This is a genomic window from Jeotgalibacillus sp. ET6 (assembly GCF_029667115.1).
Lineage (GTDB): Bacteria > Bacillota > Bacilli > Bacillales > Jeotgalibacillaceae > Jeotgalibacillus.
The window spans coordinates 922,743-980,413 of record NZ_JARUIU010000001.1 but is presented as its reverse complement, the minus strand read 5'-3'; the positions used below and the strand labels follow the sequence as shown (position 1 = coordinate 980,413).

Below are 57,671 nucleotides of genomic sequence, written 5' to 3'. Positions count from 1 at the left end.
AAGAGCAGGAACGTCTACTGCGTCATGCCAATCTTCCTCGTTGTCCCGAGTATATTTCTGCACAGTTTGACAGCGCATATGATCAGCTTGATCTACTGGAAAAAAGCTTGAATGATAAACCGCTGAACATTATTTCAATTCAGCAGCATTCTTCCACATCGGAAGCAATGGTCGAATCGGTTTGCAAAGAAACGGAAGAAATGATTCAGTCAGCTCAATCTGTTGAAAGAGTCATCCAATACGGCAACCGTTACCGCAGCCGTCACGAAACGGTTTATATTGGCTTGAATGAAGCTGAACTGCTGTTCCGAAAAGGCCAATATCAGGATGCATTAGAACAGGCAGCAAGTGCCATTGAAAAAGTGGAGCCCGGGGCATTAAAGCGGATCGAAGAGCTTTCCGGCAGCCAAATAGAAGAAAAGCAATTTGCTAAGCAATAAAAAGCTGGCTTCCAACATACCGTGGAAGCCAGCTTTTTTAGATTTGATTAGCAGAAGGTTTGACAGGGTGCTTTAAAACAATCGCTATAAATAATCCTATAACTGCACCTGTTACCGCAGGTACGGTCCATCCCACTCCCTGCTCCATTAGAGGAAGAAAAGAGAGAGATGAGGTCAAAATGTTCCCACCGAATCCTGCAGCGGCAAGACCATCACTTATTCCTACGATGAATGTTGGAATAACAGCGCCGATGTAAACTGCCTGATAGCCCTTAAAAGAAGAGTGAAGAAAAGACAATAAAATCAACACGATCGCTATGGGGTAAATCATGACCAGCAGCGGAACCGAGAAGGCGATCAGCTGAGTTAAACCGATATTTGAAACAACCATGCTGAAACCAGCGAATATAAACACGAAAGCTTTATATGATATACCCGGCACCACTCTTGAGAAATAAGTGGCAGTCGATGACACCAGTCCAATTGAGGTTGTAATGCAGGCTGCTGTAATAGCAAGACCTAAAATAACTGCACCGCTCGGGCCGTATAAATAAGATGCTGCTGCTGACAGGATGGCTCCGCCGTTTGTCTGCTCACCAACGGCAGATATGCTTGTAGCACCCAATTGACTCAAAGCGATGTAAACAATTGCTAGACCTGCTGCAGCGATTAGGCCGGCGAAGATGGTCACCCGTACAATTGATTTTCTGTCATAAATTTGTTTTTCCTTTATTGCTGTAATGACGACAATAGCAAAGACTAAAGCTGCTATTGCATCAAGCGTCAGGTATCCTTCAATAAATCCCGTGAAGAACGGAGATGTTTCATACCCTGCAGCGGGTTGCCCGGGATCTCCCATCGGTGTAATGAAAGCTCCTGCCACGAGGATACTTAAGACAATGATCAGAATGGGAGTAAGAATTTTCCCTATCCGATTAACCAGACGTGACGGATTAAGTGATAAAAGAGCTGTGAGTGTAAAAAACATCAGGGAAAATAAAAATAATGGCCAACCTGATGTTATGATGTTTTCGGATAGAAAAGGAAGCAGTCCGATTTCATAGGACACGGTCGCTGTTCTTGGAATCCCAAAAAATGGACCAATGGCCAGATATAATGTAATTGTAAAGATTATTCCGAAAATTGGGTGTACACGACTCGCCAGCTGCTGAGGATCTCCGCCGGACTGTGCAATGGCGATCACTCCTAACAAAGGGAGCCCAACTCCGGTAATTAAAAATCCAATTATCGCTAAAGCAAGATGTTCGCCTGCCTGCTGCCCTAATAATGGGGGGAAAATCATATTTCCTGCACCGAGAAATAAAGCAAAAAGCATTAAACCGATTGTAAGAATGCCGCTGAATGACAATGTATGCTGTTTCATAACTACCTCCAATAGACAAACCTTTTTAACACTGAAATATCTTACCATAGATTGTGAGAACTTTGTCGAAAATTGAAATAGTCAGAATTTTTTTGTTGTATGGCATAAGGCAATCTCATATCACTATACAAAGGTTATTTCATGGATGCAAAATCAGCAGCGAGTCCAAAAATCAGATTCTGCGATTTGTGTGAAATATGATATGATAAGTCAGTATTTGAACCAGTACATGATTTTAATGAAAGAGTGTGTTTCTATGATTTATCTCGATAACAGTGCTACAACAAAGCCTTCTAAAGAGGTGCTGACTTCATTTATAACAGTGTCAGAGAAGTATTACGGCAATCCCTCCTCTTTGCATGGTCTTGGTTCAACAGCCGCAAACCTGCTGGATAAAGCAAGAGAGCAGGCGGCGGCTATCATCGGTGCGAACAAGGATGAAATCATTTTTACATCCGGGGGCACAGAAGCCAATAACCTTGCCATTAAAGGAATCACAGAATCTGTAATGCACAAAGGAAACCATATAATTACCACCCAAATTGAACACCCATCTGTTTGGAACGTGTATAAGGAGCTTCAGCAAAAAGGATTTAAGCTGTCTATCCTCGAAGTTGGTAAAGATGGAAGAATCTCATTAGATGAGTTAAAAAACCTGCTAACAGAAGAAACGATTCTTGTTTCCATTATGCACGTCAATAACGAAGTAGGGACCATTCAGCCCATTGAGGAAGCAGGCAAATTGATTAAAAAGTATTCCAGTGCTTATTTTCATGTAGATGCTGTTCAAAGTTTTGGCAAGATCCCAGTCATGGTAAATCAAAGCCAGGTGGACCTGCTTTCCATTTCTGCACATAAATTTCATGGCATAAAAGGAACAGGGCTTCTATATAAGAGAGCCAATGCATCTATGCTTCCACAAGTAGCAGGAGGTAATCAGGAAAGCGGACTTAGAAGCGGAACGCAAAATGTGGCCGGGGCAGTTTCCATGGCTAAGGCGATGAGAGAAATAACCGAAAACTATAACGCTTATCTCGTGAGTACGCTTAAGACCGAATTGATTCACTATTTTTCAGCGCTGCCCTATACCTGTATTCTTACTCCCGAAGCCTTTTCTGCTCCCCATATTATCAATGTCTCTGTTCCGGGGTTAAAGGGAGAAGTTATCGTGCATGCGCTTGAAAGAGAAGGTATTTATATTTCTACAACAAGTGCCTGCTCTTCAAAGAAAGCGGAAATAAGCCGAACGGTTCAGGCGATGGGGTTCTCTCCTAAAATTGCCAAAGGATCAGTGCGGATCAGCATGGCGTATACCACCACAAAGAGTGAGATTGAGCAATTACAAAAAGTATGGAGCACAGTCATTCCATCCTTATTGAAAGGAATTAAACGAAAATGAACTATGATCGAATTTTAATACGCTACGGAGAAATTTCAACAAAAGGAAAGAACCGCAACCGTTTTATTAATCAATTAAAGCTGAATATCAAGGAATCACTATCCGGATTTTCAGCGGTAAAAATTGAAGCAGGCAGAGATCGAATGCATATTTATTTGCAGAACCCTGAAGAGGTGGAAGGGATTATTAAAAGACTCAAGCCTATTTTTGGCATTCAGTCATTCAGCCCTGTCGTCAAGACAGCGTCTGATCTGACTGAAATAAAAGAGCATGCAGCAAAACTTGTCGCCTCTCTTGTTCAGGATCAAGCTACCTTTAAAGTATCTGCCAGAAGAGCCGATAAGTCGTTTCCGCTTGACACGAATGAATTAAACAGAGAAATCAGTTCATACGTCCTGAATCAAGTGGATGGTCTGATTGTTGAAATGAAAAACCCTGAAATTGAACTTGTAACAGAGGTGCGTGAAGAAGGAGTCTATTTATCTGCCCAAAAAATACCAGGTGCAGGCGGAATGCCTATTGGCGCATCAAATAAAGCAAGTTTGATGCTCTCAGGCGGCCTTGACAGTCCAGCAGCCGGCTATTTTATGATGAAACGTGGAGTGGAAATTGAAGCGATCCATTTTCACAGCCCTCCATTCACTAGCGAACAATCGAAGCAGAAAGTAAGAAAACTTACAGCTCAGCTGGCGGGATATTCAGGCAGGATCAAGCTCCATATCGTTCCTTTTACAGCCATTCAGCAGGCGATTCAAAAACAGGTACCTGAAAACTACACCATGACTTCCACAAGAAGAATGATGCTGCGAATTGCTGATCTTATTAGAGAAAAATCAGGATCCAAGGCGATTGTTACTGGTGAAAGTCTCGGGCAGGTAGCGAGTCAGACTCTTGAGAGCATGCAGGCAATTAATGCAGTAACAGCTACACCTGTTTTAAGACCGCTTGTCACGATGGATAAAACGGATATTATCGAAATAGCCAAGGAAATAGGGACCTATGAACTGTCTATTCTTCCTTACGAGGATTGCTGTACGATTTTTACCCCGGCAGCACCTAAAACAAAACCGAAACTGGATAAAGTAGCTTTTTATGAAAGCTTTATTGACTTTGACTTACTCATCGATGAAGCGGTCAATACCACTGAAACGGAAATCCTTACACCAAATACACTGTTAAATGAAAGCAGTGATGAATTTTCAGGATTGTTTTGAGGCAGAACAAAATAGGATAGGAATCCAGTTGTATCAGTATATTGTTTACACCTAGAAGCCTTCTGGCCATGAGTTTTTAACTGTGATGTAAGGAGTGCAGTAGAACAGATTAATATTAGAATAAATTACCAGTGTTAACTTCTGCGTTTCTGCACATTCTATTCTCACAAGGAGGTGAAAACACATGGCAAACAGAAGTTCAAATCAACTGCTTGTTCCAGGTGTAGCACAAGCACTAGACCAAATGAAATACGAAATCGCAACTGAATTCGGAGTACAACTAGGACCAGATTCTACAGCTCGCTCTAACGGTTCTGTAGGAGGAGAAATCACTAAACGTCTTGTTCAAATGGCTGAACAGCAATTAGGCGGTTCTTCAAAATAATTAACCTAAAAAAAGCCGACAGCTAAATTGAGCTGTCGGCTTTTTTATGTCCAAAATGACTGCCTCCCATTCATTTTTTCTTAAAACCCCCTTTTGTTGAGCATACGGCTTCATCTTTAAAGAAATATTTTGTAAACTTACACTGTACAAATTATTTTACGTATTTTTTTACATAGATTTAGGGGGATGTATTATGATGCAGCTTTGGACAAATGGAACCATTTATACAATGAAGGAAGAAGGAGAAAAAGCTGAAGCGATTCTTACTCATAATGGCAGAATCGTGGAGGTTGGAAACAAAGAGGATCTGGTTGCAGCTGCAAGCGGGGAGCCGGAATGGATTGATTTAAAAGGCAGCACATTGTTTCCAGGATTTGTAGATAGTCATCTTCATTTAATTGGCGTGGGAGAAACGCTTCTGAGGCTGGACCTTTCTTCCATGAGATCAAAACGTGAGGTAATGGAAGCAGTTCAGCTAAAGGCTCAGGAACTGCCGGAAGGAGAATGGATTCTTGGGGATGGCTGGAATGAGAATCAGTGGACCACCCCTGAAGTTATTACGGCTGAAGAGCTCGATGCGGCTGCGCCAAACCATCCCGTGCATTTAAAACGAATATGCAGACATGCCGCTGTGGTCAACTCCGTCGCGCTGCAAGCAGCTAAAATAGACCGGAATACTCCGGATCCGGAGGGTGGACTGATAGATCGGGATTTGAATGGCGACCTAACCGGTTTATTAAAAGATCAGGCGCAGGATTTTATGATTCCTGCTTTGCCTCCAATCGAGGATGAATATATTCAAAATTCATTGAGAGAAGGGCTCAAGCATGCCTGGTCTTTGGGACTGACTGGCGGACATACAGAAGACCTGAGTTATTATGGAGATTTTACCCGGACCTATCGCGCGTTTCAAAAGGTAATTGAAGAGGAGGGAAATCCCTTCAGAGCTCATCTTCTGGTTCATCACCAGGTAATTGAAGACTGGCATCGGCAGGGCCACTCCTTTTTGTCGGGATCAAGATATGTTGAATTCGGAGCAATGAAAATATTTGCTGACGGTGCATTAGGCGGCAGAACCGCTTTATTGAAAAATGGCTATGCAGACGATACATCCACAAATGGAGTCGCCATTCATCACCCGGATAAGCTGAAGCAATTAGTATACAAAGCGAGACAATATGATATGCCTATAGCCGTTCATACGATTGGGGATCTGGCTTTTGAATATATGCTTGATGCGATTGAGCAGTATCCGGCTGTGAATGGGCAAAGAGACCGCCTGATTCATGCCCAGATTTTAAACGAAGATCTTGTAAAGCGCGTAGAAAAACTGCCGGTTGTCCTGGATATTCAACCCCGCTTTGTTGCCTCAGATTTTCCTTGGGTGACAGAGCGGATTGGAGAAGATAGAATGCAGTGGAACTATGCATGGAAAACCCTTTTAGAGCGGGGGATCGCCTGTGCGGGGGGCTCAGATGCTCCTATTGAACCGCTTGGCCCGCTGTTAGGGATTCATGCAGCTGTTACAAGAACAAATCCACTTGATCCGGAAGGCACCGTCTATGGCGAAGATCAATGCCTCAGCATGTTTGAAGCAATTGAACTGTTTACAAAAGGAAGTGCATTTGCCTGTCACCACGAGCACAATAGAGGAATACTTGAAAAAGGCCATGCAGCAGATTTTACGGTTCTTGAAAAAGATCCGTTTAATACTCCTGTAGCAGATTTGCTATCCATGCAAGTCGATAGAACTGTAGTCGACGGGAAAACCGTTTATAAAGCTGAATGAAGATAGTGGAGCTGAGGATTCTTCGGGAAAGGTCAAAAAAGGTCCGGCACTGTTATTTCAGCAAGCATCTGCCTTAAGCGAATGGAAAAGGGTAGGGAGCCTGAGACACATTTGTTTCGGGCTCCTCTTTGTATTTAAAAAGTAAGTACATATAGCGAACTGGTTAGTAGTGAGAAACAATGTAACGTTTAACTTCCCTTGACACATTTTAAAACGGGCGTATAATTGATTTATTTCGATTACCTAAAGAATGGAGAACATTATGGAGAATGAGGAAAAAAAGGGGATATTTTTTGCAGCATTTGCGTATGCATTATGGGGCTTGCTGCCGATTTACTGGAAATTTCTATCTGACGTAAGTCCGGATGAAATCCTGGCTAATCGGGTGTTTTGGTCGTTTTGGTTCATGATGGTTTTATTAGCCGCTACTGGAAATTTGCGTGCCTTTAAAGTGGAAGGACTGTCCTTGCTTAAAAAGAAAAAAAGACTTCTTGCTTTGTTTGCAGCTTCAGCATTAATCAGTTTAAACTGGTTTTTCTACATATGGGCAGTAAACACAAATCAAATGGTAGAAGCAAGTCTGGGATATTATATTAATCCGTTGGTATCGGTTTTACTCGGTGTCATTGTATTAAAGGAAGTGCTTTCGAAAGCGCAGGTTATCTCATTTATTTTAGCGCTGATCGGTGTTTTGATCATTACCATTTCCTATGGAGTTTTTCCGTGGATCGCTTTTACCTTGGCTTTTTCATTTGGACTCTACGGACTGGTAAAGAAAATGATAAAAGTAGACCCTGCGATTGGGCTGACACTTGAAACCCTAACCATTATGCCAGCTGCCCTTATATACATGGGATTTCTTTTTCAAAACAGTTCTCCTGCTTTATTTGCCGGGAATTGGAACATCGACTTGCTGCTTATCGGGGCAGGGGCTGCGACGGCTGTACCTCTGCTGTTTTTTGCCAAAGGAGCGCAGAAAATTCCTTTGTATATGATCGGCTTTCTGCAGTACATTGCACCAACACTGACCTTAATTTTGGGTATTTTTATTTATAATGAGCCATTCACCTTAATCGATTTAATTTCTTTTGTCTTTATTTGGTCAAGTTTAACGCTGTTTACGTTTTCCCGGTCTAAATGGTACATGGCAAGACCTCGAAGTTTGAAAAAAGCAGCCGGTCAGTAAGTTTAAAACGCATGGGAATAAAAAAAGACAAAGAGCTTGGGACATAACTGTCTCAAGCTCTTTTACCGGTTCGCTGCGCTTCAGGTGGACGCTTTTCGTCATCTCCTGCTGGAGTCGCCACCTTCCGCTCCGCTGTCATCTTACTATTACTAAAAAACTTTTTGGAGTATTGTCCCAGCCTCTTTGCTGGTTTAAGACAGCCGCTTTCAGCAAAGTCTGAGCCTCATCAAATCGTTAGACGAAGAGTCACTGCCATTTATAGAAAAGTTCTTTTTACTTTTTCCCAGAAAGAGTTATCTTTTAATTTGACTGTTTTGACGATGTGGTCACTTAACATCAGATCGACTTCTTTAACATGACTAATGCCAAGCGCCTCATTATCCAGACCCATAACAGGATAATCATTGCCGTCTTGTGTTACGGATAACTTCAATTTTCGCTGTCCGCTTAAAATAAACGAAGATCCCAGCGAGCGGAATCGATTATTATTAAGGGAAGCAAGCTCACTTATCTGCATGCACGGCAGCATCGGATCCACTACAGCGCCTCCTACAGATTTACTGTAGCCTGAGCTTCCTGTCGGAGTAGATACGATCATGCCGTCCCCTCTGAACGTTTCGAAATGAAGGTCATCGATAAAGATATCCATTACAAAGGTTTTAACAATACCGGTGCGGATGCTGAATTCATTTAAACAAAGAAAGGTTGTTTCATTATCCACGTTTACCTGAATGGTAGGGTATTTGCGCACTTCAATTTGTTCTGTCGTCATTGCTTCAATCATCGTCGATAAGTCATCAATGTGAAAATCACAATACAAACTTCTGCTGCCTGAAGTGGAAATACCGGCATAAAGACAATCCTGACGGAAACCCGTTTTTCGAACAGCCTGCAGGAAAGCACCATCGCCTCCTATACTGACAATAATATTTGCTTCTTTAGAATCCTTTACAACACTAAATCCATATCGTTCTGCTAAATCGGTGAGAGTAAGAATTTGATCCTTAGTTTTATCGTCTTTTCTTGCATAAAAAAACATATTTCGACGTTGTTCCATCATTCCGACCTCCAATAGCATTGTTAGTTAACCTGTATGTTTGGTACAATATGTAATGCTATCCTTATCTAAGCATAGATGGCAGAAGAATCATTTTCTTCATCTGTTCTTATAAGGAATACTTATAAAGTGTACCACGAAATGAAACATATCGAAAACTCAACCGTATGAAAGAGATACGCTTTTAAGGAGGAAATTAGGAATGACCGCAAAAAGGTGGATTGCTTTAGTAACTGCGGCTGCTTTATTTATCGTGTCAATCGGAGTTAATGCAGCTACAGCTTTTGTAACAATGGATTTTGAAGAAGCTTTTTCAGGACCTCAGACAGAAGGACTTCCGGAAGAAGTGATTGAAGGCGGCACGGGAACAGAACGGATCGCTGTTCTTGATTTAAATGGAACGATTCAGGATACAGGAGAGCAAACAGGTTTGTTTGCCGGGGCAGAATACAATCACAGTCATTTTATGGAGCAATTAAATCAAATTAAAGATGATTCAACGATAAAAGGCGTGGTGATGAGTGTGAATACACCAGGAGGCGGCGTCGTTGAGAGTGCAGAAATTCACGATAAGCTTCTTGAGATTCAGGAAGCGGGGAAAACGATTTATGTTTCTATGGGGGCCCAAGCAACCTCAGGAGGCTACTATGTGGCTGCTCCGGCTGACAAAATATTCGCAAGCAAGGAAACCATGACCGGATCGCTCGGTGTTATTATGCAGAGCATTAATTTTGCAGGACTTGCAGAACGCTATGGGATCGACTTTGTAACTGTCACTTCCGGCGAATTCAAAGACATGCTGAGCCCTTCAGAAGAAGTGGACGAAAGAGACCTTGAAATTGTTCAGAGCATGCTTGATGATTCTTATGATGGATTTGTTGAAGTAATTGCCAATGGCCGGGAAATGCCGGAAGAACAGGTGCGCGAAATCGCAGATGGCCGGATTTATAACGGCATACAGGCTTTGGAACTTGATTTAATTGATGAGTACGGGTATGAGGAAGATGTCATTTCTGGGATAAAAGAAGATCTGGAGATTCCAGATGCAGAGGTTATCCATTATACAATGGCAAACGACTGGGGATCATTGTTTACCTACCAGACACAAAAAATATTCGGCGGAATGGAAGGGCAAGTCCTCTCCGATTTAATGAATAAAGTAGGCGGACCGCGTCCAATGTACTTATACACTGACTAACAGGGGGCAGCAAATATGGATTATAAAGATGAACAAATGCAGCAGCCACTGCCCCCTGAAGAGGAGCAAGTGGTAAAGGAAGAAAAACCATCCCGGAATTCCCAGCATCCCGAATACGTAACACCCCACTACAGCGGCTTTTGGATGAGAGTATGGGCCTACTTATTTGATTTGCTGGTTATTGCAGCCATAAATGGACTTCTTATTTATCCGGTTCTTCGTCTTACGGGTTCAATGGATTCCTCAGGCGTAGTTAGTATTGGGGGAATTGCAACAAGCATCACGTTTCTCGCTTATTTTGTTTTGATGACTAAGTTCTTTGGACAGACATTGGGCAAAATGGTATTCGGACTGAGAGTCAGGTCAGTAAAAGAATCGTCATTAACTTGGACAGCGGTTCTTTTCAGAGAATTGATTGGAAGATATGTTCTAAGTATCTTTACCATCTTTGGCCTGCCAGTTTTTCTTTTCTTATACGCGGTAGTCGCATTTACCCCGAAAAAACAAGGACTTCATGACTTCATTGGGGATACGGCTGTCGTACATGAGAGAACAGTTGTCGCAGCAGTGAAATCTGCTTACGAACCAACATCGCACACCGCAGAAAGATATTGATATTGTTTGACTAAAGGTTCAATAAAGTCGCTGGAAAATACTAAAACACAATAAAATAAGCAGAAACCTGTCTTTCAATAGACAGGTTTTTTTTATGGATAATGGACATAATAGGGGAAAAAGAGAAGAAAAAAGGAGGGTCTATATGTGGATTATAGCTGGTATAGGATTTTTCATACTTATCCTTCTTTTCTATATATACTTTTCGAAAATTACCATTTCTATTAAATTAAATCTTCAAAAGAACCTTCATCACGCAGATATTCAGCTGAAAATGTTTAACGGTCTTTATAGGAAAAAGTTCTCGATTCCGTTATTTGAACGGGAAGGAACCGCAATTGTGTATGCTGAACAGACGAACACCGAGACAGAGGCGGAAAAAGTGTTTTCCATTCAGGATATGAATCAAGCAAAAGAGGTATATGACCGATTCCTTCAACAATTCAAACACGTGAAAAAGCATACGAAGGATTTATTGAAAAGAGTAAAAATTGAGAAGCTGGAAACAAATGTAAAAATCGGGCTGGAAGAAGCGGACTGGACTGCCTACCTAACGAGTGGACTATGGATGCTGAATAGCTGGATCATCCTTATTCTGTCCCCTGTCTTTCAATTTAAATGCAAGCCGCAGCAATCTGTTCAGCCAATATACGGAGTAAATGCATTTGCATTATCTCTTTCTTGCATAGCATCAATCCGTCTGGGGCACCTTATGATAATCGGCGTCCGTTTTTGGTTGGATCGAGGATTGCCAAATCATAAAAAGGTTGGTGAAGTTCATGGAGCACCCTATTGAAGGACTAATGGCCACAGCAATGGAACATTTAAAAGAAATGGTAGACGTTAATACCATTATAGGTGATCCTGTTGAAACACACGACGGAAGCACCATTATGACGGTCTCCAAAGTTCGTTTTGGATTTGCAGCAGGAGGAAGCGAGTTTCAATCAGACTTAGACGGAGCAGGAAATGGTTCAAGCAGCTCAGGTCATCCCTTTGGAGGCGGAAGCGGCGGTGGCGTTTCGATCACGCCGATTGCCTTTTTGATTGTTGGAAAAGAAGGCATTAAAATGCACCATCTGAACGAAGGAACACATCTGCTTGAAAAACTTATGGATTTAGCTCCAGGCTTGGTTTCCAAGATTCAGCATCAGTTAAATCAGGGGTCGCAGTACTCGCAGGACCATGAAAAATATCAATAAACGAATTCGAATTAGTTGCTTGTATCAGTATCCTTTCAGTATGATGAACGTGAAAGCGCTAAGTACATAAAAGGAGGAATGATAAAGATGGCATCAATTACATTTAAAGAAAAACCAGTTACATTGCAAGGCTCAGAAGTAAAGGTTGGAGACAAAGCACCGGATTTTTCTGTGTTAGCCAACGATCTTTCTCCCGTTACACTGCAGGACACGAAAAACACGGTTCGATTATTCAGCGTAGTACCTTCACTGGACACAGGTGTTTGTGATAAGCAGACAAGAAAATTCAATGAGGAAGCTGCTGATCTCGGCAATGTAAAAGTACTTACGGTCTCAGTAGATCTTCCGTTTGCACAGCGCCGCTGGTGTGGAGACAATGGGATCGAAAATGTACAGACCGTCTCAGATCATCGTGATCTATCTTTTGGCAAGGCATATGGAGTTGCCATTGAAGAAATGCGCCTGCTGGCAAGAGCTGTTTTTGTCATCGATAGCAGCGACGAGGTTGTTTACGTAGAATACGTGAAAGAAGCAACAGACCACCCGAACTATGAAGCAGCTATAGACGCGGTGAAAAGAGCAAAATAACACACGCCCCTGCAAAGTTTTTGCGGGGGTTTAACTATGTAAAGCGTTAAAGGGGTCTGGCCCCTTTAACGCTTTACTGTACGAACTCTCAGCCGCTTTTCTTTCTTTTTTGGTGTATGCGCGTTAAAATGGGTTGTTGAGATTTTGGGACAGGAGGGATTACCCGGGATGAATGGTTCTCCGGTTGAAAATGTATTTAGCATGTTAAATGACACGGCCGTATCTTTGCAGGATGCAAGAGCTTCCTCTTATTTAGAAGCTTTAGCGGAAAGCGGGGAGTACTGGTTTAGTGGGGAAGTAAATGAAGAGTTGGATGAGGTAATTAAAAAAAGGCTTGCTCATGCTTATGAAAACCATCCTTTAGAGAAGTACGATAAGGAAGAAATTCGCAAGGCCTATCAGCTGGCAATTTTGAAGGGGATGAAAGAGCATATTCAGCCCAATCATCAAATGACCCCGGATTCGATTGCGATGGTTATCGGCTTTTTGCTCGATAAATTCACATCAAACGAGCAGGAACTGAAGCTGCTTGATCCAGCCCTTGGTACAGGTAACCTGGCTCTTGCGATCATGAACCAGCTTGAAGGAAAAGTAGCACTTACTCATGGAGTAGAAATTGATGAAGTGCTGGTACGATTGGCGTATGTAGGAGCTAATCTAACAGAGCAGCCTCTCCATCTTTATACACAGGATGCATTAGAGCCGTTGTTTATTGATCCGGTTGATGCGGTTATCAGTGACTTGCCGGTCGGTTATTATCCTAATGATGAGAGAGCGGCGGATTATGAGCTTCAGGCTAAAGAAGGTCATTCCTATGCACATCATCTCTTCATTGAGCAAAGCATTAAGCATGTGAAAGAGGGAGGCTACTTATTTTTTCTTGTGCCGAACGGGTTATTTGAATCGCCTTTTGCCTCACAGCTGCATGAATATTTACAAAAACAGGTTCATATACAAGGCTTGTTGAAATTACCAGTCTCCCTGTTTAAAAGTGAGCAGGCGGGAAAAAGTGTTTTAATTCTTCAGCGCCAAAAAGAAGGGGTAAACCCTCCACGCCAGGTGCTGCTTGCTGAAATGCCAAAATTAAGCAATGCACAGGCGGTTCAATCGATGATGAACAAGATCGGATTATGGATGGAAGAAAATAAAAAATAGAATACTCAGGAACTGTTTGAAAAAGAGTATAAAAAATGGAAGTGCCGCGAAGACTTAGAATGTCTGTACTATACGATTATTTGAAGAAGAAGCTATAGCATATAGAGCGTTTAAAAATATATGAGGATAATTCAATAGTAAAAGGTGAGCAGCGCAAGTCGGCGAATCCTGCCAAAATTGATGGTTGCTTGAGCCTTCCTGGGTTCTATCCTGCGTAGTCTCAAGTAACCGTCCATGTACAATATGCCTGCATGAAGCACAGTGAACCGGTCCAAAAGTCTGAGACAATTTTGTCCAGGCTTTTTTTCTGAAAATAAACACTTCTAAGTGTAAACGTTGTCACGGCAAGCTTTCTCTTGAAGTGCAGTACATTCAGTGATTAAATGAAAAAGACAACATGCAGCGAATAACCAACTATGGTTTTAATAGGATTACGATTTAAGCAGCGCTTTGTTTTCTACAGGCTGCCCAGAAATTTTTTCAGGTTGTGAATAGAGTCACATTTTCTCTCATCACTAGAACTGTACAAAAGGGTTAACAGAATTAAACAAGAAGGAGCGAATTCCACTATGACAAAAGTCATTGCAATAAACGCCGGAAGCTCGTCATTGAAATTTCAGCTTTTTGAAATGCCGGAAGAAACGGTAATTACAAAAGGAATTATCGAGCGGATTGGATTAGAAAATGCTGTTTTTACCATCACAGTGGATGGCGAAAAGCAAAAAGACATTACGGATATTCCTAACCACGATGTCGCCGTACAAATGCTGCTTTCAAAGCTGACTTCAACGGGCATTATTCAGTCTTTAAATGAAATTGATGGAGTAGGTCATCGTGTCGTACATGGTGGAGAAGTATTTAATGATTCGGTCGTAATTACGGAAGAAACAATTGCCAAATTTGAAGAACTTTCAGATCTTGCACCGTTGCATAATCCTGCCAACATAACGGGTATCCGCGCATTTCAAAACGTTCTTCCAACTACACCGGCTGTTGCGGTATTTGACACAGCCTTTCATCAAACTATGCCTGAAAGTTCTTTTTTATACAGCCTTCCGTATGAATACTACAAAGAGTATGGTATTCGTAAATATGGATTCCACGGTACGTCGCATAAATACGTTTCTCAGCGTGCAGCTGAAATGCTTGGACGTCCGTTAGAGCAATTAAGACTGATTTCCTGTCATTTAGGAAATGGGGCGAGTATCGCTGCAATTGAAGGTGGACGCTCTATCGATACTTCAATGGGCTTTACGCCTCTTGCAGGTGTGACAATGGGAACCCGAAGCGGAAATATTGATCCAGCGCTTATCCCCTTTATTATGGAAAAAACAGATAAGTCAGCAGAAGGTGTACTGGATGTTTTAAATAAGCAATCAGGTATGCTTGGTGTTTCCGGCTTCTCAAGTGATTTACGTGACATTGAAATTCAGTCAGCAGAAGGAAATGAACGTGCCCGTCTTGCATTGGACGTATTTTCTAACCGCATCCATAAATACATCGGATCCTACGCTGCACGAATGAACGGTGTAGATGCCATCATCTTCACAGCAGGTATTGGTGAGAATAGTGAAACCATTCGTGCTGAAGTCCTCAATGGACTTGAATTCATGGGCATTTACTGGGACCCGACCTTGAACAAAACGCGTGGAGAGGAAGCATTTATTAACTACCCTCACTCTCCGGTGAAAGTTGTCGTGATTCCAACAGATGAAGAAGTCATGATCGCAAGAGATGTTACTCGCTTATCTTAAAAACGCATTCCCTGAGCCTGCATTCCTGATAAAGGAGTGCAGGTTTTTTTAATGAATATCTTCTTTTTCAGCCCATAAAATTAATTAATGCAGGTTAACTGTTTTCCTTATAGATGATCCTCAGTCCGGGCATACTATTGGAAAAATGAGGTGGGTTCTCCATGAGCTGGTCAGAGCGTGAAATAGAAGTATACGATGAAATTACAACATGGCGCAGAGAACTTGGTTCTTTCAGAGGACATGATTTATCCATGACATTCTCGAGGTGGTTGGATGGATCATTTAAAAGTCTTCCTCCTGCGATCAAAGAAGAAGTATTTACTAAAATGGATGCAGCCCTTTTTCATTTGCACAGTATCATACAGGGTTCCCATCTTCACAAAGATACATTGGAAAGATTACTGTCAACAGCTAAGGCATTTGACGAAAAAGTCAGCTTTCTTCATGATTTTGCACATCTTAGAATCGATCAGCTGCACTATATGGCGATTCAGCAGAGCGGGCGTCACAAACTGTATTCTTTTATTCAGGGAGGGGTCGCAGGAACGGGGGGAGCCGTAGCTTTTAGTACAGACTTGCTGGCTATGACGATTTTAAATATAAGGGCCATTCAATTTGTTGCTACAGCCTATGGCCGTGACGTACAGACTCCTTATGAAATGACGCTTTCCTTAAAACTATTTCACGCTGCTACACTGCCGATCCGTTATCAGGCAGAGGCCTGGGATGATTTAATCAGGTCGTTGGAAACGCACGAAATAAGCTATTTTTTTAATGGAAATGATGAATTAACCAATGAACGCTGGCTTGAAGGACCTGTAAAACAATTATTTAAATCCACGGCGATCAGTATGTTCCGCAAAAAGAAATTTTCCAATCTTCCCATCATTTCAATGTCCATTGGAGCTTTTTCAAATTATCAGCTGACCAGAAGAGTAACTGATTTTGCTGAAAAATTTTATCAATACCGTTTTTTATGTGATAAAAAATAAGCATCAACCAAACTGCCATGTGAAACGAACACGGTAGTTTTTTTATACATACTTATCTGAATATTAAGACTTTTAAATTTTTATTATTTTCTATTGTAAGTTCTAAAAGGACCTGTTAGTATGTACACATCCTATAAAGAATAAATATACATTACGATAAATAAAAATACGAAAGAGGTTGATTGTTATGAATCAAAATAAAAAAGTTGTTTTAGCCTATTCCGGAGGTTTGGATACCTCGGTTGCCATCCAATGGCTAAAAGATCAGGGATATGCCGTAGTAGCGTGCTGCCTGGATGTGGGAGAAGGAAAAGATCTTGATTTTGTGAAGGAGAAAGCGTTGACTGTTGGAGCAACGGAAAGCTATGTGATTGATGCAAAAGAAGAATTTGCACAGGATTATGCGCTGACAGCCCTTCAGGCACATACGATGTATGAAGGAAAATATCCATTGGTTTCTGCACTTTCACGTCCGCTGATCGCGAAGAAGCTGGTAGAAGTGGCCGAACAAAGCGGAGCTCATGCAGTAGCACATGGATGTACGGGCAAAGGAAATGACCAGGTAAGGTTTGAAGTTGCTATTCAGGCTTTAAATCCCGATCTTGAAGTAATCGCACCAGTCAGAGAGTGGGGCTGGTCAAGAGAAGAAGAGATTGATTATGCAAAAAAACATAATATACCCATTCCAATTAATCTGGACAGCCCCTACTCAATTGACCAAAACTTATGGGGAAGAAGCAATGAATGTGGAGTTTTAGAAGATCCTTGGGCGGCTCCTCCAGAGGGAGCATACGATCTTACAGCGTCTCTTGAAACAACCCCTAATGCTCCCGATCTTATTGAAATAGAATTTGAGCAAGGTGTTCCCATTGCGTTAAATGGTGAAAAAATGCCGTTATCCACTATGATTCTTACTCTCAATGATCTTGCAGGAAAGCATGGAGTGGGGAGAATTGACCACGTTGAAAACAGACTTGTCGGTATAAAATCAAGAGAAGTATATGAATGTCCTGGTGCTGTAACCCTAATGAAGGCTCATAAAGAGCTTGAAGATTTAACGCTAGTAAAAGAAATGGCTCATTTTAAGCCAGTGATTGAAAAGAAAATTACAGAGATGATATACGAAGGGCTTTGGTTTTCTCCATTAACCCCGGCACTTCAGGCTTTTTTGAAGGAAACGCAGCAGTATGTAAATGGAGTGGCTAGAGTAAAGCTTTTTAAAGGTCATGCAATTGTAGAGGGAAGAACGTCGCCTAATTCCCTTTATAATGAAAAGCTTGCTACTTATACAGCAGACGATGAGTTTAACCATAGCGCAGCGATCGGCTTCATCCAACTATGGGGACTTCCAACTAAAGTTCACTCCATGGTGCAAAGTAAAAAAGGGGAAACCGTCTCATGAGTAAATTATGGGGAGGACGTTTCGCGCAATCGCCTGAAGAATGGGTCGATGAGTTCAATGCCTCTATAGGTTTTGATCAGCATTTAGTGTTTGAAGATCTAAAGGGATCTGTGGCACATGTAACGATGCTTGGAGAATGCGGGATCCTTTCTGCTGAAGAGGTTCATGAAATACTCGGGGGACTGGCGCGCCTGAAAGAAAAAGCAGAAAAGAATGAATTAACGTACTCCGTAGGAAACGAAGATATTCATTTAAATCTGGAGCATTTGCTCATTAAAGAAATTGGCCAGGTGGGAGGGAAACTTCACACAGGACGAAGCAGGAATGATCAGGTGGCGACTGATATGCATCTTTATCTTAAAAATAGAGTAGAAGAAATTGGGGTCCTGATCAGAACCGTTCAAAAAGCGATTCTTAAGCAGGCAGAGGTTCATGTTGAAACAGTTGCTCCGGGATATACTCATTTACAACGGGCTCAGCCGATTTCATTTGCTCACCATTTGCTTGCCTATTTCTGGATGCTTGAGAGGGATCATCAGCGTTTTGAAGACTCGTTAAAAAGGATAGATAAATCACCGCTGGGAGCTGGCGCTTTAGCCGGGACAACTTTTCCAATTGACCGCCATCGTTCTGCAGAGCTGCTCGGTTTTTCTTCAATCTATGAAAATAGCATGGATGCGGTAAGTGATCGTGATTTTATCGTTGAATTTTTATCCAATGCGTCTATGACGATTATGCATCTTTCGAGGTTTTCTGAGGAACTGATTATCTGGTCAAGCCAGGAATTTCAATTTATTGAACTTGCGGATGCATTTTCTACGGGAAGCAGCATTATGCCGCAAAAGAAGAATCCTGATATGGCAGAGCTTGTCAGAGGAAAAACAGGCAGGGTGTTCGGTCATTTAATGTCCCTTTTAACCGTACTTAAAGGGTTGCCTCTAGCCTATAACAAAGACATGCAGGAGGATAAAGAAGGCATGTTTGATACGGTTCATACATTGATGGGGTCGCTGAAAATATTTGCCGGTATGATTGATACCATGCATGTTCATAAGGATCGTCTGAAGAAAGCAGTAAATGAAGATTTTTCTAATGCTACTGAGCTGGCGGATTATTTAGCAGCAAAGGGGGTTCCGTTTCGGGAAGCCCACGAAATTGTTGGAAAGCTGGTGCTCGTGTGCATTGGGCAGGGAATTTATTTAAAAGATCTGCCTTTTCCTACACTTAAAGAGGCCTCTCCGGTAATTGAAGAAGATATTTATCAGGTGCTTGAACCTATACGGGCTGTGGAGCGAAGAGATTCTGCAGGAGGAACGGGCTTTGATCAGGTAAGAAAACAAATAGAGCAGGCATCCCTTCTTGTGCAGTCTGTTCCTTTAACTTAAACGATAAAAGCGGTCCTGCTGAACAGGGCCGCTTTTATTTAAAATACTATATTGTGAAATCGTCTTTAGCAGGTTCTTTCTCCGGGGGCTGATCGGTCCGGACGACCAGTACATCACATTTAGCCGCTCGGACAATATGCTCGGAAATGCTGCCAATTAAAAAACGTTCCATCGCATTTAAGCCAGTAGCCCCGCAGATAATAAGATCTGCTTCAACTTTATTGGCAAACTCTTTTGGTACAAGTACTTTTGGGGAGCCGTATTCAACAAACACATTAATTTTGGTCACACCTTTACGTTCTGCTTCTGCTTTATATTCACCAAGCATTTCTTCAGCAAAGCTTTGAGCTCTCTTTGCTACGCTTCGATCATAAGCTTCAACTACAGCAAAGGATCGAGTGTCAATTACGTGAAGCAGATTTAAAGTGGCATTGTTCCGTCTTGCAATATCAATTGATTTTTTGAAAGCCCACTCTGCTTCTTTTGATCCATCGACAGCTACTAAAATATGATCATAACTAAGTGCCATGTTTATCTCCTCCTTAGTTCTATTGTACACCCTAAACGCCTGAATATCTTTACCAATTATTGAATATTTCAAAACAATTTGATTTTTTCATTAGCTGCTCTTTTCCCTTATAGACTTCATGGCTGTATAGGTGATTCCGGCAAGTATAAAGACGATAAAGCCGGGGGAAAAAGAAGATGGGATCAGCAGGTAGACAGGTATAAAAATAATGGCGGTTAGTAATGCTTCAGCGTTCACGAGATTTTTCCCTGCCGATAATAAAACCAGGTCCCCATCCAGAATTCTTCTTTTCTTGATAAATATAAAATCAAATACAATGATGGATGACAGCGGAATTACTGCAGCACCCAACAGGGAAATGTACTCTTCTGCCTGTTGGACAATAATGGGAAAAAGACTTAATACTGTTGCGGCTGCTCCGAAAATCAATGCGCTTTTAACTCTGCCAAGTGCTGGAAAAGCATTCAAAAGACTGTATCCTCCTGTGTATGCGTTGCTCAAATTAATCGAGATCATGGAGACGAGTGCACCAGTCGCGATAAGAATGATCAGCAGATAGGAGTCTGTAAGTTCTCCCGCTGCTGCAAATGGATTTAGTGAACCGAGTGCAGCGGCGTAAAACGCGCCAAGAAAAGCGGTAATCATAAAACCGGATACATTTCCAGCGAGTACACCCCAAAAAGCCTGTCCTGGCGACGCAGCATATCGGGTCATGTCTGAAGATGCACTGACTCCTGATACATATTGAACAAATGCCAGGCTTGAGAAAAAGAAAAAAGAGCTCAGTTGAAATGAGCCTGTTTCCATAATGGAGGTGGAAGCAGAAAAGCTGTAAGTTAAAATCAGATAGATCATCGCTGCCTGTCCTAAAAACAAAATAGGCAAAAACCATTTTGCCGCCTTCTTCACCGCATCAAATCCGATTAAAGCTAAAAAAGCCATTCCTGCTGCCAGCATGGGAGCAAGAAGCCAGAGATGGATCCTGAATCCTGTAAGGGGAGTCAGCAGTGATATAAACACCACCGATCCCCCAATCGTCTGAACAGAGAACCAGTATAGAGAAGTTAACGACCGTATAGGAGAAGCGAAATATCTTGAAAGTTTTGTACCAATCATTGTTCTAATAACAAATTGTGCAGGCAGACCATACCGTGCTCCCGGCAATGACAGAAGAGAAACAAGTAAAAATGCGGCTAAGGCACCCAGGATTGTTGAAGCGATTGCCCATCCAACCGTCAGTCCTCCCGTTAGGACAGCGAGAGCTGGAACCAGCACATTTCCGGTATTTACTGAAAAAGCTAACTGAATACCGGCATATTCAAACCATTTTGTTTGTTTTTGTTCAATTGGAATGGCCTCAAGACCAAATCGTTCGATTTCAATCCGGGGCTGTTTAACCATTTTCTGCATGCTGATCTCCATTTCTTAGTAAACGTACATGTTTTAGTCCAAGTTTAACATACTACATAAATAACAAAGCAATGTTCAATAATTAGAAAAAATAGTTTATTTCAATAAGCAAAATAAATTGAGACATCATTCATTTCATTTGTTAAAATGGTAGTGCCTAACACCGTCCTGAATCCTTAAAAGCCGGTGTTTTGCGGACAGATGAGGATTTAGATAAATGGAGGGGCTTTAAATGCGTATTGGGATTCCTAAAGAAATTAAGAATAATGAAAATCGTGTAGCAATTACGCCATCTGGTGTTCATCATTTAGTGATCCAGGGTCATGAAGTGTTTGTTGAACACGATGCCGGCACCGGTTCGGGATTTACAAATGAAGATTATATAGCAGCCGGGGGTAAAATTGCTGCAACCGCACAGGAAGCATGGTCTTTTGATATGGTGATGAAAGTAAAAGAGCCTATTTCAAGTGAGTATTCCTACTTTAAAGAAGGCCTTATTCTGTTTACATACCTTCACCTCGCTCCTGAACCTGAGCTTACAAAGGCTTTAATTGATAATAAAGTTGTCGCTATAGCCTATGAAACGGTTCAGCTTTCAAATGGCTCTCTGCCTCTATTAACGCCTATGAGCGAAGTAGCAGGAAGAATGGCAACCCAGATTGGCGCTCAATTCCTTGAAAAAATCCATGGAGGAATGGGGATTCTTCTTGGAGGCGTTCCTGGAGTAGCTAGAGGAAAAGTTACCATCATTGGAGGAGGCGTAGCAGGAACAAATGCTGCTAAAATGGCAGTCGGGCTTGGGGCAGATGTCACGATTCTTGATTTAAGCCCGGATCGCCTGCGCCAGCTTGACGATTTGTTCGGCAAAGACGTCACAACGCTTATGTCAAATCCGTTAAATATAGCTGAAACACTTGCACAATCAGACCTGGTGATTGGAGCTGTATTAATACCCGGCGCCAAAGCACCAAAGCTCGTGACAGAAGAAATGATCAAAACGATGAAGCCGGGCTCAGTGGTCGTGGATATTGCCATCGATCAGGGCGGAATATTCGAAACGACTGACCGGATCACGACTCATGACGCACCAACGTACACGAAGCATGATGTTGTTCATTACGCAGTAGCGAATATGCCGGGAGCTGTTCCGCGTACTTCGACCATTGCACTGACAAATGTGACCGTTCCATACGCGGTTCAAATTGCTAATAAAGGCTATAAACAAGCCTGCCTTGATAATGAAGCTTTGTTAAAAGGAATTAATTGTGCCAACGGCTTTGTCACTTATAATGCTGTAGCGGAAGCTCATGGACTGGACTATGCCAGTGCCCGTGAATTATTGATTCCAGTAAAAGCCAATTAAAAAGAAAAGTGTGCACACTGTGAAAATTAACGTCTGCACACTTTTTTTTGCAGGTGATTTGGTAATTGGGTCAAACTGCATTGAAAAAGAGTTTGGAACAAAATTCAATAAAATTTAAAGAACGAGATAGTATTTATAAATAGTAAAAGGTGAACAGAGCGGAAGTTGGCTCCCAGCAGGACATGACGGCAAGCTGAGACTTCGCAGGGCAAGACCCAAGAAGGCTCAGCGCCGTCCCTGCGGAAAGCGTCCGCCTGAAGCGAAGTGAACCGGTCGTAGAGCTTGAGACACATATGTCCCAAGTTCCTTTTTTTTTTTTCTGTTATACAGAACCGTTTTAGCCAAAGAGCCCTTAGTAATATTGAAGTGTTTTAGGAAATTTAGTCAGTGTTTCATACCCGGTTTTTGTTACCAGCACATCGTCTTCAATCCGGACTCCCGCAACGCTCGGGACATAAATGCCAGGTTCAATGGTAAACGTCATGCCTTCTTTAAGAATAAAGTCGCTGTCAGATGTAATGGAAGGATATTCATGCACGTTTAAACCAAGACCGTGTCCCAGTCGGTGAGGAAAGAAGTCACCATAGCCTGCCTCTTCTATTACCTTCCTTGCAGCCATATCCAGCTCGCTTGCTTTTACCCCAGGCTTAACCATTTCCAGCGCTTTAAGCTCCGCTGCAAGAACGGCTTCATAGATTTTGATCTGCTCCTTTGAAGGCTCCCCAAAAGCAACCGTTCTTGTAATATCAGAGCAGTAGCCCTGATAAACGACACCGAGGTCAAATAGGACAAGGTCGCCTTTTTTTATTTTGTTCAGCCCGGGGGTGCCATGAGGTGAAGCAGCATTTTTACCTGTGAGGACCATCGTGGAAAATGACATTTCTGTAATGCCTTTTCGTTTTAATGCAAATTCAATCGCAGCAAGGATTTCAAGCTCTGTTTTGCCTTCTGCCAGCTCACTGCATGCGGTCTCTATGGCAAAATCAGCCAGTTTAGCCGCTTTGCGCAGAAGGTCTGTTTCTCTTGAAGACTTAATAACGCGGAGATTATTAAGCTCCTGATCGATTGAATGCACCTTCAAAGTGTCAAACACCTCTTCTAGCAGATGCAGCCGTTCGAGGGTCAAATGACCGGTTTCAACAGCAAGTGAAGCCGCTTGAATATTTTGTCCTTGAAGATAAGTATGTAGCAATTGGATCGGATTTTCTGTATCACTGTACCCGATTATGTGGTGTTCCCAGCCTGCATGACGCGCTTCTGCTTCCTCCATGCCAGGGCAGATTAACGTGCTTTCTCCGGTTGCTGGAATGAATACAGCAAGCCATCTTTCATGAGGGTTGCTTCTGAAGCCTGTAGTGTAACAAACATTTTCAGTTGAAGTTAAAAACGCTGCATCCAGCGAATGGTCAGATAAATACTGTTGAATTTGTTCTATTTTTTCTTTCAAAGCTCATTCCTCCTGTTCATGTCATGCGTATTGCTGCATTAAAGCTCCACGCTGTAAATTAAATCGTAGCATACTTTTATAAATTATAAAGCTTCCCGCAACTGCGTTAATCCGATTTATTCCGGCAGCACAGGGAGGAATGACAATCAAACAGGTTTTCAGTTAAAACGCAGAGGGAATGGGTCAAAGAGAATGCTACTACTGCTAAGGAGGAATTACGCTATGAAAATCTCTTATCACGGTCACTCCATTGTAAAAGTGGAAACAAACGGAACCACTATTTTATTTGATCCTTTTATTAACGGAAATGAACTGACAGATTTGAAAGTTGAAAACGAAAAGCCGGATGTCATTATTCTAACTCACGGCCATAATGATCATGTAGGGGACACAGTTGAAATTGCCAAGCAAAGTGATGCGCTGGTGATTGCACCTTTTGAACTTGCCACCTATCTTGAATGGCAGGGATTGAATACACATCCCATGCATATTGGCGGTGGATATGACTTTGAGTTTGGCAGAGTGAAGCTTACTCAGGCATTTCATGGTTCCTCCTACAGTACAGATGATAAGCAGATCATTTATACAGGAATGCCTGCTGGTGTTCTGCTGACGGTGGAAGGCAAAACCATTTATCATGCCGGTGATACCGGATTATTTGGGGACATGAAATTAATTGGAGACCGCAATCAAATTGATCTGGCGTTTCTTCCAATAGGCGATAATTTCACAATGGGGCCAGAAGATGCAGCTTATGCCGCAAGTCTTCTGAATGCAAAAACAGTTGTGCCTATTCATTACAATACATTCCCTCCAATTAAACAGGATCCAGAGAAATTCGTTCAGCTTTTACCGGAGGGTCAGGGCAAAGTATTGCATGCAGGTGATACATTCGAATAAATGGGTCCTAGACATGACTGAAACATTTATAGAAAACTGAAACAGTTTAATTTTGCAGAACTGACGCGGCGGCTCAAGACCCCGTTGCTATGAAAACGTCCGTTCCAACAGACTGGGACAAAACTCATAATAATTGAAAGAACGAAGAAGTATTTATCAATAGTAATAGGAGAGCGGAGCGGAAGGCGGCGACTCCCTGCAGGATTTGACGGTTGCTTGAGACTTTACAGTGCACGGGCCTGGAGAGGCTCAAGCCCCCGTCCCTGCAGAAAGCGTCCACCTGAAGCACAGCGAACCGGTCAATGAGCTTGAGACACTTTTGTCCCAAGCTCTTTTTGTTTTAATTTTGCTTTCATTGAACCAAAGGCCTCATAATGAGTATAATAAAAAGGCGAATACATGATCGGATTGAAAGAGAGGGACAGCCTGTGGCTACAAAGCATGAACAAATATTAGCACATATTCATTCTCTGCCTGTAGGGAACAAAATTTCTGTGCGTCAGGTCGCCAAGCAGCTTGATGTGAGTGAGGGAACTGCATACCGGGCGATTAAGGAAGCGGAAAATCAGGGTCTGGTAAGTACGATCGAGCGTGTGGGCACGATTCGAATTGAGAAAAAAATAAAAGAAAACTTCGAACGCCTGACGTTTGCTGAAGTCGTGAACATCATAGATGGACAAGTTGTCGGAGGGAGAGCCGGCTTACATAAAACGTTAAATAAATTTGTGATCGGTGCAATGAAGCTTGAAGCGATGATGCGGTACACGGAAGCGGGCAATCTGCTTATTGTAGGGAATCGGACACGGGCGCATGAACTGGCCCTTGAGGCAGGAGCTGCTGTGTTGATTACCGGAGGATTTGATGCAGATGAATCGACGAAAAAGCTGGCCAATGAGCTCGAGCTCCCGGTAATTTCAACTTCTTATGATACATTTACAGTTGCTGCGATGATTAATCGGGCGATTTATGATCAGCTGATCAAAAAAGAAATTGCTCTTGTTGAAGATATTCTAATTCCATTTGAGAGTGCACATTTTTTAACTTCGAAGGATAAAGTCTTCCATTGGTCAGCATTAAATGAACAAACCCGTCACAGCAGATTTCCAGTGGTGGATCCGCAAACGATGAAAGTCGTGGGCATGGTTACTTCAAAGGATATACTTGGAAAAGACAGTGAAGAATCAATTGACCGGGTGATGACGAAATCTCCATTAACAGTGAGAGTAAAGACGAGTGTGGCTTCTGCTGCTCACATTATGATTTGGGAAGGAATTGAACTCCTTCCGGTTGTCGATGATCATGACCATTTGGAAGGAGTCATCAGCCGCCAGGATGTATTAAAAGCCTTGCAGATGATTCAAAGACAGCCCCAAATCGGGGAAACCATCGACGATATTGTCTTTAAAGAGCTGAGAGTTGATAAGGATGCTGAAAGGCCCTATCAATTCCGGGTAACTCCGCAAATGACCAATCAGCTTGGGGCTATTTCCTACGGTGTGTTCACCTCTCTTGTAACGGAAGCTGCAAATCGCACATTGAAGGAATTTAAGCGAAGTGATCTTGTCATTGAAAATATTACAATCTATTTTATAAAACCTGTTCAGCTGGATAACACAATTGAAATTCAGCCGAGGCTGCTTGATGTAGGACGAAAATTTGGAAAAGTAGACGTGGAGGTTTTCAGTGAAGGAAATTTAGTAGGAAAAGCGATGATGATGTGTCAGCTTTTGGATCGCTAAAGCACTCAAACCGGCTGATTGAGCCGGTTTGAGATTAAGCATGAGGCGACTGGTTAAGAAGCTTTTAATGAAACTTCAGACCTTCTCATTTTCGTACTTTTTCCATTGTGCATCTTCTTTTTCTAAAAATGGAGTAAGATGCTTGTATGCTTTGTAACGCATCCAGGCACTGCCAAAGCCTATCAAGATAAATGCTGCGGCAATGACATAGGTGAGGATCAGGTCGGTTGAAAATTCAAAATTAAATAGAAAAAGCTGGTTTATTCCAAAAGCGCCCATTCCCAGCCCAAGCGCAATGCCTGCACGGCTGGCCTGCCACTGTTTTTCTACAGGACGGGGTGAGCGTATTTGTTTCGTTTTAAAATACAAATATGCGACAGCAGATAAAATGATAATAAATACTATAATCGGCATGCAACAACCTCCAAAAACTTGATCTTCCCATATTGTAGCGGCAATAAACCTGAAAATCCACTTTTGATCCTGAAAGGAATGATTCATAATGAAAAAACAAATTCTCGATACGATTAAAAACTATCAATCAATCATCATTCATAGACATGTGCGTCCTGACCCGGATGCATACGGATCACAGGGGGGGCTGGCTGAATTAATCTCTGCCACTTTCCCTGAGAAAAACATTTACACAGTAGGACAGGAAGAAAAATCCTTATCGTTTTTACGCAGGCTCGACACAGTGCCCGACGATTTATACAAGGATTCCCTCGTTATTGTATGTGATACAGCAAACGAAGAACGCATTGATGATGTCCGTTATAAACAAGGTGCGGAATTGATAAAAATTGATCATCATCCGAACGAAGACCCATATGGCGATTATCTCTGGGTAGACACTTCTGCAAGCTCTGCCAGTGAGATGATCTATGAGCTGTATCGAGAAGGGAAAACCTCAGGCTGGCAAATGAATGATGAAGCTGCCCGCCTTTTATTTGCAGGGATTGTTGGAGATACAGGCAGGTTTCTTTTTCCGAACGCTACACAGAAAACATTTCAATATGCGGGCGAATTAATTCAATTTGACTTTGACCGCAGCTCTATTTTTAATGCTCTTTATGAAATGGAGGCTCATCAGCTGAAGCTGCAGGGCTATGTACTGCAGAATTTTTCAATGGATGGTAATGGTGCAGCTTATATAAAAATGACGCAGCCCCTTCTCGAGGAGTATAGTGCCACCCCTTCTGAGGCATCGCTTCTCGTCAGCACGCTTGGAAGCGTAAAAGGAATTAAAGCCTGGGTGTTTTTTATTGAGGAAGAATCAGAAATCCGCGTCAGGTTTCGATCAAAGGGACCGGTTATTAATGGACTCGCCAAAGAGTATGGAGGAGGAGGACATCCTCTTGCGGCAGGAGCTTCGATAAGAAACTGGAACGAATCAGATGAGATTATTCAAAAGCTTCAGGGAATCTGCAAGAACGAAGAAAGATAGGAGGTAAGCAGGATGCCGTTTGTTCACTTACAAGTCACGAGTTCCTTTGATCTCCTGTCAAGTCCCATTACGCTTTCTGCTTTGATTCAAAAAGCAAAATCTGACAGGGCTTCAGCCATAGCGTTGACAGATCGCAATGTTATGTATGGCACTGTGCCTTTTTACAGGGAGTGCATAAAGGAAAACATAAAACCGATCATCGGTCTAACGGCGGATATCTGGATTGATGAGGATGAACGGGCGTATCCACTTGTACTTCTGGCTGAAAATCAAACCGGGTATCAGCATTTAATTAAAATATCAAGTGTGCTTCAGACAGGCCATGAAAGAGGTATTCCTCTTAAATGGCTGTCTTCCTACTCAGCAGGATTAATTGCCCTGACACCGGGTTCTGAAGGAGAAATAGAAACCTTTCTTCTAGAAGAGGATATTGAAAAAGCAGCACAAAGAGCCCGGATATACCGCGATATATTTGGTGAAGACTCATTCTATTTTTCCGTTCAGGACCACGGACTTGCTAAGGACCGGCAGTTAATAGAGGAGCTTTCTGCTCTGGGAAAGAAGCTTGAAATCCCTTTAGCAGCTGCTGCAGACGTCCGTTACCTTGAAAAGGAGGATGCATTCAGCTATGAAGTGATTACGGCGATACGGGATGGTCTGAAAATAGAAGAGTCAAAGCTTGAAGGAAATTATGCTTTCACTATGAAGAATCAAATGAAAGAGCTTTTCTCTGATTTGCCTGAGGCACTTGAACACACACTTGAAATTGCAGAGCGGTGCAATATAAAAATTGATTTTTCCAAGTCTTATTTGCCCCGTTACCCCGTTCCAAATGATGTCACAGCAAAAGAAGTATTGTCACATCTTTGCATGGAGGGCTTAAAAAATAGAAAGACCATTTCTCCGGTTTATGAAGAACGGCTTGAGTATGAACTTTCTGTGATCGACCGGATGTCATTTAATGATTACTTTCTTATCGTATGGGACTTTATGAAATTTGCAAGAGAAAAAAAGATTTTAACTGGACCAGGGCGTGGTTCTGCTGCCGGTTCATTAGTAGCTTATGCCCTTTTTATCACGCATGTAGATCCAATTGAGCATGATTTGCTGTTTGAACGATTTTTGAATCCTGAACGTATTTCCATGCCGGATATTGATATTGATTTTCCCGACCACCGCCGGGACGAAGTCATTCAATATGTGGCAGAAAAATATGGTTCTAAACATGTCGCTCAAATCAGCACATTTGGCACATTGTCTGCAAAAGCCGTCGCAAGAGATACTGCGCGTGTTTTTGGATTTACATCGGGAGAAATGGAGGTCATTTCAAAAGCTATCCCGTCCCGCTTAGGTATTGTTCTTCATGAAGCCTACGAGGAGTCTGCTCCGCTTCGTCAATTTGCTGATCAGTCCAGCAGACATCAGCAGTGGTTTGAATCTGCAACAAAACTAGAAGGTCTTCCACGACATACCTCCACTCATGCAGCGGGCGTCGTAATCAGCGACAGACCTCTTGCAGATATTGTTCCGCTCCAGCACGGCCAGGAGTATGTCCACTTAACACAATGGCCAATGGACCTTCTTGAAGATATCGGTTTATTAAAGATGGATTTTTTAGGCCTAAGGAATCTTACTTTACTCGAAAAAATTACTCAATCCATTGTACAAAATGAAAATAAGCAGTTCCGTCTGGATGACATTCCAACCAAGGATCAGGCTACCTTTGATCTGCTGAGTAGAGGGTGGACAGTGGGCATCTTCCAGCTCGAATCTGATGGGATGAAAAATGTCCTCCGTTCTTTAAGACCGTCCTCTTTCAATGACATTGTGGCGGTAAATGCTTTATACCGGCCCGGTCCTATGGATCATATTCCTTCCTTTATTAAAAGAAAGCATAAGGAGGAACCCGTGCGCTATGCACATCCCGATTTAACCAAAATCCTTGCTCCAACCTATGGAATTATTGTTTATCAGGAGCAGATCATGCAAATAGCTGCTGAAATGGCCGGCTTTAGTTTAGGTCAGGCAGACATGCTGAGGCGGGCAGTGAGTAAAAAAAAGAAAGAAGACCTCGACCGGGAGAGAGAGCGGTTTGTTAAAGGTTCTACCGGCAGAGGATATGATGAACAGACAGCGCAGCAAATATATGATCTGATTGTCCAATTTGCCAATTACGGCTTTAATAAAAGCCATGCTGTCGCATACAGCCTAATAGGGTATCAGCTTGCTTACTTAAAAGCGCACTATCCTACTCATTTTATGGCTTCGCTTATGACCTCTGTGACAGGAAATGAAGATAAGATGCGTCTCTATATAAGAGAATGCGAGAGGCTGAAGATTCCTGTGCTGCCCCCATCGGTTCAAAAAAGCCAGAGGTATTTTGCAGTTGAAAAGGAAGGAATCCGCTTTAGTATATCCGCTATAAAAGGAATTGGAAAAGGAGCAGCAATCGATTTAGTTCAAACAAGAGAGCAGAAGCCGTATAAAGATTTATTTGATCTTTGCGTAAGAATGCCGTCTAAATCAGTCAATCGCAAAATACTGGAGTCTCTCGTTTTTTCAGGGGCTTTTGATGAATTTGGTAAGGACCGGTCTACAATACTTGCTTCGATCGATGTGGCGATTGAACATGCATCATTGATGAAAAGTGAAGACGGCGGGTTATTTGAAGACGAATTTTCAATTTCTCCAAAATACATTGAAAAATCTCCCATGCCTGCTGAGGAAAAACTGTCATTTGAAAAAGAAGTACTGGGTTTATATTTATCTGCTCATCCTGTGTCTTCCATTCAGCCTAAGCTTGATCAGCTTGGGGCTCTGTCAATTGACGAAATCAATAGAAGCTCTAAAGCTTTTTTAGTCGGAGGGCTGATTACAGACATCCGTATGATCCGGACAAAAAAAGGAGATGCGATGGCATTTCTTGTTTTAAGTGATGCATCCGGCGATGTAGATGCTGTAGCATTTCCGGATACTTACCGGCATGCCGCCTCCCTTCTTAAACAGGGAATCTTGGTGATTGCAAAAGGAAAGGCTGATGAGCGAAACGGAAAGCTGCAGGTCATTTTGCAGGAAGTGAAACGGGCGGAAGACTGGGAGAGTGAAACAGAAAGACAAAAACTGTTTTTGCGAATTCCATCCCAGCTTGATGGATCTTCACTGCTCGATCAGGTTCGAAGTCTCTGCGGCAGCCACCGTGGAGATTCAGCTGTTATTATTCATATAGAAGAAACAAAGCGGACGATCCAGCTGCAGCAAAATGAATGGGTGGATTTGAAGGGCGATGTCATAAAAAAGCTTAAGGAGCTCCTGGGTGACAAGAATGTAGTGATCAAATAAATCACTCCTTCAGTTTTTTATCAGTTTACTGACTAAACGATGTTAAAAATTCATCGTTAAATAATTCTGCAAAGGATGTCCTAATAAAGCAGTATTAATCGAAAATAAGAGGTTAGTTGAGAGAATGGCGACTCCAGCACGATACGACGGCAAGTTGAGACTCCCCAGGGCATGGTGCAGGAACGTTTCATCCTAATTCCTGCGGAGGGCATCCTCTAAAAGTGCAGTGAACCGGTCGCAGAGCTTGAGACAATCTGTCCCAGGCTCTCGGCTTTTTTATATATTTTTTTATTTTAGCGTGCGCTGTAAATGAAACGAACCCTCCTTTTAACAGATAAATCAAAGCAAGCCTGAGTGCTGCCGTCCCCTCTTCTTCTATTTAAAGAATCAATTGCAATTTTAAAGTGATTTTTGATATAGTGGTTTAGAGAATTACGTGGTCTGACCAATTGTAAAATATAGGGGGAATCCCCCGATCAGGGAGTGAGTTACCTTGTCATTACGCGACGAAGCCTTACATATGCACAGAGTAAATCAAGGGAAATTGGAGTCGAAGTCAAAAGTATCTGTTAGAAATGCGGAAGATCTCAGCCTCGCTTATTCTCCAGGAGTAGCTGAGCCATGCAAAGAAATTTATGATAAACCTGAAACCGTATACGATTACACGATGAAAGGAAATATGGTAGCGGTGGTGTCGGACGGGACTGCAGTGCTTGGGCTCGGCAATATCGGTCCAGAAGCGGCGCTGCCTGTAATGGAAGGAAAGGCCGTTCTATTTAAAAGCTTCGCTGGCGTTGATGCGTTTCCGATCTGTCTCAATACAACAGATATTGATAAAATCGTAGAAACAGTAAAGCTGCTTGAACCCACTTTTGGCGGCGTGAATCTTGAGGACATTGCAGCGCCAAGATGTTTTGAAATTGAAGAACGCTTGAAAAAAGAAACCAATATTCCCATATTTCACGATGATCAGCATGGCACAGCCATTGTGACGGTAGCAGGCCTGCTTAACGCACTTAAAATAACAAACCGGGAATTGTCGAATATTAAAGTCGTGATGAATGGTGCCGGGGCTGCCGGAATAGCCATTATAAACCTTTTATACAGCTATGGAGTCCGCGATATTATCATGTGCGACTCGAAAGGTGCTGTGTATGAAGGACGTCCTTATGGAATGAATGCAGTCAAGCAGGGCGTGGCGAAAATCACAAACCGAAGCAGAGTTGATGGGTCTCTTCAAGATGCCATTCAAGGCGCGGATGTCTTCATAGGGGTTTCAGTTGCGGGTGCATTAACTGAAGAAATGGTTCGTACAATGAACGACGAAGCCATTATTTTCGCTATGGCAAACCCTGTTCCGGAAATTATGCCTGAACTGGCGAAAACAGCCGGAGCAAAAGTGATCGGCACCGGCCGTTCCGATTATCCTAATCAGGTTAATAATGTATTGGCTTTTCCGGGGATTTTCCGGGGAGCATTAGATGTGCGGGCAACTCATATAAATGAGAAAATGAAACGTGCTGCAGTAGAGGCAATTGCTTCGTTAATTTCTCCAGAAGAGCTGAATGCTAATTATGTGATTCCTGCACCATTTGATCCGAGAGTGGCGCCTGCTGTTGCAGCAGCTGTAGCAACGGCAGCTATGGAAACAGGAGTAGCCAGAAAGAAAATGGATCCCGAAGAAATCAGGCTGAAGACTGAACGGCTATCTTTAATCGGAAAATCAGAATGATGATCAGCAGTGACTAAATCTACTGCACAATTAAAAGTCTATTTATCCGTTGTTCATAAGTTAAAGGAAATGATTCAGCGCGACCGTTTATCTGCTGGAGACCGTCTTCCCTCAGAGCGTGAATTATCTGAACGTCTAAGCGTGGGCCGGTCCTCAGTAAGAGAAGCGTTTCGTGCGCTGGAACTTCTTGGTTTAATTGAAACAAGGCACGGAGAAGGTACATTTTTACGGGATTTCAGAGATCACCACCTTGTCGAGCTTCTTGGAATGTTTATTCTTCAGAATGGACAAGCAGAAAAAGATGTACTGGAAATGAAGATATGGATTGAAATGGGCAGTATGAATCGCATGCTGCAAAATGACGTCTCCACCTTAAATTGGTTGTTTGATTCAATCGTGACTGGTTATCAAAACGGAGAGATTACAACCATTAACCACTTCAAATCCTCCCTATTTGAATCTTCAGGAAACCGTCTTGCTTACAAAGTCTGGCTGGTCTTATACGACTTCGACCGAATGTCGAGCAAGGAGTCTGCTGCTCTTGATATAGAGCTTATTTACACTGTGAAAAAGGCAATGCTTTCAAAGGATATGACGATCATAAGGACATTTTGTACTGAGCCTGTAACCTTGCAACAAGCAAAGTAAACATGCATTTCATGTGGTGGAGTTAAAGATCATTCAGCAATATAGATAAATATTCACATGGGGGAGGATTTACCTTGCTTAAAGATATTTTCACTAAATCAAACAAACCAAAAAAGAAAAAGTATGCTACGATTCCGCCGGAGAACGCTAAGCACGACGTTCCGGAAGGAATCATGACGAAATGTCCGAAGTGCAAAAAAATTATGTATACAAAAGAAGTGAAAAAAAATGCTAAAGTCTGCCTTCACTGTGGTTACCATCATACAATGACAGCTGCCGAGAGAATCAGCAGCTTAATTGATGCAGACACATTTAACGAAATCAATCAGGAAATGACTTCGCAAAATCCACTCGATTTCCCAGATTACATGGAGAAAATGGAGAAGGATCGTAAAAAAACCGGTTTAAATGAAGCCATTGTGACCGGCAGCGCAGAAATCAACCGGCATAAAGTTGTTCTTGCGATTATGGATTCCAATTTTCGAATGGGCAGTATGGGGTCAGTAGTGGGAGAGAAAATATCCAGAGCAATTGCACTTGCTGAAGAAATGTCTGTGCCTTTTATTATTTTTACAGCAAGCGGGGGAGCCCGCATGCAGGAAGGCGTTCTGTCGCTGATGCAAATGGCGAAAACAAGCACGGCGTTAAAAAAATACAGCACAGCAGGCGGATTAATTATCTCCGTGATGACTCACCCTACAACAGGAGGGGTTTCTGCAAGTTTTGCTTCTCTCGGTGATTATAATTTCGCAGAGCCGGGTGCTCTGATTGGTTTTGCCGGCAGAAGAATTATTGAACAAACGATCCGCGAAAAGCTGCCGGAGGACTTTCAAACTGCAGAGTTTTTACTTGAACACGGACAGCTCGATGCTGTCGTTCCGAGAACAGAATTAAGAGATACACTGACCACGGTTCTTGCAATTCATGAGCAGGGGGTATCAGCATGGTAAACGAACTTGAATTTGAGAAACCGCTTGTTCAGTTAAGAGAAAAAATTAATGAGCTTAAAACATTTACAGTTAATTCTGAAGTTGACTTATCTTCAGAAATTGAAAAGCTTGAATCGCGTCTTGAGAAATTAGAAGAAGACATTTATATGAATATAAAGCCATGGGATCGTGTGCAAATTGCACGCCATCCTGAACGGCCGACAACACTTGATTATATTGATGAATTGTTTGAACAGTTTATTGAACTGCATGGCGACCGCCTGTACGGCGATGATCATGCGATCGTTGGCGGGATCGCTTTTTACAAAGAAAAGCCGGTGACCGTTATCGGACACCAAAGAGGAAAAGGAACAAAGGACAATATTAAACGGAACTTTGGCATGCCGCACCCTGAAGGGTATCGTAAAGCATTGCGCTTAATGAAACAGGCAGAAAAATTTAACCGCCCTGTTATATGTTTTATTGATACAAAGGGAGCTTACCCGGGAAAGGCTGCGGAGGAACGCGGCCAAAGTGAAGCGATCGCACGCAATCTGTTTGAAATGGCCGGGTTAACCGTGCCGGTCGTATGTATAGTCATTGGAGAAGGCGGAAGCGGCGGTGCTTTGGCGTTAGGGATTGGAAATCATCTGCATATGCTTGAAAACTCCACTTATTCGGTGATCTCTCCTGAAGGGGCAGCCTCTATTCTCTGGAAGGATGCGTCTCTGGCAAAAAAAGCAGCCGAATCTATGAGAATAACCGCTCCGGATTTAAAGGACATGGGCATAATTGATGAAATCGTTTCTGAAGTCAGGGGCGGCGCTCATCATGATGCGAAAAAACAGGCGGAAAAAATAGACGAAGTGCTGCAGGCGTCTCTGAAGGCACTATCTTCTCTTTCTGGCGAAGAACTTATTGCGCACCGGCATGAAAAATTTCAAAAGATTGGATCGCATTCTGTTTTGAGCGAAATCCTTTAGGGAATAGTAGACGTGTACTGAATTCAGTACACGTCTGCTTTTTGTACATAGTGCAAATGACGGCCTTGGAGCTTATGCAGTCATTCTTGACCTTTAAGGAAAGTAATTCCTTCATAGGGATTCTAATTTTCAAAATTTGAGCATTAAAATACTTCTTAGAAATAAGAACTTGCTCAGATTATGTAGAAATATGTCTAAAAAATGAACTTTGGTTTAAATAAAGCGTTTACATTAGCACGATTATTTCGTCTATTTTTGAACATGCAGTCTAGATATTGAGAACCCATCATCTTCATGGTATTTTTAATGGGGAGAAAGATCACTTGTATACTCAACTTCATTCACAATTTCGTTTTGGTATGAAGTTCTAAACATATAGTTAATAATTTTTCCAAAAGGTGGGAATAATGTAATGAAAAGAATCGGTGTATTAACCAGCGGAGGAGATTCCCCCGGAATGAACCCTGCTGTTCGGGCAGTAGTGCGTAAAGCGATCTTTCATGGCCTCGAGGTATATGGCGTCTATCAGGGCTATCAGGGGTTAATTTCCGGAAATATTGAAAAGCTTGAACTTGGTTCAGTTGGAGATATTATCCATCGTGGAGGAACAAAGCTGTATTCTGCTCGATGTGAAGAGTTCAAAACAGTTGAAGGCCAGAAAAAAGGAATTGAACAGCTGGAGAAATTCGGAATTGAGGGGTTAGTGGTTATTGGCGGAGACGGCTCTTATATGGGAGCAAAAGCGCTGACTGAACACGGATATCCTTGTGTTGGAGTTCCTGGCACTATTGATAATGATATTCCCGGAACGGATTTCACAATTGGCTTTGATACCGCAGTAAACACGGTTATTGATGCGATTGACAAGATCAGAGATACTGCAACTTCTCATGAACGTACATTTATCATTGAGGTAATGGGTCGAAATGCAGGCGATATAGCGCTTTGGGCTGGTTTATCCGGTGGTGCAGAAACAATTTTGATTCCTGAAGATCCTCATGATCTGGATAATATTGCAGAACGAATACTAAAAGGGCACGCCCGCGGCAAAAAGCATAGTATTATCATTGTAGCTGAGGGAGTTATGTCAGGAAATGAACTGGCACAGAAACTAAAGGAGAAAATTTCTCTTGAAACACGTGTATCGGTTCTCGGGCATATGCAGCGCGGAGGTTCTCCTACAGTTTCAGACCGTGTTCTGGCGAGCCGTCTTGGCGCACGTGCGGTTGAACTGCTGATGGAAAACAAAGGCGGACGCGCAGTGGGCATTGAGAAAAATGCATTAGTGGACTACGATATCATTGAAGCATTGAAAATGGAACGCAAAGCAGATATGGATTTATATCGCTTATCACAGGAACTGTCGATTTAATCATTTGAAAGTAATAAGAAAAGAACTACTGGGAGGTACTTAACGAATATGAGAAAAACTAAGATTGTATGTACTATTGGTCCTGCAAGTGAAAGCATTGAAAAACTGACGCAATTAATGGAAGCAGGCATGAATGTAGCACGCCTCAATTTCTCACACGGTGATTTTGAAGAGCATGGAGCTAGAATTAAAAATATCCGTGAAGCTGCTTCAAGGCTTGGAAAAAGTGTAGGAATTCTTCTTGATACAAAAGGCCCTGAGATCCGCACGAATACGATGGAAAACGGCGCAATTCATTTAGAAGCGGGCAAACAGATCATTGTCTCTATGAATGAAGTGGTAGGAACGGAAGAAAAGTTCTCCATTACGTATGACCGCCTTGTGGAAGACGTGGAAGTAGGTTCTAAAATTCTTTTGGATGATGGTTTAATCGGATTGGAAGTTTTGTCAATCGATCGTGATTCACGAGAGCTTACAACAAAGATTCTAAACAGCGGAACCCTGAAAAATAAAAAAGGTGTAAATGTGCCAGGCGTATCTGTTCAGCTGCCGGGCATTACAGATAAAGATGCACAGGACATCTTGTTTGGAGTGGAACAAAAAGTAGACTTTATTGCTGCTTCTTTCGTCCGCCGTGCGTCAGATGTGCTGGAAATTCGTGAGCTTCTTGAAAAAAATGGAGCTGCAGCGATCAACATTATTCCGAAGATTGAAAATCAGGAAGGCGTTGACAACATCGGAGAAATCCTTGAAGTGTCAGACGGTCTTATGGTGGCACGTGGAGATTTGGGAGTTGAAATTCCTGCTGAAGAAGTGCCTCTAGTTCAAAAAGATCTGATTAAAAAATGCAACGCAGTGGGCAAGCCGGTTATTACTGCTACTCAAATGCTTGATTCCATGCAGCGTAATCCGCGTCCAACCCGGGCAGAAGCAAGTGATGTAGCAAATGCTATCTTCGATGGAACAGATGCAATCATGCTGTCAGGCGAAACTGCAGCCGGTGATTATCCTGTAGAATCGGTTAAGACCATGAATGATATTGCTTCAAGAGCTGAAACAGCACTCGATTATAAAACAATTCTGTCCAACCGCAGCAAGCGCTTTGAACCAAATATGACAGATGCGATCGGACAGGCTGTAGCGCATACTGCATTGAATTTGGAAGTGAACGCAATTATTGCTCCAACTGAGAGCGGGCATACGGCACGAATGATTTCAAAATACCGTCCGGAAGCAACCATTGTAGCGGTTACAGCAGATTCGGCTGTGTCACGCCGTCTTGCGCTTGTATGGGGTGTTTATCCGCAGGTAGGAAGACAAACATCCACAACGGATGAAATGCTGGATATGGCTGTTTCAGAGAGCCTGAACAGCGGATGTGTAAAACATGGTGATCTTGTTGTCATTACTGCTGGTGTTCCTGTTGGCGAGTCCGGTACTACCAATCTTATGAAAATTCATATCGTCGGAGATGTATTGGCAAAAGGTCAGGGTATCGGACGCAGATCCGGCTATGGCCGTGCAGTAATCGCATCAAATGCTTCAGAAGCGCTTGAAAAAGTGAAAGAAGGCTCTGTACTTGTAACAATCGGTACAGATAAAGACATGGTGCCTGCACTTGAAAAATGTTCTGCACTTATCGTGGAAGAAGGCGGTTTGACAAGCCACGCGGCAGTAGTAGGATTAAACCTCGGTTTGCCTGTCATTGTTGGCGTCGACAATGCAACCTCTCTTTTCCAGGAAGGTCAGGTAGTCACTGTAGATGCTGAGCGCGGTGTGGTTTACAATGGCCACGCAAGCGTACTGTAAAAGAAAGTAACAGGAATTTTCAAGAGAGGCTGGGCATACTAAGTGTCCAGCCTCTTGTTTTTTTATGAAGGCAATTGGGCTGCATGGGGGAACGCAGTTTAAGCGTATCTATTTTTTGTACAACGATTCGTCCTAAGCCTCTCTTCTGATTCATATACTCTCTAGTCTAGTGCTTCTTTCTATCGCCCCGGATGCGTATATGCTATAATCAGGGTAAGTTTTTTAAATAAGGAGGATCCGCTATTGAGATGGATCATGCTTTTAATTATTGTGGTTCCCGCAACAGAGATTGCCATTCTTCTTTCGATAGGCAACCTGATTGGGGTCATCCCGACCTTTTTGCTAATCTTAGCAACAGGAGTCTTTGGTGCTTATTTGGCAAAATCACAAGGTCTGCAGGCTATAAAAAATGTTCAAAATCAAATGGGCATTCAGCAGCCGCCCAGTGAGATCATTTTGGATGGAGTCTGCATATTAATTGGCGGTGTACTTTTGCTGACACCGGGCTTTTTGACAGATATTACAGGCTTTTTGCTTCTCATTCCTCAAACGCGAAACCGATTTAAACCGCTTATTTATAACTGGTTCCGCAAAAGAATGAGTAAAGGTAATATGATTATTTACAGATAAAGTGCTGGATAAATCGATAAGGAATGATCCTCTTTAAAGGATCGTTCCTTTTTTTATGTAAATCCAAATCAGCTTCACTGTACCTGCTTTTATCAAGGTGCTGATTGTCAGAAGTATAAGAGGTGAAAAAAGCACACCCATAACACCTACACTTTGAAAAGAGATATAAATGATTAAAAAAGTTATAAAAGGATGAATACCTAATTTTTGTCCGATGATTTTAGGCTCAAGCACCTGTCTTGAAAGGGTAATGACGGTCTGAGTAATCAATAAACCTATCATAAGTGCCATGTCTCCGCTTACCCAGCAGTAAAAAATCCATGGAATGAAAAGCAGGCTTGTCCCAACGATAGGGATTAGATCCAGTAAAGCCGCAGTAAGGGCGATGGCTGGAGCGCCTTTTACATTTAAAATTAACAATCCGCATAGGACGATCACGGCTGTAATCGCAGTTAGGAGCATCTGAGCCTGAACATATGACCATGTATAAAACTTTACAGCCTTTATCAAAGAAGAGAAATGCACAGACAAAGCCGAACCGAAAAATGGTTTCAGCACGTTCTTTAAGGCGGAGGCTTCTTTCATAAAAAAATAGGCGGAAATAAATGCAATGACTCCTCCAACAGCGATCCCGGGGAGAGAAGATAAGAATTGGGACAGCTCAATAAATAGAACTTCCCCAAAGTCTTGAATTAGTACAACTGCCTTATCTTTAAGTGAATGAATTATGTCATCTCCTGAAGTTTCCGCAATGATACCCTTAGATAAAAGATAGGCTTCAGCTTTTTCGATAATCGGAATTATATAAGAAATGCTTTTTTCTATTGCTGTACTGAGCTCGGAAAATAGTCCGGGAATTTGTTCAATAAAGCGGACGAGGTCATGCCAGAACAAAAACACAAACACTGTGATGGTTCCTGCTATTAAACTGCAAAAACCGAGAATGGTTATAATAATACTTAATGAAAATGGAATTCTGCAGCTGCCGGTCAGCCATTTTGCCGGATAATATAAAATAAATGCAATTGCTGCGCCTGCAAGTACCGGCAGCATGTATGTATAGGCTAAAATGAAGACCGCAGCCAGGCCCATCATTGCGGCTGCTGTCCATAGGATTCTGGTTGATACAGCAGACGGGTTCATTAGCACACCAACATTTCTGAGAGGTTGTTTGTTTATGTGTATGAACAATGGGGAAAATTAATGTTTAGAAGAGGAGCTGTCTTGAAAATGGATCAGGCATTACTTTTTTTAATGTTGCTTCTTGGGATTGCTGTGCTGGCTAAAAATAATTCACTTATATTTGCTGTGGCTTTATTGCTGGTTATTAAAGTAATTGGAGCAGACCAGAAAATTTTTGAGGTTATTCAATCTAAAGGAATCAACTGGGGTGTTACAATTATAACGATTGCTGTGCTTGCTCCAATCGCCAGCGGAGCAATTGGATTCAAAGAACTGACAGATGCAGTAAAATCTCCCTATGCCTGGATTGCTCTTGCTTCCGGTATTTTAGTGGCATTGATTGCCAAAGGGGGCATCTCCCTGCTTGAAAATGATCCTCATATCACAGTCGCTCTGGTACTGGGAACAATCCTTGCAGTAGCGCTGTTTAAAGGGATTGCGGTCGGTCCGCTGATTGGTGCCGGCATCGCGTATTTTGCTATGAGAATCTATGAGTGGATTAGTCAAATTTCAGAGTATATTGGAAAATAAAATCGTAAATTTATGCGTTTTCATTCACAAAGTTCTGATTATTGATTATAATGAAGGATGAAAGCGCATCCTTTGTTACTTTTTGTTGAAAAAAGGTTATTTATTGGCCGAAAAATGAGCATGCGCTCAGGTTCGTTTATTCAGGCCGGTGAACCAGGATGAATCTTCCTTGTTTATGCCTGTACAAAAGCTGAATAGGGGCTAAAATACATTTCAAAAGGAGAGATTGGTATGACTGCAACAAGAGGTTTAGAAGGTATAGTGGCTACGACGTCATCCATCAGTTCGATTATTGATGACACACTTACATATGTTGGGTACAATATCGATGACCTTACAGAAAATGCAAGCTTTGAAGAAGTGATTTATTTACTTTGGCATCTTCGCCTTCCAACTGAAAGCGAACTGACTGAACTAAAAAAACAGCTAGCTGAAAATATGTCCCTTCCGGAAGAAGTCATTGCTCAGCTTAAGGCTATGCCGGTAAAATCTGTACATCCTATGGCGGCCCTTCGGACGGCTGTTTCTTCGCTTGGTCTTTTTGATGAAGAAGCGGACGTAATGGAAGATGATGCAAACTACCGGAAAGCGATTCGCCTGCAGGCTAAAATGTCCTCAATCGTAACCGCTTTTTCCCGTATTCGCCAGGGCGAGGAGCCAATTGCACCAAAAGCTGATTTGAGCTTTGCTGCTAATTTTATGTACATGCTTACCGGTGAAGAACCGGCTGCCATTCAGGAAGAAGCCATGAATAAAGCGCTTGTTCTGCATGCAGACCATGAACTGAACGCTTCCACCTTCACAGCCCGTGTCTGTGTGGCCACGCTGTCGGATGTATATTCAGGCGTTACTGCAGCCATTGGTGCTTTAAAAGGCCCTCTTCACGGAGGTGCGAATGAGCAGGTCATGAAAATGCTTACAGAGATTGATTCTGTTGAAAATGCAGAAGCAATTGTTCGTAAAAAGCTCGAAAACAAAGAAAAAATTATGGGCTTCGGTCACCGTGTATACAGGCAGGGAGATCCCCGTGCCAAACACTTAAGAGAAATGTCTAAAAAACTGACGGAACTAAGCGGCGAATCAAAGTGGTACGAGATGTCGATAAAAGTGGAGGAAGTCGTAACATCTGAAAAAGAGCTTCCGCCAAATGTTGATTTTTATTCGGCTTCTGTATACCACAGTCTTGGTATTGATCATGATCTGTTTACGCCGATCTTTGCTGTAAGCCGTGTCTCCGGCTGGCTGGCGCATATTTTGGAGCAATATTCAAACAACCGTCTGATCCGCCCTCGTGCTGATTATGTCGGACCTGGAATGCAGGAGTATGTACCGGTTGATAAACGGGGCTGATAAGGCTTTTAGTTTACAAATGATGAATTAACTGATGTAATAAATTAGATGATGATATGAGGCCGGCTATATGGTGAGCCGGTTTCTGACAATGAACCTGGAGGGAATTTCTTATGACACAAGGTGAAAAAATTACAGTTGATAATGGCACATTGAACGTTCCAAACAACCCGATTGTTCCATTTATTGAAGGAGACGGCACTGGTCCGGATATCTGGGCTTCCTCTTCCCGCGTTCTGGATGCAGCGGTTGAAAAAGCGTACAACGGTGAGAGAAAAATCGTCTGGAAAGAAGTACTTGCAGGTCAAAAAGCTTTTGATCAGACAGGTGAATGGCTTCCACAGGCGACACTTGATGCAATTAATGAGTATTTTATTGCCATTAAGGGACCGTTAACTACTCCGATCGGTGGAGGAATCCGCTCGTTAAATGTAGCACTGCGCCAGCAGCTTGATTTATTTACCTGCCTGCGTCCAGTGCGTTACTTTGAAGGAGTGCCTTCTCCTGTTAAACGCCCGGAAGATACAGATATGGTTATTTTCCGTGAAAATACAGAGGATATCTACGCTGGAATTGAATTTGCTGAGGGTTCTGATGAAGTGAAGAAGTTGATTTCTTTCCTTCAGGACGAGCTTGGCGCAAAAAACATCCGATTTCCTGAAACATCAGGAATAGGCGTTAAGCCGGTATCCAAAGAGGGAACAGAGCGTCTAGTCCGTGCAGCCATTAATTATGCACTGACTGAGAACCGCAAGTCTGTTACTCTAGTTCACAAAGGAAATATCATGAAATTCACAGAAGGTGCCTTTAAATCATGGGGCTATGATTTAGCAGAAAGAGAATTTGGCGATAAGGTCTTTACTTGGGCTCAATATGATGAGATCAAGGACGCACAGGGACTGGATGCTGCTAATAAAGCACAAAGCGATGCTGAAGCAGCAGGTAAAATTATCGTCAAAGATTCGATTGCTGATATCTTCCTGCAGCAGATCCTGACCCGCCCAGCAGAATTTGATGTAGTAGCTACTATGAACTTAAACGGAGACTACATTTCTGATGCGCTAGCAGCACAGGTTGGCGGAATTGGAATTGCTCCTGGAGCAAATATCAATTACGATACCGGTCATGCCATTTTTGAAGCGACGCATGGTACAGCACCTAAATATGCTGGACTTGATAAAGTAAACCCTTCATCGGTTATCCTTTCTGGTGTATTACTGCTTGAGCATCTTGGCTGGAGTGAGGCAGCAGCCCTGGTTCTTTCCTCTATGGAAAAAACAATTGCTTCTAAAGTAGTAACCTATGACTTTGCACGGTTAATGGATGGAGCAACAGAGGTTAAATGCTCTGAGTTTGGAACAGCTCTTATCGAAAATATGCAGTAAACGGAAAAACCAGTTTTCTGGCTTCTTCACAACCAAATCCGGACTCTTTAATCCTTCGGTCTTTCTGAAGGATTAGAGGATCAACCGGCTGATGTTGAAGAGACCAGTTTTCTGGTTCTTTCTTTATCATCGTCACTATACGAGATTGGGAGGAATTGCAATGGGATTTAAGCGAAACAAGATTTCAATCATTGGAGCGGGATTTACAGGAGCAACTACGGCCCTATTTCTTGCACAGAAAGAACTTGGTGACATCGTTTTAGTCGATATTCCTCAAAATGAAGACCCGACAAAAGGGAAGGCGCTGGATATGCTGGAGGCGGGCCCGGTGTTTGGCTATGACGTCTCCATTAAAGGCACCTCTGATTATAAAGATACCGCGGGATCGGATGTTGTCATTATTACAGCAGGTATTCCGCGAAAGCCTGGTATGAGCCGGGATGACCTTGTTCAAACAAATGAGAAAATCATGAAGTCAGTCACGAAAGAAGTAACAGCGCATTCTCCGGATAGTACGATTCTTGTTTTATCCAACCCTGTCGATGCGATGACGTACACAGTATATAAAGAATCAGGTTTTCCTAAGGAGCGGGTCATAGGACAGTCAGGTGTGCTGGATACAGCCCGTTTCAACACGTTTGTTGCGGAGGAACTAAATTTATCTGTTAAAGATATTCAAGGTTTTGTCCTTGGGGGCCATGGAGATGATATGGTGCCGCTGACAAGGTACTCGAACGCTGGGGGCATTCCACTTGAAACGTTAATCCCAAAAGACCGGCTCGACGCCATAATTGAACGCACACGTAAAGGCGGAGGAGAAATTGTTGCTCTTTTAGGAAATGGTTCCGCGTACTATGCTCCAGCTGCTTCTCTTATGGAAATGACAGAGGCGATTCTAAAGGATCAGAAAAGGGTTTTGCCTTCCGTTGCGTATCTTGAAGGTGAGTATGGATTCGAAGGAATTTATTTAGGCGTGCCAACTGTCCTTGGCGGCAATGGAATTGAAAAAATTGTAGAGCTTGAATTATCCCAGGACGAGAAAACTCAGCTTCAGAAATCAGTTGATTCTGTAAAAAGTGTGATGGGAGCACTAACAACTTCGTCATAAATAGAATCTCGATCTATGGACGATAATGGTCCATCCAACTTGAAGGAATCGTCAATCAGGCGATTCCTTTTTAGATCACGAGTGATGGAATCAATGGTATAATAACGATCATGCACCAGTTAATTGAACGAAGGGGGAGATCTACGTGCTGATGGGGAAAAAAAGAAAAATGGGGCGAAATATTGAAGATATGACGATTGGGGAAAAACTAACCCTGACTGAAAAAATAGAAGACAAGGATCTGCTTCTATTTCTTGGTTTAACCAACGATGCAAATCCGCTGTATATTCAACATGATTACGCATCTCAAACACCTCATAAAAAACCAATTGTGCCAACTATCATGCTTACAGGCTTTATTACGTCTGCAGTCTCAAAGTATCTGCCGGGACCAGGATCGCATATTATTGGTCAAAACCTGACTTTTCCGAAAGCGCTTCCACATTACGCGACTGTAGAATTTCTATTTGAAGTCACGTCAATTGACCGCCCGAATGCCCAAATTGAAGTTAACGTTGAAGCAGTCGATGAAAAAGGAGACGTTGTTGTGACTGGAAGTGTGACAGTATGCCCTCCTCATAAACTTGAACGATTTGAAAACTCTGCACTTGATAATTTCTAGAGATTAGGAAAAAATTACTTTCTTCAACATACCGGCTTTACTGTTGGAATGATCGGTAATAAGGATATACTACACTTTAAGGAAGCAGGGACATAATAAAAATAAATGATAAAAGAGTCTTTATATATCATTAGTATGAGGTGAGCGTAGCGGAAGGTGGCGACTCCTGCAGGATATGACGGCAAGCTGAGACTTTACAGGGCAGCGCCCTGTAAAGTCTCAGCGCCGTCCCTGCGGAAAGCGTCCGCCTGAAGCGCAGTGAACCGATCAAAGAACCTGAGACACTTTTGTCCCAGGTTCTTTTTAAGTATGATAAAAGGTCAAATTTTTTTGTTCCGATTTTGGACGGCTTTTCAAATAAAAAGTGGAGCCCCTTTTGAAGGTGTGATGACCCAATATAAGAGGACTGTATATTCAATAAGGAATAAAAGCGGACTTAAGTTTAGTAAACACCTTGAAATTTATCGAAATGCTCTTAAATGTGTACTATAATGAAAGTGGTGTTATTGGATGAATGACCGGTTTTACTACACGATGCGGAGGTAGAACATGAGCAAAAAAGTTCTGGTAGTTGATGATGAACAATCAATTGTAACATTGTTAAAATATAATTTAGAGCAGGCCGGATATGAAGTAATAACTGCCCTGGACGGACAAGAAGGGAAACAGAAAGCGATTGATGACGATCCGGATCTGATTGTACTTGATTTGATGCTGCCTAAAATGGATGGAATTGAGGTATGTAAACAGCTAAGACAGGAGCACATACAGACGCCAATCATTATGCTGACAGCAAGAGACGATGAGTTTGATAAAGTGCTGGGTCTTGAGCTTGGTGCAGACGACTATATAACGAAGCCTTTCAGCCCAAGGGAAGTCGTAGCAAGAGCAAAAGCCATTTTACGACGCACTAAGCAGGCAGAACCTCAGGCTCCGGAAGAAGAGGATGAAGATACCTCATTTAAAGTAGGCGATGTTAAGGTGTTTCCAGACCAGTATGAAGCCTATTATAAAGATAGACAATTGGAATTGACTCCAAAAGAATTTGAACTTCTTCTTTATCTGGTAGAAAACAAAGGAAGAGTTCTAACAAGAGATCAGCTTCTGCAGGCTGTATGGAATTATGACTTCGCGGGGGACACCCGCATTGTAGACGTACACATTAGCCATATCCGGGAAAAGATAGAGGAAAATACGAAAAAACCACTTTATATTAAAACCATAAGGGGCCTTGGCTATAAAATGGAAAAGCCGAAAAAGGATTAATATGTCCAGCTTTCGAACAAGGCTCTTATTTGCACTAATTTCTCTAATTATATTGGTTCTTGTGGGGCTGGGTGTGCTGCTTGGGGAACTTTTTAAATCGTATTACTTAAACGCTCTGCATTCCAGAATGGAAAAAGAGGTGGAGATTGTTGTGAATGAGGTTGAACTCCAGCCTTTCTTTACAACTGTGGCCACATCACGTTTTGATGAGTTGAGCGATGTACTCGACATACGAATTATGATGATCAGTGATTCAAGCAATGTGATTTATGACAGTCAAAACAATATAGATGTTAATAATCATGACCTTACGATTCAATCGATAGGGGAAGATGAGCTGACCCCTGAAGATCCAATCACTCAATATCAAGCAAATGAAAACACGACGTACTATGCGAAAAGTGTGGCGGCAGGCGAGACAGCAGGATTGGTAATTGTCGCTGCCAGTTTTGATGAGCTGGAGTCAGTCTACCGTCAAATCTGGACCATCTTAGGCATAACCCTGGGTGCAGCTCTGTTAATCATTATTTTGCTGGGATCAAGAATTACGAACCAGTATACGAAACCAATTGAATCAGCCACTAAAGTAGCCATTGAACTTGCAAAAGGCAATTACCGCGCCAGAACGTATGAGGATCGGGTAGATGAGACAGGAATGCTCAGTAACTCAATTAATGTACTTGCAAGAAATCTGCAGGAAATGGTGACACTGCAAGCCATTCAACAGGACAGGCTGCAAACGCTCATTGAGAATATGGGCAGCGGATTGATCATGATCGATCGTCAGGGACATATCGTGCTGGTAAACCGCACATTTTTGGAATTTTTCCGTTTGCAGACCGATGAAGTGATTAATAAACGATATGTGGATATTATCTCTGACAAGCAGGTTCGTGAAGTGGCAGAAGAAGTTTTTATGACAGAGCAAAGAATTCGTAAGCAGATTCATATCTCCTCTGTGTTATCTAAGCTTCATTTGGAAGTGTATGGAGCACCGATTATAGGAGATGGAAGTGTGTGGCAGGGAATTGTCCTTGTTTTTCACGATATAACGGAGCTGAAAAAGCTTGAGCAAATGAGAAAAGATTTTGTTGCGAATGTCTCTCATGAAGTAAAAACGCCTATCACCTCCATTAAAGGCTTTACTGAAACACTTTTAGATGGTGCGATGAATGATCAGGAAGCGCTGGAGTCATTTCTAACAATTATTTTAAAAGAAAGTGACCGGCTTCAGGACTTAATTCAGGATTTGCTGGATTTATCGAAGGTCGAGCAGCAGGGCTTTAATCTCGCTGTGGCAGATGTCAACATCACCAAACTGCTCCAGGAAGTCACTGCCATTATGAAACAAAAAGCAGATCAGAAAAGCATGAAAATCGTACTTGATGGAGATCAAGACCTATTTATAGAGGGTGATCAGGACCGTCTGAAGCAGATCTTCATTAATTTAATCAGCAATGCACTTACTTATTCTCAGCCGAGAGGTGAAATAAGGCTGACGGTGACGGATGAGAAGGAGCGTATTCTGATTAACGTTGAAGACGATGGGATTGGAATGGAACAAAATGAGATTCCAAGGATTTTCGAGCGGTTTTACCGTGTAGATAAAGCTAGAAGCAGAAATTCAGGCGGAACGGGACTCGGACTTGCCATCGTCAAGCATATTGTAGAGGTCCACCATGGTGATATATCTGTAAAGAGTGAGCCAAATAAAGGAACAGCATTTTTAATTACGCTGCCAAAAAAACACCGGTTCAGTGATTAAGCTTTACATTTACTTTACATTAAAAGGGTTTTTTCTTAACATTTGGTTGATAAGATACTAAGTGAAAACCCCTTCATCCAAGGAACCCAGAGAAAAGACGTGAACAGACCCCGTTCACGTCTTTTTTCATGTGCTGTAACGAAAATGAAACATTTATGAAACTTTCTCCAAACATTAACCGTAAAATAGGTATAACGATTTGGAAAGGAAGATTTAAATGAGTGTAAAACGAATTACAGCGGGGCTGGGACTTATTACAGCCGCTATCCTGCTCATTATTGTTTTATTCACTTCCTGGTATACAGTTGATGAGTCTGAGCAGGCACTTGTGATGACGTTTGGTGAAGCGAACGAAACGATAACGGAATCAGGGTTAAAATTTAAGATGCCATGGCCGATCCAGCAGGTTGAAGTTCTGTCTAAGGAAACCTTCAGTCTGCAGTTTGGGTATGAGCAGGAAGACGGAGAAATTCAATCGTTCCCAGAAGAAACCAAGATGATCACAGGCGATGAGAATATTGTGCTGGCTGATCTTGTGGTTCAGTGGAAAATTGTTGATGCTAAAAAATATTTATTTAATGCAGAGGATCCCGAAGAGGTCCTTTATGATACGACAGCTGCATCCATCCGCAGTATTATAGGAAGTTCAGAAATAGATGATGCGCTGACCTCAGGTAAAGCGGAAATCGAGCTTGAGGTAAGAGAGCTGCTTTCGACGCTGATGGAAAAATACGATATGGGAATTTCTGTACAGGCTGTTCAGCTGCAGGATGTTGAACTGCCAAATGAAGAGGTGCGTCAGGCGTTTACTGCAGTTACGGATGCCAGAGAAACGATGAATACAAAAGAAAACCAGGCAAATAAATACAGAAATCAGCTGATTAATGAAGCAGAAGGGGAAAAAGACGCAATTGAATCAAGAGCCGAAGGGGAAAAAACAGCCCGGATTGAACAGGCGCGTGGAGATGTGGCCATTTTTGATAAATTATATGCTGAATACCAGACCAATCCTGATATAACAAGACAGCGTTTGATTTTGGAAACCCTTGAAGAAGTTCTTCCGGATGCTGAGGTTTACATAATGAACGATGATGGCGGCACGTTAAAATATTTGCCTCTTAATCCATTAGAGCGTTCACAGCAGCCAGCACCGCAGGAAGAGGCAGAAAGTGAGGAGGGCAATAATGAGTGATGACAAAAATCCAAACAGCAAAGTCTTTGATTTTTCCAGTACCAAAAAAACAAATGGATCTTCCCTTGAGTGGAAAAAATACTCGAAAATAGGTACTTTCATTATATTGTTTGTCGTTCTGCTCATTACAGCATTACTAAATGTATTCATTGTCAAAGAGGGTGAATACCGGGTTGTCAGACAGTTCGGGGAAGTTGTAAAAATTATCGAAAGTCCTGGTTTGCATGCGAAAATTCCTTTTATTCAAAGTGTGACAACTCTTCCTAAATATCAGATGACCTACGATGTTTCTGAAGCAGAAATCAACACGAGAGATAAGAAAAGAATTATTATCGATAACTATTCTGTGTGGCGCATTACGAACCCGAAAGACATGATCTCAAATGCTGGAACGATGATCAATGCAGAGTCACGAATGGAAGAATACATTTATTCGGTCGTCCGAACAGAGCTTGGACAGCTGGATTATGACGAAATAATCAACGATGAAAAATCTTCACGTGGAAGTTTAAATGATCGCGTGACTGAACGTGTGAATGAACTGCTGACTCAGGAATCATTTGGGATAGAGGTAGTGGACGTCCGCATGAAACAAACGGATCTCCCAACTGAAAACGAAGAATCTGTTTTCACGAGAATGATATCCGAACGTGAATCTACTGCGCAGGAATATTTATCCACTGGAGATGCTAACAAAAACAGAATTGAAGCCCAGACAGATCGTGAAGTACGGGAGCTGCTAGCTGTGGCGAATGCAGAAGCCGATGTGATACGAGCGGAGGGTGAGGCAGAAGCCGCAAAGCTGTATAATGAATCTTTCTCCAAAGATCCGGAGTTTTATGAAATATATCGTACGCTTGAATCTTACAAAACCACAATCGATGACAAAACGATGATAATTCTTCCGGCAGATTCTCCATATGCGAGTTTGCTGTCAGGAGTTTTGGAATAAGCGTTTAGTAAATCAATCCAGAATGTGAGCCGTTGTTTTCTCTTTCATTTTAGACATGCTAAAATGAGAGAAGCAGCGGCTTTTGTGTTTAAAAAAGTCAGGCTTACGAGATCGTCCATTTGAGGAGGAGTTTACTTGAGTAAAAAATTAATGCTGATTGATGGCAACAGTATCGCTTATCGAGCTTTCTTTGCGCTGCCATTACTCAATAATGACAAAGGCGTACATACGAATGCAATATACGGCTTTACCACCATGCTGACAAAAATGATTGATGATGAAAAACCAACCCATCTTCTGGTGGCTTTTGATGCGGGGAAAACCACCTTTCGTCATAAAACTTACACGGAATACAAAGGGGGAAGACAAAAAACACCTTCAGAGCTTTCTGAGCAGTTCCCTTTCATAAGAGATCTTCTTGCTGCTTATTCTATAAAGCATTATGAATTGGATCAATATGAAGCGGATGACATCATCGGAACGCTGTCTTTGCAGGCGGAGAAAAAGGGATTTGATGTTGTGGTCGTATCGGGGGACAAGGATTTAACTCAGCTTTCATCCGACCATACACGTGTGGAAATTACCCGCAAAGGCATTACAGATATGGAGTCCTATACGCCTGATCATATTAAGGAAAAATATGGTCTTACACCCGATCAGATAATTGATATGAAAGGACTGATGGGGGACTCCTCTGATAATATTCCGGGAGTTCCCGGAGTAGGCGAAAAGACGGCCATTAAACTTCTTAAGCAATTTGGCACTCTTGAAACACTGCTTGATTCAATAAGTGAAGTAAAAGGAGCAAAATTGCAGGAAAAACTGACTGAGTTTAAAAATCAGGCAAAAATGAGCAAAGATTTAGCAACAATCACACGCGTTGCCCCTGTAGAGCTTAAACTCGACGATCTGGAAAGGCAGGAGCCTGATCAGGAAAAGCTGCGTTCGTTATTTAAAGAGCTCTCGTTCCAGACGCTTCTTGACAAATTGGGAGATAATCTAGAAGAGGAAGATATTGAGTTAAAAGATTTGGATTGGACGTATGCAGAGGAAGTTACAGAGGAGATGCTTTACTCAGAAGCTGAGCTTTACATCGAACTGTTTGGCTCAAATTATCACACAGCTGATATTTTAGGAATTGGACTTCACCACAGGGGTGGAACCTATTTTATTCCTGTAGAAAAAGCAAGGGAATCTGCCCTTTTTAAAAAATGGATCGAAGATGAAGAAAATCAAAAATCAGTATATGATTCCAAGCAGTCCATAGTGGCATTCAGCCGGCTTGGAATGAATTTAAAAGGAATAGATTTCGATCTTTTGATTGCTTCTTATGTGATCGATGCTTCACAGGCAGCTGATGATTTCGCCTCAATTGCAAAAAGACACGGCGCGGATGCTGTTCAACCGGATGACGTTTTGTATGGCAAGGGCGCTAAAAAGAAAGTTCCGGACGACAAAGTTCTCGGGGAGCATATAGCAAGAAAAGCTGCAGCGATTGGCAAGATAAAGGACCGCTGCATTCGGGACCTGGAGAAGAATGAACAGGTTGATTTATTTGACGATCTCGAACTTCCTCTAGCTGAAGTATTGGCTGAAATGGAGAAAACCGGGGTGCTGGTCGATGTGGACCGGTTGAAGGAAATGGGAGAAGAATTAAAAACAAAACTGGCTCAAATTGAAAAAGACATCCACAGACTGGCGGGTGAATCCTTTAATATAAATTCCCCAAAACAGCTCGGTGTCATTTTGTTTGAAAAGCTTGAACTTCCTGCAGTGAAAAAAACGAAAACCGGGTATTCAACTTCAGCAGATGTCCTTGAGAAATTACAGCCAGAGCATGAGATTATCGATCATATCCTGCTGTACAGACAGCTCGGTAAACTTCAGTCTACGTATATTGAAGGGCTGCTGAAAGTCGTGGATAAAGAGTCAAGTAAAATTCACACAAGATATAATCAGGTTTTAACGCAAACCGGCCGATTAAGCTCTACTGATCCTAATTTACAGAACATCCCAATTCGATTGGAAGAAGGACGTAAAATCCGTCAGGCCTTTATTCCTTCTAAAAAGGACTGGATTATGTTCGCAGCAGATTATTCCCAGATCGAGCTTCGCGTTCTTGCGCATATTTCCATGGATGATGGGTTAATTGAAGCCTTTAATAACAATATGGATATTCATACAAAAACAGCAATGGATGTTTTTGATGTAAGCAGGGAAGAGGTAACATCCGGCATGAGAAGACATGCCAAAGCGGTTAATTTTGGAATTGTGTATGGGATCAGCGACTACGGACTTTCCCAAAGTCTTGACATCCCAAGAAAAGAAGCAGCGGAATTTATCAAGCGCTATTTAAACAGCTATCCGAAGGTAAAAGAATACATGGATGATATCATTAAAGAGGCGAAACAAAAGGGCTATGTTGAAACACTTCTCCACAGAAGAAGATATATCCCTGAAATTACGAGCCGGAACTTTAATGTTCGGGGGTTCGCTGAAAGAACAGCCATGAACACGCCAATCCAGGGAACAGCTGCTGACATCATTAAAAAGGCGATGATAGATATGGCCGACCGTCTGAAACAGGAAGGCTTAAAGGCTGAAATGCTCCTTCAAGTGCATGATGAACTGATTTTTGAGTGCCCTGAAGAAGAGGTTGAAATTCTCCAGCGTATTGTCCCGGAAGTAATGGAAAAAGCGGTCGAGCTTGTGGTGCCGTTAAAAGTGGATTACTCGTACGGCAAGACCTGGTACGATGCCAAGTAATAAATACCGGGGAGTGTAATGAATGCCAGAATTACCAGAAGTAGAACATGTGAAACGGGGACTTGAACCTTATGTGGTGGGGGAGAGGATCGTTTCTGTACAATTTTCAGAACAAGTAAAGAAATCACACGCAGGTGGCAAACAGGCGATTGTAAAAGGAGCGGATCTTGCTGATTTCTCCGAATACGTAAAAAACTACAAAATCAGCCGCATCAACCGGCGCAGCAAGTACTTACTATTTCATATGGAGAATGAAACAACAGAAGGTATCCTTCTTTCACATTTAGGGATGTCCGGTGCATGGTTTGCCATTGATTCAGTGGAACAGATTACAGAAGAAAAATTTCGTAATCATGTTCATGTTATTTTTACGTTTGAGAGCGGCAGGCTGCTTATTTATTCAGATATAAGAAGATTTGGCGAAATGCGATTTTTGGAAAAGCTGGAAGATCATCCGCCGATCATTGCAATCGGTCCCGAACCCTTTGACGAGAATGCCCAGGAGCTGTTTTTGGCATCTTTAAACCTGCGAAAATTTCATTCGAAGCCTGTAAAAGATGTGATCATGAACCATCAGGTGATTGCAGGGTGCGGAAACATCTATGCAACGGAGGCATTATTTAAATCCAAAATCCATCCCAACCGGACCGTTTCACGCGTCGGACTGGGGAAAAGAATCGAATTATTTCATAACATTGTCTCTGTTTTGCAGGAAGGCATCGACGCAGGAGGAAGCAGCATCTCAGATTACCGTAACGTCAATGGGCAGGCAGGATCCATGCAGGACAGACTGCAGATGTATGGCAAAAAAGAATGTCCGCTATGCGGAGCCAATGTAAAACAGGCTGTTATTGGGGGAAGAAACTCTCATTACTGTGGAAAATGTCAGCGGTAAAGAAAGAAGGGACGACAATGATTATTGGTCTGACAGGCGGGATCGCCAGTGGGAAAAGCACCATCGCCAGCCGGCTTATCAAGAAGGGATACACAGTCATAGATGCAGATTTAGCCGCAAGAAAAGTGGTGGAACCAAATCAGGAGGCGTATCGTAAAATAATAGAACACTTCGGGAGTGAGATCGTCGCCGAGGACGGAACAATTGACCGCGCTAAGCTCGGATCGATTATTTTCACCAGTGAAACAGAGAGGAAAAAACTGAACAGTATTGTTCATCCAGCCGTGCGCAAAGAAATGCTAGAGCAACAGGAAGCGGCGGTTGATGAAGGCAATAAAACGGTTTTCCTGGATATTCCCCTCTTATTTGAAAGCAAGCTTCAATGGATGGTGGATAAAATCATCGTTGTGTATGTTCAGGAAGACATTCAACTCAAGAGGCTGATGGAAAGAAACCAGTATACAGCGGAGGAAGCACAGGCGAGAATTTCATCTCAAGCTCCTCTCTCTCAAAAAAAGATGCAGGCAGATGCAGTAATTGATAATTCTGGAACAATTGAACAGTCCTTTCTTCAACTGGACCAGCTTCTTAATCAGTGGAAATCCTTCCCTTAAAATCGCAACGATTTGAGGAGGGGGCCTATTTCAATAAAAGGATAGAAAATAAGGAATATTTATCAAGAGGATGAGGTGAGCGCAGTGGAAGGCGGCGGCTTCAGCAGGAGATGATGGTGGCTTGAGGCCATTACAGGGCAAGGCCCGGAAGAGGCTCAAGCAGCCGTCCCTGCGTCCGCCTGAAGCGCAATGAACCGGTCAGAGAGCTTAAGACACTTTTGTCCTAAGCTCTTTTTTTAAAAACTAGTGACTATAAGGATGATCTTTACGTTAATATGTGAATTTAATCTTTTATAATGCGGTTAATATGTTATACTAATCTTAGTTATCTATCTATCAGTATAACATTATTAGGAGGATCCAGATGACACAGACTACAATTGCCATTAATGGGTTTGGACGTATAGGAAGAATGGTATTCCGTAAAGCGGTGATGGAACCGAGCCTTACCATTGCTGCTGTTAATGCGAGTTACCCTGCTGAGACACTTGCCCATCTGCTAAAATATGATACGACTCATGGTGTTTTTCAGGGAGAAGTCCGCGCTGAGGGGAATGCTTTAATCGTAAATGATCAAAAAATCATGTTAATCAATCAGCGTGATCCGCTGAAGCTTCCATGGAAAAACATGAATATTGATATTGTTATAGAAGCGACCGGTAAGTTTAATGCACGTGATAAAGCCGCACTTCACCTTGACGCCGGCGCAAAAAAAGTAGTGCTGACAGCGCCTGGCAAACAGGAAGATGTCATGATTGTTATGGGAGTAAATGAAAACGCTTTAGAAATAAAAAAACACGACATCATTTCAAACGCGTCCTGCACAACGAATTGCCTTGCACCAGTAGCAAAAGTGCTTGATGAAGCCTTTGGAATTGAAAATGGATTGATGACGACCGTGCATGCATACACGAACGATCAAAATAATATTGATAATCCGCATAAAGATCTTAGAAGAGCCCGCTCATGCAGCCAATCAATTATCCCAACCTCGACGGGAGCAGCAAAAGCACTCGGCAAAGTACTTCCCAATCTCCAGGGGAAACTGCACGGCATGGCACTTCGTGTCCCGACGCCCAATGTTTCACTGGTTGATCTTGTAGTGGACGTACAGCGGGAAGTAACAGTAGATGAGGTAAATCAGGCGTTTATTCAAGCAGCTGACGATGGACTGAATGGCATCATCTCTTATACGACAGAGCCTCTAGTTTCGGTCGACTTTAATACGAATCCTCATTCTGCCATAATAGATGGATTATCCACAATGGTGATCGGTGCAACAAAAGTCAAAGTGCTCGCATGGTACGATAATGAATGGGGCTACTCCTGCAGGGTAGTGGACCTTGTTAAACACGTGGCTCATAAAATGCAGGAAACTCCATCCCAAATTCCTGTGTCATAATAAGTTAGAAGAATTTCTTCATGATTGATTGAACTCGTTAAATAAAGGGCTTAGACGGAACTCGTCCCGTTGAAGCGCAGTGAACCGCACAAAGGAGCTTGAGACACTTGTCTAAAGCTCCTTTGTTTTTATATAAAGATGGTTTATCAATTAAGTTATTCCTCTTTTACATTCTTATCTTTTTCTCTTTTTTCCTTTTCAATACTTTGTGAAAATGAAACGGCAATTGCAGCAAAAATATCCCCTATCAGCGTAATAAGAGCGGCCATATTTTTTCCTCCTTCATTCTCTGTCTTCTATGCTTACGTTTTATAGACCTATTTGTTTCAAAATAAATTAATTGATTGCAATAAGCTGAAAAAAAACGTATACTGTTTTTCGTGATCTTATTTGGTTCCACACCAAGCACATCTTTACTTAAAGGGTTAGGACCTCATCGGACTAACTTTCCCCCGTGGTAAGGATCGTATGAACAACCAAATAAAATCAAATTTAATTAAGGGGGAACGATCATGGAAACAATGGGTCGTCATGTAATTTCAGAACTTTGGGGCTGTGACTTTGAAAAGTTAAACAGCATGGAGTTAATTGAACAAGTATTTGTAGATGCTGCACTAAAAACAGGTGCAGAAGTTAGAGAAGTAGCGTTTCATAAATTTGCGCCGCAGGGTGTCAGCGGTGTTGTAATTATTTCAGAATCTCATTTAACCATCCACAGCTTTCCAGAGCACGGATATGCCAGCATTGATGTTTACACATGCGGAGATCTTGATCCGACAATAGCTGCTGATCATATTGCCAAGTCTTTGAATGCTAAAACAAGCGAAACCATTGAAGTGCCAAGAGGCATGGGACCTGTGCGTGTTGGAAAACCAACAGTCAGCGCCGTTTAATAATACAATTAACTAGTGAGACAATTATAGATTATAAAAAGAATGTTTCCCGGCGCTATCTTTCGGAAAACATTCTTTTTATATGGGGAAATGTTACCTAAATCCTCAAACAGTAAGCAGATACTCTTTATTAGAGGGAAGATAATCAACTGTTTAAATCAATATCCAACTACTGTAAAAGCGTCCGACGTAAAAGAATTTACATTGGTTTTGTTCTTTTCTATAAACATTGATAGAATGGTAGATAGAAGAGAATTACAGGAGGAGATTGAATTGGCAGGAATACGCGGATTATTTAAGCGATTTAGTTCTGAATGCGAAACGTC

50 protein-coding genes (2 of these 50 cut by a window edge) are annotated in these 57,671 nt (G+C 42.2%); 43 read left to right on the top strand and 7 right to left on the bottom strand.

The features are described from left to right. A protein-coding gene (locus tag P6709_RS04925; RefSeq protein ID WP_278239761.1) for a septation ring formation regulator EzrA crosses the window boundary here: on the top strand, positions 1-440 show its final stretch. The gene continues 1,276 nt to the left of window position 1, outside the view; only the last 440 of its 1,716 coding nucleotides appear in the window; its start codon lies off the left edge, out of view; the stop codon is at positions 438-440. A 37-nt stretch (positions 441-477) separates the two neighbouring features. Here the strand turns inward: P6709_RS04925 and brnQ are convergent, their stop codons facing one another. Then, positions 478-1,824 (bottom strand): branched-chain amino acid transport system II carrier protein, encoded by a 1,347-nt coding sequence (gene brnQ, locus P6709_RS04920; protein WP_278239760.1) that lies wholly within the window; start codon positions 1,822-1,824, stop codon positions 478-480. 256 nt (positions 1,825-2,080) lie between these two features. Between brnQ and P6709_RS04915 the strand changes: the two genes are divergently transcribed. The 5 genes from P6709_RS04915 (at position 2,081) to rarD (ending at position 7,797) form a co-directional block, all read left to right on the top strand. Then, positions 2,081-3,223, top strand: coding sequence for a cysteine desulfurase family protein (locus tag P6709_RS04915; protein WP_278239759.1), 1,143 nt, complete (start codon positions 2,081-2,083; stop codon positions 3,221-3,223). Then, on the top strand, positions 3,220-4,437 hold the full coding sequence (thiI, locus tag P6709_RS04910; protein WP_278239758.1) for a tRNA uracil 4-sulfurtransferase ThiI: 1,218 nt from the start codon (positions 3,220-3,222) through the stop codon (positions 4,435-4,437). Before P6709_RS04915 ends, thiI begins: the two co-directional genes overlap by 4 nt. Positions 4,438-4,621: 184 nt before the next feature. Then, positions 4,622-4,822, top strand: a complete 201-nt coding sequence (locus tag P6709_RS04905; protein ID WP_041060119.1) for an alpha/beta-type small acid-soluble spore protein — start codon at positions 4,622-4,624, stop codon at positions 4,820-4,822. A gap of 193 nt (positions 4,823-5,015) precedes the next feature. Beyond that, the gene (locus P6709_RS04900; protein WP_278239757.1) at positions 5,016-6,611 is read left to right on the top strand and encodes an amidohydrolase; all 1,596 of its coding nucleotides are present in this window, start codon (positions 5,016-5,018) and stop codon (positions 6,609-6,611) included. A 262-nt stretch (positions 6,612-6,873) separates the two neighbouring features. Continuing rightward, positions 6,874-7,797, top strand: coding sequence for an EamA family transporter RarD (gene rarD / locus P6709_RS04895; protein WP_278239756.1), 924 nt, complete (start codon positions 6,874-6,876; stop codon positions 7,795-7,797). Between the two features lie 256 nt (positions 7,798-8,053). On the opposite strand, the gene P6709_RS04890 is transcribed toward rarD, so the two are convergent. Next, positions 8,054-8,854 carry an NAD kinase gene (locus P6709_RS04890; RefSeq protein ID WP_278239755.1) on the bottom strand — a complete coding sequence of 267 codons (801 nt, stop codon included), beginning with the start codon at positions 8,852-8,854 and terminating at the stop codon, positions 8,054-8,056. A gap of 202 nt (positions 8,855-9,056) precedes the next feature. Between P6709_RS04890 and sppA the strand changes: the two genes are divergently transcribed. The 10 genes from sppA (at position 9,057) to argH (ending at position 19,145) form a co-directional block, all read left to right on the top strand. Beyond that, positions 9,057-10,052 carry a signal peptide peptidase SppA gene (gene sppA / locus P6709_RS04885; RefSeq protein WP_278239754.1) on the top strand — a complete coding sequence of 332 codons (996 nt, stop codon included), beginning with the start codon at positions 9,057-9,059 and terminating at the stop codon, positions 10,050-10,052. A 15-nt stretch (positions 10,053-10,067) separates the two neighbouring features. Beyond that, the gene (locus P6709_RS04880; RefSeq protein WP_278239753.1) at positions 10,068-10,667 is read left to right on the top strand and encodes an RDD family protein; all 600 of its coding nucleotides are present in this window, start codon (positions 10,068-10,070) and stop codon (positions 10,665-10,667) included. 145 nt (positions 10,668-10,812) lie between these two features. Continuing rightward, positions 10,813-11,463 carry a DUF2953 domain-containing protein gene (locus tag P6709_RS04875; RefSeq protein WP_278239752.1) on the top strand — a complete coding sequence of 217 codons (651 nt, stop codon included), beginning with the start codon at positions 10,813-10,815 and terminating at the stop codon, positions 11,461-11,463. Next, positions 11,447-11,869 (top strand): GerW family sporulation protein, encoded by a 423-nt coding sequence (ytfJ, locus tag P6709_RS04870; protein ID WP_278239751.1) that lies wholly within the window; start codon positions 11,447-11,449, stop codon positions 11,867-11,869. The genes P6709_RS04875 and ytfJ overlap by 17 nt, the downstream gene beginning before the upstream one ends. A gap of 87 nt (positions 11,870-11,956) precedes the next feature. Beyond that, complete coding sequence (tpx, locus tag P6709_RS04865; protein WP_278239750.1) at positions 11,957-12,457, top strand: thiol peroxidase; 501 nt, start codon at positions 11,957-11,959, stop codon at positions 12,455-12,457. A gap of 168 nt (positions 12,458-12,625) precedes the next feature. Then, on the top strand, positions 12,626-13,612 hold the full coding sequence (locus P6709_RS04860; protein ID WP_278239749.1) for a class I SAM-dependent methyltransferase: 987 nt from the start codon (positions 12,626-12,628) through the stop codon (positions 13,610-13,612). 569 nt (positions 13,613-14,181) lie between these two features. After that, the gene (locus P6709_RS04855) at positions 14,182-15,366 is read left to right on the top strand and encodes an acetate kinase (protein WP_278239748.1); all 1,185 of its coding nucleotides are present in this window, start codon (positions 14,182-14,184) and stop codon (positions 15,364-15,366) included. A gap of 161 nt (positions 15,367-15,527) precedes the next feature. Continuing rightward, complete coding sequence (locus P6709_RS04850; RefSeq protein WP_278239747.1) at positions 15,528-16,358, top strand: EcsC family protein; 831 nt, start codon at positions 15,528-15,530, stop codon at positions 16,356-16,358. Positions 16,359-16,545: 187 nt separating this feature from the next. Next, positions 16,546-17,760 carry an argininosuccinate synthase gene (locus P6709_RS04845; protein ID WP_278239746.1) on the top strand — a complete coding sequence of 405 codons (1,215 nt, stop codon included), beginning with the start codon at positions 16,546-16,548 and terminating at the stop codon, positions 17,758-17,760. Next, positions 17,757-19,145, top strand: coding sequence for an argininosuccinate lyase (argH, locus tag P6709_RS04840; protein WP_278239745.1), 1,389 nt, complete (start codon positions 17,757-17,759; stop codon positions 19,143-19,145). The genes P6709_RS04845 and argH overlap by 4 nt, the downstream gene beginning before the upstream one ends. 46 nt (positions 19,146-19,191) lie before the next feature. On the opposite strand, the gene P6709_RS04835 is transcribed toward argH, so the two are convergent. Both P6709_RS04835 and P6709_RS04830 read right to left on the bottom strand, forming a co-directional pair. Then, the gene (locus tag P6709_RS04835) at positions 19,192-19,674 is read right to left on the bottom strand and encodes a universal stress protein (protein ID WP_278239744.1); all 483 of its coding nucleotides are present in this window, start codon (positions 19,672-19,674) and stop codon (positions 19,192-19,194) included. Between the two features lie 90 nt (positions 19,675-19,764). Continuing rightward, positions 19,765-21,084 carry a purine-cytosine permease family protein gene (locus tag P6709_RS04830; protein WP_278239743.1) on the bottom strand — a complete coding sequence of 440 codons (1,320 nt, stop codon included), beginning with the start codon at positions 21,082-21,084 and terminating at the stop codon, positions 19,765-19,767. 232 nt (positions 21,085-21,316) lie between these two features. On the opposite strand from P6709_RS04830, the gene ald reads away from it, so the two are divergent. Next, positions 21,317-22,447 (top strand): alanine dehydrogenase, encoded by a 1,131-nt coding sequence (gene ald, locus P6709_RS04825; RefSeq protein ID WP_278239742.1) that lies wholly within the window; start codon positions 21,317-21,319, stop codon positions 22,445-22,447. Positions 22,448-22,799: 352 nt separating this feature from the next. On the opposite strand, the gene P6709_RS04820 is transcribed toward ald, so the two are convergent. Next, entirely contained in the window at positions 22,800-23,894 is a 1,095-nt protein-coding gene (locus P6709_RS04820; RefSeq protein WP_278239741.1) for a M24 family metallopeptidase, read from the bottom strand. 222 nt (positions 23,895-24,116) lie between these two features. On the opposite strand from P6709_RS04820, the gene P6709_RS04815 reads away from it, so the two are divergent. Together P6709_RS04815 and P6709_RS04810 are read left to right on the top strand one after the other, a co-directional pair. Then, positions 24,117-24,794, top strand: coding sequence for a metal-dependent hydrolase (locus P6709_RS04815; protein ID WP_278239740.1), 678 nt, complete (start codon positions 24,117-24,119; stop codon positions 24,792-24,794). Between the two features lie 428 nt (positions 24,795-25,222). Then, positions 25,223-26,533, top strand: a complete 1,311-nt coding sequence (locus tag P6709_RS04810; protein WP_278239739.1) for a CBS domain-containing protein — start codon at positions 25,223-25,225, stop codon at positions 26,531-26,533. A gap of 75 nt (positions 26,534-26,608) precedes the next feature. Here P6709_RS04810 and P6709_RS04805 read toward each other — a convergent pair whose 3' ends face one another. Beyond that, entirely contained in the window at positions 26,609-26,947 is a 339-nt protein-coding gene (locus P6709_RS04805) for a YtpI family protein (protein WP_278239738.1), read from the bottom strand. A gap of 88 nt (positions 26,948-27,035) precedes the next feature. On the opposite strand from P6709_RS04805, the gene P6709_RS04800 reads away from it, so the two are divergent. The 9 genes from P6709_RS04800 (at position 27,036) to P6709_RS04760 (ending at position 39,422) form a co-directional block, all read left to right on the top strand. Further along, positions 27,036-27,980, top strand: a complete 945-nt coding sequence (locus P6709_RS04800; protein ID WP_278239737.1) for a DHH family phosphoesterase — start codon at positions 27,036-27,038, stop codon at positions 27,978-27,980. Between the two features lie 12 nt (positions 27,981-27,992). Next, positions 27,993-31,319 (top strand): DNA polymerase III subunit alpha, encoded by a 3,327-nt coding sequence (gene dnaE / locus P6709_RS04795; protein WP_278239736.1) that lies wholly within the window; start codon positions 27,993-27,995, stop codon positions 31,317-31,319. Between the two features lie 493 nt (positions 31,320-31,812). Next, the gene (locus P6709_RS04790; RefSeq protein WP_278239735.1) at positions 31,813-33,051 is read left to right on the top strand and encodes an NAD(P)-dependent malic enzyme; all 1,239 of its coding nucleotides are present in this window, start codon (positions 31,813-31,815) and stop codon (positions 33,049-33,051) included. Positions 33,052-33,060: 9 nt separating this feature from the next. Beyond that, positions 33,061-33,699 carry a FadR/GntR family transcriptional regulator gene (locus P6709_RS04785; protein WP_278239734.1) on the top strand — a complete coding sequence of 213 codons (639 nt, stop codon included), beginning with the start codon at positions 33,061-33,063 and terminating at the stop codon, positions 33,697-33,699. A gap of 74 nt (positions 33,700-33,773) precedes the next feature. Beyond that, positions 33,774-34,649: an acetyl-CoA carboxylase, carboxyltransferase subunit beta gene (accD, locus tag P6709_RS04780; protein ID WP_278239733.1), complete on the top strand. Its 876-nt coding sequence runs from the start codon at positions 33,774-33,776 to the stop codon at positions 34,647-34,649. Beyond that, positions 34,643-35,611: an acetyl-CoA carboxylase carboxyl transferase subunit alpha gene (gene accA / locus P6709_RS04775; RefSeq protein WP_278239732.1), complete on the top strand. Its 969-nt coding sequence runs from the start codon at positions 34,643-34,645 to the stop codon at positions 35,609-35,611. Before accD ends, accA begins: the two co-directional genes overlap by 7 nt. Positions 35,612-36,023: 412 nt before the next feature. Beyond that, positions 36,024-36,983: a 6-phosphofructokinase gene (pfkA, locus tag P6709_RS04770; RefSeq protein ID WP_278239731.1), complete on the top strand. Its 960-nt coding sequence runs from the start codon at positions 36,024-36,026 to the stop codon at positions 36,981-36,983. Between the two features lie 48 nt (positions 36,984-37,031). After that, positions 37,032-38,792 (top strand): pyruvate kinase, encoded by a 1,761-nt coding sequence (gene pyk / locus P6709_RS04765; RefSeq protein WP_278239730.1) that lies wholly within the window; start codon positions 37,032-37,034, stop codon positions 38,790-38,792. Between the two features lie 243 nt (positions 38,793-39,035). Continuing rightward, positions 39,036-39,422 (top strand): FxsA family protein, encoded by a 387-nt coding sequence (locus tag P6709_RS04760; protein ID WP_278239729.1) that lies wholly within the window; start codon positions 39,036-39,038, stop codon positions 39,420-39,422. Positions 39,423-39,455: 33 nt separating this feature from the next. Here the strand turns inward: P6709_RS04760 and ytvI are convergent, their stop codons facing one another. Next, complete coding sequence (gene ytvI, locus P6709_RS04755) at positions 39,456-40,565, bottom strand: sporulation integral membrane protein YtvI (RefSeq protein WP_278239728.1); 1,110 nt, start codon at positions 40,563-40,565, stop codon at positions 39,456-39,458. Positions 40,566-40,652: 87 nt separating this feature from the next. Between ytvI and P6709_RS04750 the strand changes: the two genes are divergently transcribed. From P6709_RS04750 to P6709_RS04680, 15 genes are all read left to right on the top strand, one after another. After that, a complete protein-coding gene (locus tag P6709_RS04750) occupies positions 40,653-41,135 on the top strand; it encodes a DUF441 domain-containing protein (RefSeq protein WP_278239727.1) in 483 nt (160 codons plus the stop codon). A gap of 231 nt (positions 41,136-41,366) precedes the next feature. Continuing rightward, on the top strand, positions 41,367-42,485 hold the full coding sequence (citZ, locus tag P6709_RS04745; RefSeq protein WP_278239726.1) for a citrate synthase: 1,119 nt from the start codon (positions 41,367-41,369) through the stop codon (positions 42,483-42,485). Positions 42,486-42,598: 113 nt separating this feature from the next. Then, a complete protein-coding gene (gene icd / locus P6709_RS04740) occupies positions 42,599-43,870 on the top strand; it encodes an NADP-dependent isocitrate dehydrogenase (protein ID WP_278239725.1) in 1,272 nt (423 codons plus the stop codon). 160 nt (positions 43,871-44,030) lie between these two features. Then, a complete protein-coding gene (mdh, locus tag P6709_RS04735) occupies positions 44,031-44,978 on the top strand; it encodes a malate dehydrogenase (protein WP_278239724.1) in 948 nt (315 codons plus the stop codon). 145 nt (positions 44,979-45,123) lie between these two features. Further along, positions 45,124-45,600, top strand: a complete 477-nt coding sequence (locus P6709_RS04730) for a MaoC/PaaZ C-terminal domain-containing protein (RefSeq protein ID WP_278239723.1) — start codon at positions 45,124-45,126, stop codon at positions 45,598-45,600. A 549-nt stretch (positions 45,601-46,149) separates the two neighbouring features. Continuing rightward, positions 46,150-46,866, top strand: coding sequence for a response regulator transcription factor (locus tag P6709_RS04725; RefSeq protein WP_278239722.1), 717 nt, complete (start codon positions 46,150-46,152; stop codon positions 46,864-46,866). Position 46,867: 1 nt separating this feature from the next. Next, positions 46,868-48,631, top strand: a complete 1,764-nt coding sequence (gene pnpS / locus P6709_RS04720; RefSeq protein WP_278239721.1) for a two-component system histidine kinase PnpS — start codon at positions 46,868-46,870, stop codon at positions 48,629-48,631. A gap of 217 nt (positions 48,632-48,848) precedes the next feature. Then, positions 48,849-49,823 (top strand): FtsH protease activity modulator HflK, encoded by a 975-nt coding sequence (gene hflK, locus P6709_RS04715; RefSeq protein WP_278239720.1) that lies wholly within the window; start codon positions 48,849-48,851, stop codon positions 49,821-49,823. Continuing rightward, a complete protein-coding gene (hflC, locus tag P6709_RS04710; RefSeq protein WP_278239719.1) occupies positions 49,816-50,775 on the top strand; it encodes a protease modulator HflC in 960 nt (319 codons plus the stop codon). The genes hflK and hflC overlap by 8 nt, the downstream gene beginning before the upstream one ends. Positions 50,776-50,910: 135 nt before the next feature. Then, positions 50,911-53,541, top strand: a complete 2,631-nt coding sequence (polA, locus tag P6709_RS04705; RefSeq protein ID WP_278239718.1) for a DNA polymerase I — start codon at positions 50,911-50,913, stop codon at positions 53,539-53,541. Between the two features lie 22 nt (positions 53,542-53,563). Beyond that, the gene (mutM, locus tag P6709_RS04700) at positions 53,564-54,436 is read left to right on the top strand and encodes a bifunctional DNA-formamidopyrimidine glycosylase/DNA-(apurinic or apyrimidinic site) lyase (RefSeq protein ID WP_278239717.1); all 873 of its coding nucleotides are present in this window, start codon (positions 53,564-53,566) and stop codon (positions 54,434-54,436) included. A gap of 17 nt (positions 54,437-54,453) precedes the next feature. Continuing rightward, positions 54,454-55,050 (top strand): dephospho-CoA kinase, encoded by a 597-nt coding sequence (coaE, locus tag P6709_RS04695; RefSeq protein WP_278239716.1) that lies wholly within the window; start codon positions 54,454-54,456, stop codon positions 55,048-55,050. A gap of 364 nt (positions 55,051-55,414) precedes the next feature. After that, positions 55,415-56,452 carry a glyceraldehyde-3-phosphate dehydrogenase gene (locus P6709_RS04690; protein WP_278239715.1) on the top strand — a complete coding sequence of 346 codons (1,038 nt, stop codon included), beginning with the start codon at positions 55,415-55,417 and terminating at the stop codon, positions 56,450-56,452. Positions 56,453-56,964: 512 nt separating this feature from the next. Then, on the top strand, positions 56,965-57,345 hold the full coding sequence (speD, locus tag P6709_RS04685; protein ID WP_278239714.1) for an adenosylmethionine decarboxylase: 381 nt from the start codon (positions 56,965-56,967) through the stop codon (positions 57,343-57,345). 273 nt (positions 57,346-57,618) lie between these two features. Then, a protein-coding gene (locus tag P6709_RS04680; protein ID WP_278239713.1) for a hypothetical protein crosses the window boundary here: on the top strand, positions 57,619-57,671 show its 5' portion. It continues 331 nt past the right edge of the window; 53 of the gene's 384 nt are visible here — the first part of the coding sequence; its start codon is at positions 57,619-57,621; the stop codon falls past the right edge of the window.

Coding starts and splice junctions, on each gene's coding strand:
- P6709_RS04875 (WP_278239752.1), top strand. CDS start 10,813: ATGTGGATTATAGCTGGTATAGGATTTTTCATACTTATCCTTCTTTTC.
- P6709_RS04725 (WP_278239722.1), top strand. CDS start 46,150: ATGAGCAAAAAAGTTCTGGTAGTTGATGATGAACAATCAATTGTAACA.
- accA (WP_278239732.1), top strand. CDS start 34,643: ATGGTAAACGAACTTGAATTTGAGAAACCGCTTGTTCAGTTAAGAGAA.
- P6709_RS04690 (WP_278239715.1), top strand. CDS start 55,415: ATGACACAGACTACAATTGCCATTAATGGGTTTGGACGTATAGGAAGA.
- coaE (WP_278239716.1), top strand. CDS start 54,454: ATGATTATTGGTCTGACAGGCGGGATCGCCAGTGGGAAAAGCACCATC.
- ytfJ (WP_278239751.1), top strand. CDS start 11,447: ATGGAGCACCCTATTGAAGGACTAATGGCCACAGCAATGGAACATTTA.
- P6709_RS04845 (WP_278239746.1), top strand. CDS start 16,546: ATGAATCAAAATAAAAAAGTTGTTTTAGCCTATTCCGGAGGTTTGGAT.
- P6709_RS04750 (WP_278239727.1), top strand. CDS start 40,653: ATGGATCAGGCATTACTTTTTTTAATGTTGCTTCTTGGGATTGCTGTG.
- sppA (WP_278239754.1), top strand. CDS start 9,057: ATGACCGCAAAAAGGTGGATTGCTTTAGTAACTGCGGCTGCTTTATTT.
- P6709_RS04900 (WP_278239757.1), top strand. CDS start 5,016: ATGATGCAGCTTTGGACAAATGGAACCATTTATACAATGAAGGAAGAA.
- P6709_RS04890 (WP_278239755.1), bottom strand. CDS start 8,854: ATGGAACAACGTCGAAATATGTTTTTTTATGCAAGAAAAGACGATAAA.
- P6709_RS04830 (WP_278239743.1), bottom strand. CDS start 21,084: ATGCAGAAAATGGTTAAACAGCCCCGGATTGAAATCGAACGATTTGGT.
- P6709_RS04835 (WP_278239744.1), bottom strand. CDS start 19,674: ATGGCACTTAGTTATGATCATATTTTAGTAGCTGTCGATGGATCAAAA.
- pnpS (WP_278239721.1), top strand. CDS start 46,868: ATGTCCAGCTTTCGAACAAGGCTCTTATTTGCACTAATTTCTCTAATT.
- pyk (WP_278239730.1), top strand. CDS start 37,032: ATGAGAAAAACTAAGATTGTATGTACTATTGGTCCTGCAAGTGAAAGC.
- hflC (WP_278239719.1), top strand. CDS start 49,816: ATGAGTGATGACAAAAATCCAAACAGCAAAGTCTTTGATTTTTCCAGT.
- mdh (WP_278239724.1), top strand. CDS start 44,031: ATGGGATTTAAGCGAAACAAGATTTCAATCATTGGAGCGGGATTTACA.
- speD (WP_278239714.1), top strand. CDS start 56,965: ATGGAAACAATGGGTCGTCATGTAATTTCAGAACTTTGGGGCTGTGAC.
- P6709_RS04855 (WP_278239748.1), top strand. CDS start 14,182: ATGACAAAAGTCATTGCAATAAACGCCGGAAGCTCGTCATTGAAATTT.
- P6709_RS04860 (WP_278239749.1), top strand. CDS start 12,626: ATGAATGGTTCTCCGGTTGAAAATGTATTTAGCATGTTAAATGACACG.
- tpx (WP_278239750.1), top strand. CDS start 11,957: ATGGCATCAATTACATTTAAAGAAAAACCAGTTACATTGCAAGGCTCA.
- brnQ (WP_278239760.1), bottom strand. CDS start 1,824: ATGAAACAGCATACATTGTCATTCAGCGGCATTCTTACAATCGGTTTA.
- P6709_RS04815 (WP_278239740.1), top strand. CDS start 24,117: ATGAAAATCTCTTATCACGGTCACTCCATTGTAAAAGTGGAAACAAAC.
- mutM (WP_278239717.1), top strand. CDS start 53,564: ATGCCAGAATTACCAGAAGTAGAACATGTGAAACGGGGACTTGAACCT.
- pfkA (WP_278239731.1), top strand. CDS start 36,024: ATGAAAAGAATCGGTGTATTAACCAGCGGAGGAGATTCCCCCGGAATG.
- P6709_RS04905 (WP_041060119.1), top strand. CDS start 4,622: ATGGCAAACAGAAGTTCAAATCAACTGCTTGTTCCAGGTGTAGCACAA.
- P6709_RS04805 (WP_278239738.1), bottom strand. CDS start 26,947: ATGCCGATTATAGTATTTATTATCATTTTATCTGCTGTCGCATATTTG.
- P6709_RS04915 (WP_278239759.1), top strand. CDS start 2,081: ATGATTTATCTCGATAACAGTGCTACAACAAAGCCTTCTAAAGAGGTG.
- P6709_RS04850 (WP_278239747.1), top strand. CDS start 15,528: ATGAGCTGGTCAGAGCGTGAAATAGAAGTATACGATGAAATTACAACA.
- thiI (WP_278239758.1), top strand. CDS start 3,220: ATGAACTATGATCGAATTTTAATACGCTACGGAGAAATTTCAACAAAA.
- dnaE (WP_278239736.1), top strand. CDS start 27,993: ATGCCGTTTGTTCACTTACAAGTCACGAGTTCCTTTGATCTCCTGTCA.
- argH (WP_278239745.1), top strand. CDS start 17,757: ATGAGTAAATTATGGGGAGGACGTTTCGCGCAATCGCCTGAAGAATGG.
- citZ (WP_278239726.1), top strand. CDS start 41,367: ATGACTGCAACAAGAGGTTTAGAAGGTATAGTGGCTACGACGTCATCC.
- P6709_RS04880 (WP_278239753.1), top strand. CDS start 10,068: ATGGATTATAAAGATGAACAAATGCAGCAGCCACTGCCCCCTGAAGAG.
- ytvI (WP_278239728.1), bottom strand. CDS start 40,565: ATGAACCCGTCTGCTGTATCAACCAGAATCCTATGGACAGCAGCCGCA.
- icd (WP_278239725.1), top strand. CDS start 42,599: ATGACACAAGGTGAAAAAATTACAGTTGATAATGGCACATTGAACGTT.
- ald (WP_278239742.1), top strand. CDS start 21,317: ATGCGTATTGGGATTCCTAAAGAAATTAAGAATAATGAAAATCGTGTA.
- P6709_RS04800 (WP_278239737.1), top strand. CDS start 27,036: ATGAAAAAACAAATTCTCGATACGATTAAAAACTATCAATCAATCATC.
- rarD (WP_278239756.1), top strand. CDS start 6,874: ATGGAGAATGAGGAAAAAAAGGGGATATTTTTTGCAGCATTTGCGTAT.
- hflK (WP_278239720.1), top strand. CDS start 48,849: ATGAGTGTAAAACGAATTACAGCGGGGCTGGGACTTATTACAGCCGCT.